The 57,671-nt window shown below is 45.3% G+C and carries 53 protein-coding genes (1 of these 53 running past the window's edge); 20 read left to right on the top strand and 33 right to left on the bottom strand.

Annotated features, from left to right (window positions below; translation table 11 throughout):
- Nucleotides 1–610, bottom strand: partial view of a M20/M25/M40 family metallo-hydrolase gene (locus LJ707_RS15500; protein WP_228952663.1) — the beginning only. It extends 953 nt beyond the left edge of the window; 610 of the gene's 1,563 nt are visible here — the first part of the coding sequence; it begins with the start codon at nucleotides 608–610; its stop codon lies off the left edge, out of view.
- A gap of 82 nt (nucleotides 611–692) precedes the next feature.
- Nucleotides 693–1,190: a thioredoxin family protein gene (locus tag LJ707_RS15495; protein WP_228952661.1), complete on the bottom strand. Its 498-nt coding sequence runs from the start codon at nucleotides 1,188–1,190 to the stop codon at nucleotides 693–695.
- Nucleotides 1,191–1,499: 309 nt separating this feature from the next.
- Between LJ707_RS15495 and LJ707_RS15490 the strand changes: the two genes are divergently transcribed.
- The gene (locus LJ707_RS15490) at nucleotides 1,500–4,832 is read left to right on the top strand and encodes a vitamin B12-dependent ribonucleotide reductase (protein ID WP_228952659.1); all 3,333 of its coding nucleotides are present in this window, start codon (nucleotides 1,500–1,502) and stop codon (nucleotides 4,830–4,832) included.
- 289 nt (nucleotides 4,833–5,121) lie between these two features.
- On the opposite strand, the gene LJ707_RS15485 is transcribed toward LJ707_RS15490, so the two are convergent.
- The 6 genes from LJ707_RS15485 to LJ707_RS15460 form a co-directional block, all read right to left on the bottom strand.
- Nucleotides 5,122–5,337: a hypothetical protein gene (locus tag LJ707_RS15485; RefSeq protein WP_228952657.1), complete on the bottom strand. Its 216-nt coding sequence runs from the start codon at nucleotides 5,335–5,337 to the stop codon at nucleotides 5,122–5,124.
- Between the two features lie 50 nt (nucleotides 5,338–5,387).
- Nucleotides 5,388–5,681, bottom strand: a complete 294-nt coding sequence (locus LJ707_RS15480) for a Bor family protein (RefSeq protein ID WP_228952655.1) — start codon at nucleotides 5,679–5,681, stop codon at nucleotides 5,388–5,390.
- 63 nt (nucleotides 5,682–5,744) lie between these two features.
- Nucleotides 5,745–6,239: a GNAT family N-acetyltransferase gene (locus tag LJ707_RS15475; RefSeq protein ID WP_228952654.1), complete on the bottom strand. Its 495-nt coding sequence runs from the start codon at nucleotides 6,237–6,239 to the stop codon at nucleotides 5,745–5,747.
- A gap of 6 nt (nucleotides 6,240–6,245) precedes the next feature.
- Nucleotides 6,246–6,953, bottom strand: coding sequence for an ABC transporter ATP-binding protein (locus tag LJ707_RS15470; RefSeq protein WP_228952652.1), 708 nt, complete (start codon nucleotides 6,951–6,953; stop codon nucleotides 6,246–6,248).
- Between the two features lie 5 nt (nucleotides 6,954–6,958).
- Nucleotides 6,959–8,437, bottom strand: a complete 1,479-nt coding sequence (locus tag LJ707_RS15465) for a DUF5687 family protein (RefSeq protein WP_228952650.1) — start codon at nucleotides 8,435–8,437, stop codon at nucleotides 6,959–6,961.
- A 137-nt stretch (nucleotides 8,438–8,574) separates the two neighbouring features.
- Nucleotides 8,575–9,855 carry a replication-associated recombination protein A gene (locus LJ707_RS15460; RefSeq protein WP_228953146.1) on the bottom strand — a complete coding sequence of 427 codons (1,281 nt, stop codon included), beginning with the start codon at nucleotides 9,853–9,855 and terminating at the stop codon, nucleotides 8,575–8,577.
- Between the two features lie 599 nt (nucleotides 9,856–10,454).
- Here LJ707_RS15460 and LJ707_RS15455 point away from each other — a divergent pair.
- Nucleotides 10,455–11,084 carry a DNA-3-methyladenine glycosylase gene (locus tag LJ707_RS15455; protein WP_228952648.1) on the top strand — a complete coding sequence of 210 codons (630 nt, stop codon included), beginning with the start codon at nucleotides 10,455–10,457 and terminating at the stop codon, nucleotides 11,082–11,084.
- A 350-nt stretch (nucleotides 11,085–11,434) separates the two neighbouring features.
- Here LJ707_RS15455 and LJ707_RS15450 read toward each other — a convergent pair whose 3' ends face one another.
- On the bottom strand, nucleotides 11,435–11,737 hold the full coding sequence (locus LJ707_RS15450) for a hypothetical protein (RefSeq protein ID WP_228952646.1): 303 nt from the start codon (nucleotides 11,735–11,737) through the stop codon (nucleotides 11,435–11,437).
- Nucleotides 11,738–11,937: 200 nt separating this feature from the next.
- Complete coding sequence (gene cphA / locus LJ707_RS15445; RefSeq protein ID WP_228952644.1) at nucleotides 11,938–14,565, bottom strand: cyanophycin synthetase; 2,628 nt, start codon at nucleotides 14,563–14,565, stop codon at nucleotides 11,938–11,940.
- Nucleotides 14,566–14,718: 153 nt separating this feature from the next.
- Between cphA and LJ707_RS15440 the strand changes: the two genes are divergently transcribed.
- The 5 genes from LJ707_RS15440 to LJ707_RS15420 all read left to right on the top strand — a co-directional run bounded on the left by LJ707_RS15440 (nucleotide 14,719) and on the right by LJ707_RS15420 (nucleotide 20,531).
- Nucleotides 14,719–15,639 carry a cyanophycinase gene (locus LJ707_RS15440; RefSeq protein WP_228952642.1) on the top strand — a complete coding sequence of 307 codons (921 nt, stop codon included), beginning with the start codon at nucleotides 14,719–14,721 and terminating at the stop codon, nucleotides 15,637–15,639.
- A gap of 378 nt (nucleotides 15,640–16,017) precedes the next feature.
- Entirely contained in the window at nucleotides 16,018–16,860 is an 843-nt protein-coding gene (locus LJ707_RS15435; RefSeq protein WP_228952640.1) for an isoaspartyl peptidase/L-asparaginase, read from the top strand.
- 82 nt (nucleotides 16,861–16,942) lie between these two features.
- Nucleotides 16,943–17,566, top strand: a complete 624-nt coding sequence (locus LJ707_RS15430) for a hypothetical protein (protein WP_228952634.1) — start codon at nucleotides 16,943–16,945, stop codon at nucleotides 17,564–17,566.
- 194 nt (nucleotides 17,567–17,760) lie between these two features.
- Nucleotides 17,761–19,890 carry a carboxy terminal-processing peptidase gene (locus LJ707_RS15425; protein ID WP_228952633.1) on the top strand — a complete coding sequence of 710 codons (2,130 nt, stop codon included), beginning with the start codon at nucleotides 17,761–17,763 and terminating at the stop codon, nucleotides 19,888–19,890.
- A gap of 74 nt (nucleotides 19,891–19,964) precedes the next feature.
- On the top strand, nucleotides 19,965–20,531 hold the full coding sequence (locus LJ707_RS15420) for a putative glycolipid-binding domain-containing protein (RefSeq protein WP_228952632.1): 567 nt from the start codon (nucleotides 19,965–19,967) through the stop codon (nucleotides 20,529–20,531).
- Here the strand turns inward: LJ707_RS15420 and LJ707_RS15415 are convergent.
- Nucleotides 20,525–21,769: an anhydro-N-acetylmuramic acid kinase gene (locus LJ707_RS15415; protein WP_228952631.1), complete on the bottom strand. Its 1,245-nt coding sequence runs from the start codon at nucleotides 21,767–21,769 to the stop codon at nucleotides 20,525–20,527. The two genes, LJ707_RS15420 and LJ707_RS15415, sit on opposite strands and share 7 nt — an antisense overlap.
- A gap of 11 nt (nucleotides 21,770–21,780) precedes the next feature.
- Here LJ707_RS15415 and LJ707_RS15410 point away from each other — a divergent pair, with 11 nt between their 5' ends.
- Nucleotides 21,781–22,866, top strand: coding sequence for an acyltransferase family protein (locus tag LJ707_RS15410; RefSeq protein WP_228952630.1), 1,086 nt, complete (start codon nucleotides 21,781–21,783; stop codon nucleotides 22,864–22,866).
- Nucleotides 22,867–22,904: 38 nt separating this feature from the next.
- Here LJ707_RS15410 and LJ707_RS15405 read toward each other — a convergent pair whose 3' ends face one another.
- Genes LJ707_RS15405 through LJ707_RS15395 form a run of 3 tightly spaced genes read right to left on the bottom strand, consistent with a single transcriptional unit; the run spans nucleotide 22,905 to nucleotide 26,570 of the window.
- Nucleotides 22,905–24,695: a DUF885 family protein gene (locus LJ707_RS15405; protein WP_228952628.1), complete on the bottom strand. Its 1,791-nt coding sequence runs from the start codon at nucleotides 24,693–24,695 to the stop codon at nucleotides 22,905–22,907.
- 59 nt (nucleotides 24,696–24,754) lie between these two features.
- A complete protein-coding gene (locus LJ707_RS15400) occupies nucleotides 24,755–26,005 on the bottom strand; it encodes a carboxypeptidase-like regulatory domain-containing protein (protein ID WP_228952625.1) in 1,251 nt (416 codons plus the stop codon).
- The gene (locus LJ707_RS15395; protein ID WP_228952623.1) at nucleotides 25,998–26,570 is read right to left on the bottom strand and encodes an RNA polymerase sigma factor; all 573 of its coding nucleotides are present in this window, start codon (nucleotides 26,568–26,570) and stop codon (nucleotides 25,998–26,000) included. Before LJ707_RS15395 ends, LJ707_RS15400 begins: the two co-directional genes overlap by 8 nt.
- Before the next feature lie 84 nt (nucleotides 26,571–26,654).
- Between LJ707_RS15395 and LJ707_RS15390 the strand changes: the two genes are divergently transcribed.
- A complete protein-coding gene (locus tag LJ707_RS15390; protein WP_228952621.1) occupies nucleotides 26,655–28,610 on the top strand; it encodes a von Willebrand factor type A domain-containing protein in 1,956 nt (651 codons plus the stop codon).
- 34 nt (nucleotides 28,611–28,644) lie between these two features.
- Here the strand turns inward: LJ707_RS15390 and LJ707_RS15385 are convergent, their stop codons facing one another.
- The 6 genes from LJ707_RS15385 to LJ707_RS15360 all read right to left on the bottom strand — a co-directional run bounded on the left by LJ707_RS15385 (nucleotide 28,645) and on the right by LJ707_RS15360 (nucleotide 33,371).
- The gene (locus LJ707_RS15385) at nucleotides 28,645–29,496 is read right to left on the bottom strand and encodes a 4-hydroxy-3-methylbut-2-enyl diphosphate reductase (protein ID WP_228952619.1); all 852 of its coding nucleotides are present in this window, start codon (nucleotides 29,494–29,496) and stop codon (nucleotides 28,645–28,647) included.
- 65 nt (nucleotides 29,497–29,561) lie between these two features.
- Complete coding sequence (locus tag LJ707_RS15380) at nucleotides 29,562–30,224, bottom strand: carotenoid biosynthesis protein (protein WP_228952616.1); 663 nt, start codon at nucleotides 30,222–30,224, stop codon at nucleotides 29,562–29,564.
- The gene (locus LJ707_RS15375) at nucleotides 30,203–31,291 is read right to left on the bottom strand and encodes a glycosyltransferase (RefSeq protein WP_228952614.1); all 1,089 of its coding nucleotides are present in this window, start codon (nucleotides 31,289–31,291) and stop codon (nucleotides 30,203–30,205) included. Before LJ707_RS15375 ends, LJ707_RS15380 begins: the two co-directional genes overlap by 22 nt.
- 2 nt (nucleotides 31,292–31,293) lie before the next feature.
- Nucleotides 31,294–31,917, bottom strand: a complete 624-nt coding sequence (locus LJ707_RS15370; RefSeq protein ID WP_228952613.1) for a lysophospholipid acyltransferase family protein — start codon at nucleotides 31,915–31,917, stop codon at nucleotides 31,294–31,296.
- A 15-nt stretch (nucleotides 31,918–31,932) separates the two neighbouring features.
- Nucleotides 31,933–32,556, bottom strand: coding sequence for a lysophospholipid acyltransferase family protein (locus LJ707_RS15365; protein ID WP_228952611.1), 624 nt, complete (start codon nucleotides 32,554–32,556; stop codon nucleotides 31,933–31,935).
- Complete coding sequence (locus LJ707_RS15360; protein ID WP_228952609.1) at nucleotides 32,553–33,371, bottom strand: alpha/beta fold hydrolase; 819 nt, start codon at nucleotides 33,369–33,371, stop codon at nucleotides 32,553–32,555. Before LJ707_RS15360 ends, LJ707_RS15365 begins: the two co-directional genes overlap by 4 nt.
- Nucleotides 33,372–33,526: 155 nt before the next feature.
- Here LJ707_RS15360 and hemH point away from each other — a divergent pair, with 155 nt between their 5' ends.
- On the top strand, nucleotides 33,527–34,546 hold the full coding sequence (gene hemH / locus LJ707_RS15355) for a ferrochelatase (protein ID WP_228952607.1): 1,020 nt from the start codon (nucleotides 33,527–33,529) through the stop codon (nucleotides 34,544–34,546).
- Here the strand turns inward: hemH and LJ707_RS15350 are convergent, their stop codons facing one another.
- Nucleotides 34,547–35,734, bottom strand: a complete 1,188-nt coding sequence (locus tag LJ707_RS15350) for a 3-deoxy-D-manno-octulosonic acid transferase (RefSeq protein WP_228952605.1) — start codon at nucleotides 35,732–35,734, stop codon at nucleotides 34,547–34,549.
- A 116-nt stretch (nucleotides 35,735–35,850) separates the two neighbouring features.
- Between LJ707_RS15350 and LJ707_RS15345 the strand changes: the two genes are divergently transcribed.
- Together LJ707_RS15345 and galE are read left to right on the top strand one after the other, a co-directional pair.
- Nucleotides 35,851–36,831: a UDP-glucuronic acid decarboxylase family protein gene (locus LJ707_RS15345; protein ID WP_228952602.1), complete on the top strand. Its 981-nt coding sequence runs from the start codon at nucleotides 35,851–35,853 to the stop codon at nucleotides 36,829–36,831.
- A gap of 12 nt (nucleotides 36,832–36,843) precedes the next feature.
- Complete coding sequence (gene galE, locus LJ707_RS15340) at nucleotides 36,844–37,869, top strand: UDP-glucose 4-epimerase GalE (RefSeq protein WP_228952600.1); 1,026 nt, start codon at nucleotides 36,844–36,846, stop codon at nucleotides 37,867–37,869.
- 87 nt (nucleotides 37,870–37,956) lie between these two features.
- Here galE and LJ707_RS15335 read toward each other — a convergent pair whose 3' ends face one another.
- Nucleotides 37,957–39,198 (bottom strand): ABC transporter permease, encoded by a 1,242-nt coding sequence (locus LJ707_RS15335; RefSeq protein WP_228952598.1) that lies wholly within the window; start codon nucleotides 39,196–39,198, stop codon nucleotides 37,957–37,959.
- Between the two features lie 124 nt (nucleotides 39,199–39,322).
- Nucleotides 39,323–39,670, bottom strand: coding sequence for an iron-sulfur cluster assembly accessory protein (locus LJ707_RS15330; protein WP_228952596.1), 348 nt, complete (start codon nucleotides 39,668–39,670; stop codon nucleotides 39,323–39,325).
- A gap of 95 nt (nucleotides 39,671–39,765) precedes the next feature.
- On the opposite strand from LJ707_RS15330, the gene LJ707_RS15325 reads away from it, so the two are divergent.
- The 4 genes from LJ707_RS15325 (at nucleotide 39,766) to LJ707_RS15310 (ending at nucleotide 45,099) form a co-directional block, all read left to right on the top strand.
- Nucleotides 39,766–40,299 (top strand): hypothetical protein, encoded by a 534-nt coding sequence (locus LJ707_RS15325; RefSeq protein ID WP_228952594.1) that lies wholly within the window; start codon nucleotides 39,766–39,768, stop codon nucleotides 40,297–40,299.
- Between the two features lie 453 nt (nucleotides 40,300–40,752).
- On the top strand, nucleotides 40,753–42,180 hold the full coding sequence (gene dnaA / locus LJ707_RS15320; RefSeq protein WP_228952592.1) for a chromosomal replication initiator protein DnaA: 1,428 nt from the start codon (nucleotides 40,753–40,755) through the stop codon (nucleotides 42,178–42,180).
- A gap of 116 nt (nucleotides 42,181–42,296) precedes the next feature.
- On the top strand, nucleotides 42,297–44,636 hold the full coding sequence (locus tag LJ707_RS15315; RefSeq protein ID WP_228952584.1) for a DUF6263 family protein: 2,340 nt from the start codon (nucleotides 42,297–42,299) through the stop codon (nucleotides 44,634–44,636).
- Nucleotides 44,623–45,099: a nuclear transport factor 2 family protein gene (locus LJ707_RS15310; protein WP_228952582.1), complete on the top strand. Its 477-nt coding sequence runs from the start codon at nucleotides 44,623–44,625 to the stop codon at nucleotides 45,097–45,099. The genes LJ707_RS15315 and LJ707_RS15310 overlap by 14 nt, the downstream gene beginning before the upstream one ends.
- A gap of 1 nt (nucleotide 45,100) precedes the next feature.
- On the opposite strand, the gene LJ707_RS15305 is transcribed toward LJ707_RS15310, so the two are convergent.
- The 4 genes from LJ707_RS15305 to LJ707_RS15290 form a co-directional block, all read right to left on the bottom strand.
- Nucleotides 45,101–45,652, bottom strand: coding sequence for an NUDIX hydrolase (locus LJ707_RS15305; protein ID WP_228952580.1), 552 nt, complete (start codon nucleotides 45,650–45,652; stop codon nucleotides 45,101–45,103).
- 599 nt (nucleotides 45,653–46,251) lie between these two features.
- Nucleotides 46,252–47,049, bottom strand: coding sequence for a YgcG family protein (locus tag LJ707_RS15300; protein WP_228952579.1), 798 nt, complete (start codon nucleotides 47,047–47,049; stop codon nucleotides 46,252–46,254).
- A gap of 9 nt (nucleotides 47,050–47,058) precedes the next feature.
- Entirely contained in the window at nucleotides 47,059–47,493 is a 435-nt protein-coding gene (locus LJ707_RS15295; RefSeq protein ID WP_228952578.1) for a TPM domain-containing protein, read from the bottom strand.
- A 115-nt stretch (nucleotides 47,494–47,608) separates the two neighbouring features.
- Entirely contained in the window at nucleotides 47,609–48,187 is a 579-nt protein-coding gene (locus LJ707_RS15290) for a LemA family protein (RefSeq protein WP_228952577.1), read from the bottom strand.
- A 171-nt stretch (nucleotides 48,188–48,358) separates the two neighbouring features.
- Between LJ707_RS15290 and LJ707_RS15285 the strand changes: the two genes are divergently transcribed.
- On the top strand, nucleotides 48,359–50,647 hold the full coding sequence (locus tag LJ707_RS15285; RefSeq protein ID WP_228952575.1) for a GH92 family glycosyl hydrolase: 2,289 nt from the start codon (nucleotides 48,359–48,361) through the stop codon (nucleotides 50,645–50,647).
- A 77-nt stretch (nucleotides 50,648–50,724) separates the two neighbouring features.
- Here the strand turns inward: LJ707_RS15285 and LJ707_RS15280 are convergent, their stop codons facing one another.
- On the bottom strand, nucleotides 50,725–51,294 hold the full coding sequence (locus tag LJ707_RS15280) for an RNA polymerase sigma factor (protein WP_228952573.1): 570 nt from the start codon (nucleotides 51,292–51,294) through the stop codon (nucleotides 50,725–50,727).
- Nucleotides 51,295–51,482: 188 nt separating this feature from the next.
- Here LJ707_RS15280 and LJ707_RS15275 point away from each other — a divergent pair, with 188 nt between their 5' ends.
- Both LJ707_RS15275 and LJ707_RS15270 read left to right on the top strand, forming a co-directional pair.
- Entirely contained in the window at nucleotides 51,483–53,030 is a 1,548-nt protein-coding gene (locus tag LJ707_RS15275; protein ID WP_228952571.1) for an NAD(P)/FAD-dependent oxidoreductase, read from the top strand.
- A 40-nt stretch (nucleotides 53,031–53,070) separates the two neighbouring features.
- Nucleotides 53,071–53,562 (top strand): DinB family protein, encoded by a 492-nt coding sequence (locus LJ707_RS15270; RefSeq protein WP_228952563.1) that lies wholly within the window; start codon nucleotides 53,071–53,073, stop codon nucleotides 53,560–53,562.
- Here LJ707_RS15270 and LJ707_RS15265 read toward each other — a convergent pair.
- The 4 genes from LJ707_RS15265 to LJ707_RS15250 are packed head-to-tail and all read right to left on the bottom strand — an operon-like array spanning nucleotide 53,559 to nucleotide 55,249.
- Nucleotides 53,559–53,966, bottom strand: a complete 408-nt coding sequence (locus LJ707_RS15265) for a lysozyme inhibitor LprI family protein (protein ID WP_228952556.1) — start codon at nucleotides 53,964–53,966, stop codon at nucleotides 53,559–53,561. The two genes, LJ707_RS15270 and LJ707_RS15265, sit on opposite strands and share 4 nt — an antisense overlap.
- 35 nt (nucleotides 53,967–54,001) lie before the next feature.
- Entirely contained in the window at nucleotides 54,002–54,220 is a 219-nt protein-coding gene (locus LJ707_RS15260) for a hypothetical protein (RefSeq protein WP_228952555.1), read from the bottom strand.
- A 20-nt stretch (nucleotides 54,221–54,240) separates the two neighbouring features.
- Nucleotides 54,241–54,651: a hypothetical protein gene (locus LJ707_RS15255; RefSeq protein ID WP_228952552.1), complete on the bottom strand. Its 411-nt coding sequence runs from the start codon at nucleotides 54,649–54,651 to the stop codon at nucleotides 54,241–54,243.
- A gap of 13 nt (nucleotides 54,652–54,664) precedes the next feature.
- Nucleotides 54,665–55,249: an RNA polymerase sigma factor gene (locus tag LJ707_RS15250; protein WP_228952550.1), complete on the bottom strand. Its 585-nt coding sequence runs from the start codon at nucleotides 55,247–55,249 to the stop codon at nucleotides 54,665–54,667.
- A gap of 137 nt (nucleotides 55,250–55,386) precedes the next feature.
- Here LJ707_RS15250 and LJ707_RS15245 point away from each other — a divergent pair, with 137 nt between their 5' ends.
- Nucleotides 55,387–55,752: a CoA-binding protein gene (locus LJ707_RS15245; RefSeq protein ID WP_228952548.1), complete on the top strand. Its 366-nt coding sequence runs from the start codon at nucleotides 55,387–55,389 to the stop codon at nucleotides 55,750–55,752.
- Nucleotides 55,753–55,858: 106 nt separating this feature from the next.
- Here the strand turns inward: LJ707_RS15245 and LJ707_RS15240 are convergent, their stop codons facing one another.
- A complete protein-coding gene (locus tag LJ707_RS15240; RefSeq protein WP_228952547.1) occupies nucleotides 55,859–57,235 on the bottom strand; it encodes an RNA methyltransferase in 1,377 nt (458 codons plus the stop codon).
- Between the last annotated feature and the right edge of the window lie 436 nt (nucleotides 57,236–57,671).

The raw sequence follows: 57,671 nt of genomic DNA, 5'->3' as shown, positions 1-57,671 counted from the left end.
CGGCAAATTGCGGCGATGTGGCAAAGTTTGCAGGGCGTTGTTGGCGCGCCTGTGGCTTAGCCTCGGCCATTTTGGTTAAGGTGCTGTCGGCATAACGTTCGGCATCGGCGGTAAAGCCGGGCTTAAGGGTAGTGGCTACATCAAATATCACTACTTTGCCTTGCAGCTTGCCTTTGTATTTATCAAGGTCGGTAGTCGTATCAGCCTTGATCAGGATAACCTCGCTTTTAATAGCGCCGTTGGTGCCGGGTGTCCATGCTTTGGGTATAGCGATGATGGCATGGTAGTAAGGCACGGTGATGGCGGCGTAGTTTTTTTGCACTTCCCAGCCTTTACCAAACTTACCCCAGGGTTCGCGTTTAGCATTAGCTAAACCCCATTTGGTAAATTGGCTTACCGCCCAGTTTTGCGCGCGCTTTAACCCTGGCGACGCGGCCAAACGAGGGCCCGATACATCCGTAAGGTAAAAAGCCGTTTCCATTACTTTGGAGCGCTGCAGGCCTTCTTCGCGTATTTTTTGCACCATGGCCGCGTCAACCTTCTCCTGAGCGAATGCGCCGGAGGCAAGGCCTGTTAAAAACAAGCCCGAAATGAGTAGTTTTCGTTTCATATATGTTAGTCAGTTTGATACCAAAACTATTCAATTTTAGGTTGAAGCGTTTTAACAATGTTGTTACAGGATAGGGCCTGTATTATTTAGCCTTTTTGCTGTAGCTTTTAGGGTCAAGCGCGGCCGGCGCCCATCCCTGTAAAAACTCCATTACCTTGGCCTTGCTGTGGCCTTTACCTTCTTCCAGATAACCTGAGTTTTGAGTATGCAGGCGGTTGCCTTTACCATCCAACACCACAAAAACCGGGAAACCAAAACGCTGCGGATAGCCTAATGATGCCAGTGTAGCCTCGTTCATGTTCTCCTTGCTGTAATTAAGGTGTACGGTTACATAATTCTCATTAAGGTATTTGCTCAGGTCCAGATCAGTAGTTACCAGGCTGTTAAACCGCAGGCACCAAACGCACCAGTTGCCGCCTATTTGCAGCAGCACGTTTTTATGTTCTTTAGCGGCTTGCTTAACGGCCTGGCTTATCTGCAGTTTGGCATCGGCATTGGGGTTATACAATTTGGCGGTATCCTGGGCGTTTACTATAAAGGCAGATACCATGAATAACAATATAAAGAGGGTCTTTTTCATGCTAAAAGTTTTAAAAAAATAAATGTAGTTTTTTAAAACAAAAGGCAATCATTTTTATATAGCAAAATTTGTTAATACCACCTTAAAAAATCGTGAATTTTTAGTTTTCCACACCGCAAAAAGCGGATATTTTATCTTCTCATGCTACGCCATGCCTAAAGGCGGGTTTTGATATGTTGGTATGTGGAAAACTCAAATTGTACTGTACCGCTGCCGAAGGTAAATTTGATTAAAAACTCTTATAGATTTTTTGACTGACACAATTAATCGTAAAAGAACTGACACGTTAAATAATAATATTAAGTAGCTATGGGCAAAAGCATTCCAAAAAAATCAGCAGCTTCAGCAGGCAAAGGACTGAAGTTTAGCAGGTATTTTACCACCGAGGGTACCCCGGTGTTTGACCTGTTTAAATACGAAAAACGCTCATCCGTTATCCGCAACCCATCGGGCGATGCGGTGTTCGAGATGAATGATGTTGAAGTACCGGCATCATGGTCGCAGGTGGCAACTGATATTTTGGCTCAAAAATATTTCCGTAAGGCCGGTGTGCCGCAACCTGATGGCAGCACCGGATCAGAGAAAAGCATAAAACAAGTGGCACACCGTATGGCCAATTGCTGGAAGGAATGGGGCAGCCGCTACGGTTACTTCGCCAGCCCGCAGGATGCACAGGTGTTTTACGACGAGATAGTTTACACCATTACCGGCCAGTTGGCAGCGCCAAACTCACCGCAATGGTTTAACACGGGTTTACATACCTCATACGGCATTACCGGCAAACCACAGGGCCATTACTATATTGACCCGGTTACCGAAACGCTTACCAAATCAACATCAGCTTATGAGCGCCCGCAGCCGCACGCGTGTTTCATCCTTTCTGTAGATGATGACCTGGTTAACGAGGGCGGCATCATGGATCTGTGGGTACGTGAGGCCCGTATTTTCAAATATGGATCAGGTGTAGGTACCAACTTTTCTAAGATCCGTGGCGAGAACGAAAAACTATCAGGCGGTGGTTATTCATCAGGCCTTATGTCGTTCCTTAAAATAGGCGACAGGGCGGCAGGTGCCATCAAATCCGGCGGTACTACGCGCCGCGCGGCCAAAATGGTTTGCCTTGATCTGGATCACCCGGAAATTGAAGGCTTTGTAAACTGGAAAGTTGAGGAGGAGAAAAAAGTAGCCGCGCTTATTGCCGCCGGTTACTCGTCAGATTATGAGGGCGAGGCTTATCGTACCGTATCAGGCCAAAACTCAAATAACTCGGTACGTATACCAAACAGCTTTTTCCATGCCCTTAATGAGGGTAAGAACTGGGATCTGGTTGGCCGCATGAACGGCAAAACCGTAAAATCAATATCATCACAAAAACTGTGGGATGATATCGCTTTCGCGGCATGGGCCTGTGCCGACCCGGGTGTACAGTATGATACCACCATTAACGAGTGGCATACCTGTCCTGAAGGTGGCCGTATCAACGCTTCAAACCCATGCTCAGAGTACATGTTTTTGGATAACACCGCATGTAACCTGGCATCCATCAACCTGGCGCACTTTTTTAACAAAGAAACCCGTGTGTTTGATGTTAAAGGCTACGAGCACGCCTGCCGTATCTGGACAGTAGTATTGGAAATATCAGTACTGATGGCGCAATTTCCGTCAAAAGAAGTTGCCGAACTATCATACGATTACCGTACACTTGGTTTAGGTTATGCTAACCTGGGTTCGGCATTAATGGTTAACGGCATCCCTTACGATAGTGATAAAGCCCGTGCTATTGGCGGCGCAATTACCGCTATCATGACGGGTACTGCCTACGCTACATCGGCCGAGCTGGCCCGCGAGCTGGGTACCTTCCGCCGTTACGAGGATAATAAGCAACACATGCTGCGTGTAATGCGCAACCACCGCTACGCGGCATACAACTCAACCGAAAATTACGAAGGCCTGGAGATACTGCCTCCGGGAATTGACCAAAAGGTTTGTCCGGATTATCTGCTGTCAGCCGCTTGCAACGCCTGGGATAAGGCTGTTGAAATGGGCGAGAAATACGGTTACCGCAACGCGCAAACTACCGTTATAGCCCCAACAGGCACCATCGGTTTAGTGATGGATTGCGATACTACCGGTATCGAGCCTGACTTCGCACTGGTTAAATTCAAAAAACTATCAGGCGGCGGTTACTTCAAAATTATTAACCAGGCCGTGCCCGAGGCATTGCAAAACCTGGGTTATAAAGAGCATGAAATTACTGCCATTGTAAACTATGCTAAAGGTGCCGCTACTTTAAAAGGCGCGCCGAACGTTAACCTTGAAAGCCTGAAAGCCAAAGGCCTTACCGATACCGAACTGGAGAAACTGGATAAAGCAGTGGTATCGGCATTCGAGATATCGTTCGCGTTCAACATCTGGACGCTGGGTGAAGAAGCTGTTAAACGCCTTGGTTTTACTGCCGAGCAATATAATGCGCCTGACTTTAACCTGCTGCGTGCTTTAGGTTTCAGCAAAAAACAAATTGCCGAGGCTAACGAGTACGTTTGCGGTACCATGACCATTGAGGGCGCTCCTTATTTGAAAAAAGAAAACTACCCTATATTTGATTGCGCTAATAAATGCGGCGCTAAAGGCGAGCGCTACATTCACGCGCATGGCCACATTAAAATGATGGCGGCTGCACAGCCTTTCTTATCCGGTGCGATATCAAAAACCATTAACCTGCCAAACGAGGCTAAGGTTGATGAGATAAAGGATTGCTACGAGCTATCATGGAAACTTGGACTGAAAGCCAATGCCCTTTACCGTGATGGTTGTAAATTATCTCAACCGCTTTCAACCAAATCTGACGTTAAGGAGGAAGCTGAAGAATCTCTTGAATCTGTAGAGGAAGTATTGGGCGAGGCCGCTAACGTTAAGCTGAGCGACCTTACTGCTGACCAGGTACTGGAAGCCGCGATGGCCATCATCGAAAAATCAAAAGATACCCGCTTTATGCGCCAGCTATCGCGCGTGGTGCAAAAAAAGAACCTGCCGTTTAAGCGCCGGGGCTATACCCAAAAAGCCAGTGTTGACGGGCAAACGGTTTTCGTGCGCACAGGTGAGTACGAGGATGGTACATTAGGGGAGATATTTGTGGATATGCACAAAGAGGGTGCAACCTTCCGCTCGCTGATGAACTGTTTTGCCATTGCCGTATCGGTTGGTTTACAGTACGGTGTGCCGCTTGAGGAGTATGTGGAGAAATTTACCTTTACCCGCTTTGAGCCGGCAGGTATGGTGATGGGCCACGCTAACATCAAGAGCGCCACCTCTATTATCGACTATATCTTCAGGATGCTGGGTTACGAGTACCTTAACCGTACCGACTTGGTGCACGTAATTACCGAAGATAAAGCGGTAGTTGGCCATGGTTTTGACGACAGTGATTACAATACCGACGAAACCAACGTTTACACACCCGAGCCAGCTAAACCCGTAACTGCTACAGAAAGCAAAGGCGGCGCTAAGCACCAGCTATCAGTTGACCTAAGCATGGGTGTACAAAGCGATGCCCCAAGCTGTAATGTGTGCGGCCATACTACGGTACGTTCGGGCACTTGCTACAAGTGTTTAAACTGCGGTAACTCAATGGGTTGCTCATAAGCGACAAAGCAATAGACAATGCTGAAAGCAAAAGCCTCCGGCCCAGGCTTTCAGCCCTCTATAATAGTTAATTACACCAAAGCCCTGCCGGCGTTAAGCTTGCAGGGCTTTTTTACCCCTCCTAAATCCTCCCCAAAGGAGAGGGATTTAATAAGGAATTTATAAAAAACTGTCATTTCTCTCTTGCCTCGCTCGATATGAAATTTTTTATTTCTAAAACGTCATTGCGAACGATAGTGAAGCAATGTCTTTAGGACAGACTCACTTCAATAGGTATATATTACGAGGATTATACTTCGATATCAGAAAAATTGGCCCTGATGATATTGCGGCCCGAGAAGTAGGTAAGTGTTGCGAAGAATAGTATCAGCAGTGCATTGCCCGCTATGTAACCATAGCCGTAATTAGTAAGCTTTTCATAATTATCGCCCAGCTCAAGGTTGGTGATCTTAATAATGGTGCCTATTAAAAATATAATGCTGATAAAAAAAATAGCGTATTTCATTTTACTGAGGAATGAATAAGGCAGAGCATTTGCCCTGCCTTATTAAAGTCTTACTTGGTTACTTCAGTTGTAGTTGGTGAATAAATACCAAGGGTAATGGCATTCAATAATCCATTAACAAAACTGTGTTTAATAGTAACGGTGTAATCGGTAGCGTCACCGGCCAATTCTTTAGGGTTACTTACACCTGCAGGTGCCAATCCCCAAAAAATGTAGTGGTTCCACTTTGATACTTTAACGTTTGACTGGGCACCTTTACCCACATTAAACGTGTTTACATAGCAAGAGGTAAATGTAAGGCTCATGAACGCGAAGCCTAATGACAATGTGATAAGTTTTTTCATTAGAAATTAATTGTGATAAAGCCCGAAGATAATAAATCAACCGTAAATACTGAATTTATATTATCAAAGGCTTTTCCGCATCACATAATCATTCATAAAATACGGGCCAATGGGTATATCCTCTTCATAGATCACCTCAAAACCCATTTTCTGGTACATGCCTTTGGCTTTGTTGTAACGGTTAACGTTGAGGTCGAGATTACTTGCTCCGGCATCCTTAACCTGTTTAATTACCTCGTTTATAAGTGCCTTACCGTAGCCTTTGCCCTGCATGGCGGGCAGGCAGTACAGCTTATGCAGTTTGTATACATCCGGGTTATCCTCCCGTTGCGAATAAGCAGCAAAACCTACGGGCTGATCATCTTCCAGTAAAAGCAAGAAAGTTTGTTCGGCGGTTTCAACCTGCCGTTCAACTACCTCAGTAGCGTAAATAGTGCCAAGCATGTATTCAATCTGTTCCTTTTCCAGTATCGGCGAATAAGTTGGCCACCAAATATCTTTAGCTAATTGTACAATGGTATCCACATCATTAAATGTGGCCTTACGTGTGGTATGCATATATTATTAAAAACTTTGCCCCACCGCAAAATAGTCTTCCAGTTCAGCCAGTGTTGATGAACTGGTTGCGATGTCTTTTATAATAACGCCTTTTTCCATCAAAATTATACGATCGCTAACATCGGTAATATGGTTAAGGTCATGGCTGGATACAATGGTAGTAACGCCACGCTGGCTGCTCAGCTCCTTCAAGATATTCTTCAGCCTGATCTGTGTTGATGGGTCGATATTGGCAAAAGGCTCATCAAGCATCAGCAGTTCGGGTTTTTGCAGCAGGCAGGCCGCAATACCCACCTTGGCCTGGTTACCTTTTGAAAGGTCGCGGATGTATTTGCCGCGTTTCAGTATCTCGCCGTTAAAAAACTCGGCAAGGGTGGTTAAAAAATCATCCACATTCGCCTTGCTTTCACCATTCAGTCCGCCGATGAAGTAGAGGTATTCTTCGGGGGTAAGGTAGTCTATCAAAAAGCCTTCGTCAAGGTAAGCGGCGGTGTAATTTTTCCAATGCTCGTTACCGGCAACGGCTTCGCCTTTTGACAGGATCTCGCCCTTATCGGCACGGATCAGATCAAGCACCATGCGGAATAGGGTAGTTTTGCCCGCGCCGTTATTGCCTACCAGGCCAATGCTTTCGCCTGCTTTAATTTCAAGCTGAGGTACATTTACAACGGCCTTGCCGGCATATACCTTTACAATATCTTTAACTTCGATCATGGGGTTTATTTAGCTCTGAAGCCTTCGGCCAGTTTAAATTTCTTTGTTATAAAATCCTGTTCCAGTTTTTTGATCCAAAAGGGGCGCAATGCAATACATATAACGCCTACAGCGGCCAGTACACCTAATGCCACGTTGCTGTTCACCAGGTATTTAAGCGGCGCGTAAAGCACAAACGGGGTTACCAGTAAGGGTATGGATATCAGCAGTTGCGTAGCGCCTACGCCCTCCCAGTTAAAGGATGCGCCTTTGCTCAGATCGATACGCCTGTGGTTACGGTTGGCAAAAAACAGGATAATAGTGGTGTTAACACCCAGGTTCCATAAGTACATTACAAAATGTATCAGCACCACGCGCCAGCCAAAATATATGTATGGTATGGTAAGGATGAATGCCACGGTTGATACGCCTGTGAACAGCATGTATTTGGCCTTTAAAAAATCGGTAAATTTAACCTTGCTCACCAGTATGCCATCAAAATGCGAGGCCTGCCAGCTAAACATAAACTGCCCGTAATTGATGATGAAGATACCTGTCATGAACATGCCTACAAATACCTTGAACCCCTCGTTGTTTTTAAATGCAGGGTTAGGGTAGAAGAACAGACCATAAAGCATAAAGAACAAGCCCATGATCAGTGCCGAGCGTGGGCGTTTGTTGCGCAATATCAGCTTGATCTCGTTAGCCACCAGGTCGCCCACGCTGCCAAAGCGGTTAAGCAGCGGGTAATCCGTACTGTTTTTGTATGATGATGCCTTGTTGGCATTCAAGTCCTCAAGGTAAAGGTTAGCTTTCAGGAACAGGAAGTTGATATAAAACATTACCGCAGCCAAAGCAACCGGAATAAGTGCCAGTGCGGGTGTGGTCATCATCCTGCCAAAAAAGCTGTATGAAATATCTTTTATAGAATAAAGGTGCCACAAAAAATCGCCCGCGTTAACAAGGATCAGCACTGCTGAAACCGCCAGGAATATCCAGCCGTTAAGGTTTGAGCGGCGCTTAATATACAGCGCCAGATAGTTATTAAAAACCATTAAGCCGGTTATCGCCACAAAAAAAGCCAGCGCGGCAAGCCCGCTATCGGGTGCAATAATCTTGAAAATAAAGAATGAGAACAGCACATACGGCCACAGGTTAAAAAACGACAACATAGAAACCGCCGAGAGGTACTTTACCAGCGTGTTGCGCTTAACTGGGAGATGCAGGTATGGCTGAACTTTTAGCGTAGGCAGCTCCTGTAGTTGCAGGCGCAGTAGCAGGTCAAACAAATAGTAAAGGAGCAGTATGCCACAAAAAGGCGCAACAATATCCTGATTTTTATATACTTCTTCCAGGATTTTGTCGAGCGCGAAGCCTATTACAAGGAGACTACCCAGCAGATACAGAATCAACAGGCCCATCACTACCCGTACGGCAATGTTTTTGCCTGTGTTTTTTGATCGCCAAAAGGATTTTAACTCGTGGCTGATAAAAGTAGAAGTCATGCGTTAATAGGTTTTAATTAAGATAACAGAACTACCCTGTTGTTACACCAGCTTTAACACAAATTACACAGCCCTAAAAATTGGCGGCGCAGGCATTAGGGGAATCCGTTGTTAAAATAGCAAAAATTACCTAACGGTTAATACTTATACCGGTCGCCCCAAAGTTTTTTAAGTTTTTCTTTTATCTCATGCTCCTTGGCGTTGGCTCCCGGTTGGTATATTTTGCGGCCTTTAATGGCATCCGGTAAAAAATCCAGGTCAGCAAAATTCCCCTCATAATTATGCGCGTACTTATAATCCTTGCCGTAGCCAATGTTCTTCATCAGCTTGGTTGGCGCGTTGCGCAGGTGCAGGGGTACGGGCAGGTCGCCGGTTTGTTTAACCAGGGCGATGGCCTCGGCAATAGCTGTTGTGGCCGAATTGCTTTTGGGCGATGTAGCCAGGTAAATAGCCGTTTGCGAGAGGATCAGTTGCGACTCGGGCATCCCGATCTTGTTCACCGCCTCAAAGCAGCTTTGCGCCAGCAGCAGGGCATTGGGGTTGGCATTGCCAATATCCTCTGATGCCAGGATGAGCATACGCCGGGCAATAAACAAAGGGTCTTCACCACCAACAATCATGCGGGCCAGCCAATACACCGCGCCGTTAGGGTCGCTGCCGCGCATGGATTTAATGAATGCCGAAATGATATCATAATGCTGCTCGCCGGTTTTATCATACAGCGCCATGTTTTGCTGTACGTGTTCAAGCACCACATCGTTATCCAGCTCAATATGGTCACTATCAAAGGCGTTTACCAGCAGTTCAAAAATATTGAGCAGTTTGCGGGCATCACCGCCGCTAAGGCGCAGCAGGGCTTCATGTTCTTTTATGGTGATGTGCTTGTCTTTTAAGATCACATCCTCACGCATGGCTTTTTCGAGCAGGTTCACCAGATCCGCCTCGGCCAAATGCTGTAAAATATATACCTGGCAGCGTGATAGCAAAGCGGAGATCACCTCAAAGGATGGATTCTCGGTAGTAGCGCCTATCAGCGTAACAATACCACGCTCCACGGCACCCAGCAGCGAGTCCTGCTGCGATTTGGAGAAACGGTGTATCTCATCAATAAACAGTACCGGCAGTATTTCGCCCTGCTCTTTTAATAATGATGCCTTTTCGATCACCTCACGAACATCTTTAACCCCCGAATTAATGGCGCTCAATGAGAAAAATGGCCGGTACAGCGATTGCGAAATGATATAGGCCAGCGTAGTTTTACCCACCCCCGGCGGCCCCCAGAATATCATGGAGGGCAGCGAGCCGCTTTCGATAGCCTTGCGCAGCACGGCACCCGGGCCAACCAGGTGTTTTTGACCCACATAATCATCCAGAATTGCCGGGCGCATACGCTCGGCCAGCGGCGGCAGATTGTTCATACTGTAAAAATCAGAAAACTGCCGGGTATATCCTAAAAAAGTTAGTAATATTACCATGATTGATATTCAATCCTTCGACAAGCTCAGGATGACAGTGTTGATGGATGAGTAATAAACTGTTTTGTAATGGTGAGCCTGTCGAACCATTAGCAAAGCGACAGGCTAAAGCGTACAGTCCTTCGACAGGCTCAGGATGACAGAGGCTATTCCCTTATTTTATCTGCACATCTTCATATCCGCACATCTGCACATTTATTTGTCATGGTGAGCTTGTCGAACCATTAGCAAAGCGACAGGCTAAAGCGTACAGTCCTTCGACAGGCTCAGGATGACAGAGGCTATTTCCTTATTTTATCTGCACATCTTCATATCCGCACATCTGCACATTTATTTGTCATGGTGAGCTTGTCGAACCATTAGCAAAGCGACAGGCTAAAGCGTACAGTCCTTCGACAAGCTCAGGATGACAGAGGCTATTCCCTTATTTTATCTGCACATCTTCATATCCGCACATCTGCACATTTATTTGTAATGGTGAGCCTGTCAAACCATTAACAAAACGATGGGCCAATCGAAATAATTAGGTAGATTGCATCCCGATGAACACCTTTGATCAATCCAACTTTCATACTATTTGCGACGAGCTTGCCAGTAAGGATGCCGATCTGAAGATGGTGATCGATACCTACGGCTACCCACCCATGTGGAGCAGGCCGAATACGTTTGAAACCCTGGTACACATTATATTGGAGCAGCAAGTATCGCTGGCTTCGGCGCTTTCAGCGTTGAATAAACTGCGTGATCGTGTACAGGAAATTACGCCGGCAAGGGTTTTATTGTTAACGGACGAAGAGTTAAAGGCCTGTTACTTTAGCCGCCAAAAAACCATCTATGTACGTTACCTGGCCGAGGCGATGCTTACCGGCGAGATCAACCTGAAACATATTGCCGCCATGCCTGATGATGCCGTACGCAACTGCCTTACCACCTTGAAAGGCATCGGTAACTGGACGGTGGATGTTTACCTGATGTTCGTGTTACAGCGTGCCGATATTTTTCCGGCAGGTGATCTGGCCGCGGTTAACGCCCTCAAACGGGTAAAACAACTCCCACCCGAAGCCGTCAAAGAGGCTGTAATGCTTATTGCCGAACAATGGAAGCCTCACCGCACCGTAGCTACTATGATGTTGTGGCATTGGTATTTGTCGTGCCCTAAGAAAGTAAAGTGATTTTATATCAGCCAACCAAAACTTAAAAAACTTGTAGGCCTGGCAGAAAACCGGTTTCAGAAGCGTAGCCAATGGCAGGGTATACGGTAAAGCTGGCCTGCTCGGCCAATGTGGTATCATTAAGCAAACGATGAACCTGCCGCCCAACCACGATCGTTTTTTATCTTGCGCGGTAGCCGCATCATAATCGACACATGCACATGCCAGCACGAAGAGTAAAACCGCTCCCTGTTTCAAATTTTATAGGTATTTGTTGATTTTACTAAAAATAACGTAAAATTAACTGATAGTATTACAGGAAATAAATATTTGACATTTGGGGGACGATTGCGATAATTTAGATGGAACGTTTACTTGAATATTAAAAACTCATCTACAAAATCTCCGGCTTCATCTTGTATATAAACATATTTACCGATCTCATTTTTCGATAAATCGTACAGTTTCAGGTTAACTTCAAGGTTATAAGTTTCAGTTTCCTGTTCATAAAACCTGATGCTTATGTTATCCCGCTTCAATTCAATCAGTTCAAGTGGAATTGAAACTTCATCCCGTAAATAAGAATTCTCATCATTATATATACAGGCCTTATAGCTTTTAATGGCCTTGTTGTAAATGCTGCCTATCTCTCCTTCTTCTACAGTAATTATCATTATGCAAATATGTTCCTTTAATATCTGATATAGTATCTTTAAGTTGTTACAAATAAATTACTTAGGCATTAAAGGGTTTGCATTTGTATGTTGATCAAGAATCTGCACGCATTGATTGCCAAGCGACAGATTTCTCCTCACACCTCGTTCTAAATTACAATTTTTTAGTCCTCCCGCTCGGGGAGGATTAAAAGGGGGAATCAATTTATCCCCTGATCCCTTTCCTTTTCCTGGAATGTTTGCACAATCTCTATAGCACCGTCAACAGCATCGCTCAGGGTGGTTATAAAGGCGCCGGGTTTTGCAAGGCCTATTACATACTCAACCGATTTAACATTGCTATGCGTAATCACTTCGTATGATATATCGGGTTTTACTTCCAGCATTCCCTCAGTCATTAAACCGATGATGTTTTCTTTGGTTCGGCCGCGGAGGTGATTTTCCTGGCGCAGTACCACATGGTCAAACATGGTAGCGGCAATGCGGCCAAGCTCGCGCAGGTCATCATCGCGGCGGTCGCCCGTGCCGGAGATGAGGCCTATCTTGTAAGGTGAATCAACATGGCTTAAAAACTCACGTACACCATTGTAGCCATCCGGGTTATGCGCAAAATCAACCATAAAACGGAAATCCTTAAAATCAAAAACATTCATACGCCCCGGTGTTTGCGCTGCCGACGGGATGAACGTGCTTAGTGATATACGAATATCCTCCGTTTTAAAGCCCCATAAAAAGGTAGCCAGCGTGGCGGCCATCACATTATCTATCATAAAAGGCACGGTGCCGCCAAAGGTTAGCGGTATGGCAATGGTACGTTCAACACGTATCTTCCAGTCGCCTTTTATAATGGTGATAAAGCCGTTCTCGTGCACGCAGGCAATGCCGCCGCGTTTGCAATGTTCTTTAATAACAGGGTTATCCTCATTGCGGCTAAAGTAGGCAATGTTGCAGCGGGCTTTTTTACCAATACGCACGCAGTAAGGATTATCGGCATTAAGCACACCCCATCCGTCTTTTTTTACCGAATCGATAATAACGCTTTTTACACGGGTAAGGTCGTCGAGGTTATGAATATCGGCCAAGCCCAAATGATCCTCCTGTATGTTGGTGATCACGCCGATATCGCAACGGCTAAAACCCAGGCCCGAGCGTAATATGCCGCCGCGCGCGGTTTCAAGTACGGCAAAATCAACGGTAGGGTCTTTCAGTATAAATTCGGTGCTTACAGGGCCGGTGGTATCGCCCTTCATCAGCATGGTATTTTGCACGTAAATGCCATCGCTGGTGGTATAACCCACGCGGCGGCGATTGTTTTTTACAACATGCGCTATGAGGCGTGTTGTAGTGGTTTTACCATTGGTGCCGGTAACTGCAATAATAGGTATACGTGCCGATTTACCCGGCGGATAAAGCATATCCAGCACATGGCCGGCCACGTTGCGCGGCAAGCCCTCGCTTGGGGCAACGTGCATCCTGAAACCCGGCGCGGCGTTTACCTCCAGCACCACGCCACCGGTATGGGGCAGGGGCTCGGTCAGGTTTTCGGCCATAATATCGATACCGCAAATATCCAGGCCGATAATTTTACTTATACGCTCGGCATAAAATATGTTTTGCGGGTGTACGTGGTCGGTAACATCAATAGATGTACCGCCGGTGCTCAAATTAGCGGTTGATTTCAGGAAAACCTGTTCACCCTCGGCCGGTATGCTGTCTAACGTATAATTCTTTTTTTCGAGCAGATCGAGCGTATCGCGGTCAACGGTAATTTCAGTCAGCACATTTTCGTGCCCGTAGCCGCGGCGCGGGTCGCTGTTCTCTTTATCAATAAGCTGTTGTATGGTTAATGTACCGTCGCCTTTAACATGGGCGGGTACGCGCAGCGCGGCAGCCACCATTTTGTTATCAATAACCAGCACACGAAAATCATAACCGGTAATGTAGCGCTCCACAATAACCCTGCGCGAAATGCGGGCGGCGTGTTCATAAGCGGCTACGGCATCCTCACGGGTTTTTATATTAATGCTGATGCCCCGGCCGTGGTTGCCATCCAGCGGTTTAAACACCAGCGGAAAGCCCACACGTTTTATCACTTCATCAATCTGGTCGGTTGAGGAGATGGTCATGCCTTTGGCAACGGGGATGGCCTGCTCCTGCAACAGGCGCTTGGTTTCCTCTTTATTACTGGCAATGTCAACGGCAATGCTGCTGGTTTGCTCGGTCATGGTGGCACGTATGCGTACTTGGTTTTTACCATAACCCAACTGCACCAGCGATTGGTTGTTGAGCCTGATCCATGGTATATCCCTGCTGATGGCTTCTTCAACTATTGACCCGGTGCTTGGCCCAAGGCGGGTTTGCTCGCGTATCTCGCGCAGTTTCTGAATGTCGGCTTCCAGGTTGTACTCATGCCCGGCAATAAGTGCTTCGGCAATGCGTACGGCAGCTTCGGCAGCGTAAATGCCTACTTTTTCTTCAATGTAATTAAATACTACGTTATATACGCCCGGTGTTTTGGTTTGGCGGGTACGGCCAAACCCTGTATCCATGCCGGCAAGTGTTTGTAATTCAAGGGCGATGTGCTCAATAACGTGCCCCATCCAGGTGCCCGCTATTACCCGCTCAAAAAAACCGCCCGGTACACCCGGCGAGCAGCGGTGATCGTACATGGAGGGTAGCAGCGCCTTAATGCGCTCATAAAAGCCATCTATTTTATTGGTGGGGCGGTGTTCCAGGTCTTCAAGGTCGAGCCGCATTTGAATTAATTTTTTACGGCTGATGCTCCAGATGTTAGGGCCGCGTAAAACCTGTATATTCTCAATTTTCATATAGTAAATGCCGGGTGATATATTTGTGTTTAAAGCTACTGAAACCTAACAACGCAATAAAATTTTTAATGTTTATTAGCACACAATTTTTAATTAAACTACTTGATTTAGCGCTATTTTATCTTAATTTGTATAAAACGGAGGTAAATTAGTATGGATGTCCCGAAAGGAAAATTAGTAATAATAGGCGGAGCGGTTGATATGGGCAGTAACGTAAGCGCCCAGGAACATATATTACAGCCTGATTATATCAAGTTTTTTGAAAAGGGCATTCTCAGGCGTATCATTACCGAATCGGCCAAGCACGAGGCCTCGGTAGTGGAGGTAATTACTACAGCCTCGCAAATACCCGAGCTGGTAGGCGAGGAGTACATTAAGGCTTTCGGACAATTAAATGTTGAGCATGTTAACGTGCTGCATATTAAAAGCCGGGAGGATGCCGCTAATCCGGACTATCTCGACCGTATACGCAAAGCCGATGTGGTGATGTTTAGCGGCGGCGACCAGCTAAGGCTAACCGCTATTTTTGGCGGAACCCAATTTTTGCAGATACTGAAACAACGTTATCATAAGGAGCATTTTGTTATTGCCGGTACATCGGCAGGCGCGGCGGCGGCATCAACGCACATGATCTACCGCGGCCAAAGCAATGAGGCGCTAATAAAAGGCGAAGTGCAGATAACCGCCGGATTGGGTTTTATTGACGGCGTTATTGTTGATACCCACTTTGTACAACGCGGCCGCATAGGCAGGTTATTTTATGCCGTGGCCAGCAACCCGGGCATACTGGGTATTGGTTTAGGCGAGGATGCCGGCCTGCTGGTAAGCGAAGGTAACGTAATGGAAGCCATCGGCTCAGGCCTTATTATTTTGGTGGATGGCAAAAATATTGTTGAAACCAATATTTACGATGTGGAGATAGGTGACCCGGTATCTATCGAGAACCTAAAGGTGCACGTGATGTCGATATTTGATAAATATGAGTTGCACCAGCACCGTATGCTGATTAAAAAAGCAGTGAAGATAGAAGAAGGTGTGTTTTTGAACATTCCGGATAATGACGATCTGCAGTAGGGCGGTGATTGGTGAATAGCCCTGTCATCCTGAGCCTGTCGAAGGATTGAACGCTTTGTTCATCGCTTTGCTAAGGTTCGACAAGCTCACCATGACAAGTGAATGTGCAAATGTGCGGATATGAAGATGTGCAGATAAAATAAGGAAACAACCCTGTCATCCTGAGCCTGTCGAAGGATTGAACGCAATGATTATCGCTTTGCCAATGGTTCGACAGGCTCAGCATGAAAGAGAGAACAAAAATAAGGCTTGTCGCCCTGAGCATGTCAAAGGGTGCGAGTACCTAATCATAAACCAAACATATTTGCGTTAAATGCCTGAATGATTGAAAGGTGGCCAAATATTCACTTAGTAAACCATTCAATTAAACATCTAACAATGAAACTGATCATTCACGGCGGCTTCTTTAGCGAATCGCAAACCAACCAGGAGGTTAAGCAGGCCAAGCAAAATGCTTTAAGGGAGATTGTGCAGGCAGGGTACAGGTACCTTGAAACACATACCTCGTTAGAAACCGTAGTATATACCGTTAGTTTGCTGGAGGATTGCGACCTTTTTAATGCAGGCACCGGCTCACAGATACAAAGCGACGGTAAAATACGCCTCAGCGCCTCGCTGATGGATGGTAAAACCCAGCGATTTTCGGGCGTAATCAACATTGAGGATGTTAAAAATCCTATCTGCATTGCCGAAAAACTGATGGCTTATGATGACCGTGTGCTGAGCGGTAAGGGCGCGCTTGATTTTGCCCGTGAGAACGGTGTTAAATACCATAACCCCGAGATACCTCAGCGCCGTAAAGAATATGAGAAAAAGCTGAGCGATTCCATTCGCCTGGGTACGGTAGGTTGCGTAGCGCTTGATGTTTATGGCAATATTGCCGCGGCCACCTCAACCGGGGGCAAGGGCTTTGAAATACCCGGCCGGGTTAGTGATTCAGCAACCGCGGCGGGCAATTATGCCAATGCCTACGCGGGTGTATCATGCACCGGTGTGGGCGAGGATATTGTGAGCGGGGCCATAGCCGCCAAAATAGTTACCCGTGTAACGGATGGTTTTACACTGCACGCCGCGTCAGACAAAACCTTGAACGAGCTGGAGCCGTATAATGGTTTCGCGGGTATAATAGCCATTGCAGCCAATGGCGATATTTACCACGATGATACCCACCCTTATATGGTTTGGGCCCTGCATGATGGTGATGTTGAAGTGTTTGAGTAAAAGGCGCAAGCTATTGTTTATCTGCTAATTAGTTTTATATTTGATTTGTTTAAACCATTGTAAATCCGCTACAAAGCATTGCATGAAATATTTTTTATTTGTTTTTTTATGTTTTACCGGCCTCTCGGCCTCGGCACAGTGGTGGCGTATCGGCCCGTTAAAACATAAGCGTTACCCGCAGTTGGCGCATGTAAAAAACTACTCATTTAATAAAAATTACATATTAGGCTCGGCGCAGGTGGCGGCCAGACCTGTTAAGGCTTTTAAGCTGCGTAGTTATTACGATTTAACGCAGGCCGAAATGCGTTTCATGAAAACGGCTCAGCACAACATGCGCTTTCGCGAGTACAATATTGCCAGCTATAACTTTAGCGACCTGGCAAGGGTGTATATGGAGCTCAACCGCCTGTCAGAAGCCAAATGGTTTTTATTGCAGAGCAACCTGATTGCCCGCCGCCAAAATGATGACAGGCATACCTTTTTAAACCTGCTGTCATTAGCTGCCGTAAAAATTGATATGGGCGAAGTAAGTCTTGCCCGCGAGGATTTGATTGAGGCACGCGGCATTGCCAACGCCCGCGGCTGGCGCAGCGAGAGTGTTGAGGTTGATAAAAAGATACTATCCATAAAAGATGTAAGCAACTCGGCACCCAAGGCTGAACTTAAATACGCCGAACTGCCTGAGCCTGAAAACAAATCGAAATAGTTTAAGCGCTTTGTAACAAAAGGGTAATTTCAGGCATCAATTACAATAGAAATCAAACAATATCGTATTATTGTTATTCAATAGTTTATGAAATAGGACAGCCTGAATGGCTGTCTTTTTTTACATTAGTAATTTATAAAAAGGCACAAGTATTGATGTTGGTTAAAAACCCCGACCTAAAAACGGTAAAAGATATGTTTAAGAAATTATATGCTGTGTTGGTGATCAGCGCTGCGCTCGCTTGCCAGGCCTCTCCATCAAAACCAATAAAAGTAGCTGGCTCTAATGATCTGCAGCCTGATGAACAGCAATCAATCGTGCTGCAAAATGTAACCGAAATGGTTACCAAATACAATTACAAGAAGATCGACCTGAATGATTCGATCTCAGGGGTGATATTTGACCGTTACATAAAAGCGCTTGATGGCAACCACAATTACCTGCTGGCAACGGATGTTAAGGAATTTGAAAAATTCAGGCTGATGCTTGATGATGACATGAAGGCGGGTAACCTTAATAACGTATTCTATATTTTTAATGTATACCAAAAACGGTACAACGAGCGCATCAACTATTCTATCAAACAGATCAATACCAACTTTGATTATACCAAGAATGAGAGCTTTACTTACGAGCGCGACAGCCTGCCCTGGATAGCATCAGAGGATGAGCTTGACAAGCTTTGGAGCGGCCGTGTAAAGTATGATCTGCTTAACCTTAAACTGGCTAATAAGGATATGGCCAAAAATAAGGAAACACTGCGCAAGCGTTATCAAAACCTGCTGTCGCAATCAAACAAACTATCAAACTCGGATGTGTTCCAGATATTTATGGATTCATTTACCGAGGCTGTAGATCCGCATACCAATTACTTCACCCCATCAAACGCGGCTAACTTCAATATCGAAATGTCGCGCTCGGTACAGGGTATCGGTGCTTCGCTGCAATCAGAGAATGAGTACGTTACCATTAAAACCATTGTACCCGGTGGGCCGGCTGATAAAAGCAAGCAGATAAGTGTTGACGACCGTATTGTTGGCGTAGCGCAAGGTAAAACAGGCGAGTTTCAAAATATAATAGGCTGGCGTATTGAAAATGCCATAGCTATTATACGCGGCACTAAAGGTACCGTTGTACGCCTGGAAATATTACCTGCGGGTGCCGCAACAGGCAGCAAGCCAAAAATTGTGGAGATGGTACGCGAAAAGATCATCCTGAAAGATCAATCGGCCAAAAAGGAAATAAAAACATATAACCAAAATGGTAAAACCTTTAAGATAGGCATTATTTCTATCCCGGCATTTTACCTGGATTTTGATGATTACCGTTCAGGCAATCCCAACTACAAAAGCACCACCCGCGATGTTAAGCTGATTTTAGATACTCTGAAACAGCAAAAAGTGGACGGTGTGGTTATTGACCTTCGCCAAAACGGTGGCGGCTCGTTAACCGAAGCTATTGAGCTTACAGGCCTATTTATTAAAGATGGTCCGGTAGTACAGGTTAAAGATGCCCGTAACCAGATCGAGGTTGATAAGGATGAAGATCCGGATATTACTTACAGCGGCCCGTTACTGGTAGCGGTTGACCGTTTCAGCGCGTCGGCATCAGAGATATTTGCGGGTGCCATACAGGATTATGGCCGTGGCCTGATAGCCGGTACACAAACTTATGGTAAGGGTACTGTACAAAGCGCCATTAATCTGGATAAGGTGATCACAACCACATTGAGCGAAAAAATATCATCAATTGCCGGTAAAACCAAAACGCAGGGTACGGGCAGCCAAAATAAATACGGTCAGCTTAACCTTACGGTTGCTAAGTTTTACCGTATCAGCGGCGCATCAACCCAGCACAAAGGGGTAATGCCTGATATCAGCTTCCCTTCGGTTATACCGATGGATAAATATGGTGAGGATACCGAGCCATCGGCCCTGCCTTATGATGTGATTGCAAAAAGTACATACGCTAAGGTTGGCGATTTTGCTACCGTGATACCACAGCTTAAAAAACAACACGAGCAGCGTATGGCACAAAGCGCGAGTTATAAATACCTGCTTGAAGATATTGCCGACTTTAAAAAAGCCGATGCCGAAACCACAGTAACGCTGAACGAAGAAAAGCTTAAAAAAGAGCGTGAAACCGACGAGCAAAAAAGCTTTACCCGTAACAACCAGCGCCGTGTAGCCCTTGGTTTACCGGCTTTGAAGAAAGGCCAAACCAAGCCGCGCAACGAGGATCTGGATTTTATTAAGGCTGAAGCCGGACAAATACTGATCGACTATATAAACATGGACAACAAGCTTACTACCGTGTTTAAATAAACGCTTGTTATAAATTATTGATTAGCAGCCCGAACCATAAACAAGTTCGGGCTGTTTGCGTTTATAAATGTGTAATGGAAGAGAAAGTAGTTATATGGAAACGCATTGCAGACTATAGCTCGGTTGAGCATTGCCTGGTTACCGCTACCACGGCTGATATAGCCGTGTCATCAACAATTGGCGGTATGGTGAACGATCTGCCGTTTGAAGTTAACTATTCGCTATTGCTTGATAGTGGTTGGAATGCCAAAGAGGTTTATATTGAATGTGTTACTGATAATATGCCGCTTAGCTGGCATTTTGTAAAAATGCCAGTAGGCTGGCTGGGCGGTAATTCGCCCGAACCGGTGCATTGTGATTGTGTTGATGTAGATATTACCATGACACCTTTTACCAACAGTTTGCCCATAAACCGCTTAAAGCTGCAACCCGGCCAAACAACTCAAATTGAAGTGTTGTATTTTGATGTGCTGGAACGAAATTTTACAGCCGAAAAACAGGTTTATACTTGTATTGATGAGCGTACTTACAAGTTTGAAAATGCAGATGGTAGCTTTAGTGCCGAACTGGTTATTGATGCCGACGGTATAGTAACCAATTATCCGGGCCTGTTTGAACGGCTTTACAGCTATACTCAATAAGGCAGGCTGAATTTACCCATCAACACAGCCGGATTATTACCTATTGCCACAAGCTCACCGGCCAAAGCCTCATTACCTAACATGGCGAATAATATGGCTTCCTTCGCATCAGGGTTAATGCCTAATGCCATTGTGTTTAATATAGCGGCTTGTTTGAGGTGCTTTTGCAGATAAGCAGTTATTGCCGGGTTACTTGCCCCGCCGCCACTTGTGTAGATGTTTACGTAAGTACTTACGTAAGTGTTTACAAATCTAACAATGCTTTCGCCAGTAAATGCCGTTAAGGTCGCGATAAGGTCGGCCGGGCGAATGTACGGTGTTCCTTGCCCGGCCATTATATTTTCTGCCAGGGCGAGATTAAACACCTCCGGGCCGGTAGTTTTAGGGAGCTGCTGATTAAAGAAAGGATGTTCCAATAAGATATCCAGCAAAGCCTTGTCCACAGTGCCCGCCTGCGCTATCTCCCCATCCCTGTCAAAAGGCATATCAAAATACTTTTTGCAGGCGGCATCAATAATGGTATTGCCGGGCCCTATATCGGTACTGAAAACCTCATTTAAGTTTTGGGATGCCGGCAGCCATGTAGCATTGGCTATACCGCCTATATTCAGCAGCAGGCGGTTTTCACCCGGTTTGCTGCCTAATAAAACATCGCCATATAAAGCCAAAGGTGCACCTTCACCGCCGCCGGCAATGTGTTTCTGCCTGAAATCGCTGATGGTAATGATGCCTGTTTTTATCGCGATATGGTCGCCGTCGCCAATTTGCAGGGTAGCATTAGGGTAACCGGGCTGCCGGTGTTGCCTTGCCGGGGCATGATACACGGTTTGGCCATGGCTGGCAATGTAATCCACCTCCACAGGTTTAATTTGCCACTCCTCAAGTGCCTGTAATATAAGGGCGGCATGGTAATTACCAATGTAAGCGTTAAGTAAGGCGAGCTTTTCCAGGTCGGCATTGCGTTTGGCAAATACCTGCCTTACCTCGCCCTTAAAATAATCATTGTAAGGGATGGTTATAAAGTTCAGCAACTCAAACTGTGTTTGCATACCATGCCCGGTAAAGCGGCACAGGGCAATGTCCAGCCCATCAAGCGAGGTACCCGACATGAGGCCGATGCCCAGCCGTTCATCCTTTTGGGCGATGCGGAGTAATTGCTGCATATTGCGGTTAAGTGCCATGTTATCAAAGTTATTATAATCGGTGTTTTTAAGCGCTATTTTTTTATGTTTGAGCATAAACTATTCAGATGAGCCAGCCCATTCCAAAACGCCTTTTATCGCTCGATGTGTTTCGTGGTGCTACCGTTGCCGCCATGATACTGGTAAACAATCCCGGTAGCTGGGAGTACATTTACCCCCCGCTTGAACATTCCAAATGGAATGGGTGCACGCCAACCGATCTGATCTTTCCATTCTTTTTGTTCATTGTAGGGGTGTCTATTGTTTTCGCGATGGAAAGTAAAAAGGCTGATCCGGCCAATCATGGCAAAATGATACTGACGGCATTGCGCCGCATGGCTGTACTCATCATCATCAGTTTAGGTACGCACCTGCTGTTTCATCCGGGTTTGGCTACCATGCGTATACCTGGCGTGTTGCAGCGCATAGCAGTAGTGTTTTTTATCTGTACGGTGCTGTATATTAAAACTTCGCAGCGTACGCGCGATTGGGTTTTCGCGCTGTCATTAATCGGTTATTACATCATTATGTGTTTTATACCGGTACCTGGCCACGGCCCGGCCAACCTGGAGCCCGAAACCAATTTTGGTGCCTGGATAGATCGTTTGGTATTTACTGAAAATCACTTGTGGAGCCAATCGCGCACCTGGGACCCGGAGGGATTGTTAGGGACCCTGCCCGCCATTGCTACCGGCTTGTTCGGCATCAGGGTAGGCTCGTGGCTTAAACAAAAAAATACCGACGATAGCGTTAAGGTAACCTGGATGCTTACCTATGGCGTAGCGGCCGTAGTGCTGGCGCTGATATGGGATCTGTTTTTTCCGATCAATAAATCATTATGGACAAGCTCATTCGTGCTGTATACCGGCGGGCTGGCCACCATTGCCCTCGGCATAAGTTACTGGCTGATAGATGTGAATGGCCGTACCCGTTTTACCGGCTTTTTTATTCCGTTCGGGGTGAATGCTATTACGGCCTATGTGCTATCCATGTATATACCGCACTACATGGGCAAGCTTAACCTGAATAAAATATTGTTCGACCCTTATCTGTCGCCATTAAATGCCTCGCTGGCTATGGCCCTGTTTTGGGTGCTGCTGATATGGGTAATAATGTGGGTGCTTTATAAGCGTAAGATCATCATCAAAGTATAAAAACAAAAAAGCCACCCGGTAAAGGTGGCTTTCTGCTTTTATTGTTTGGCAGCCCAGGCATCCATTTTAGTTTCGAGTACGCTGAGGGGCATGCCGCCATCCTTGAGTACCTGGTTATGAAATTCCGAAATATTGAATTTGCTGCCCAATTGCTTTTCATACCGGGTACGCAGTTCGCGTATTTTAAGCGCGCCGGTTTTGTAGCCTAATGCCTGTGCGGGTATGCCCATGTAGCGCTCAATTTCGGCAGTAGCACCCTGCTCGCTGATGGCCTCGTTATCCATCATATATTTGATGGCCTGCTCGCGGGTCATGCCCTTGGTGTGTATGGCCACATCAACCACCAGCCTGATGGCGCGGTGCATCTCATCACCCAAAGCACCCATGTGCTGGTAAGGGTCGGTATACAGGCCTAATTCCTTACCTAATGATTCGCAATACAGCGCCCATCCTTCGGCATAAGCGTTTTCAAACACCAAAAAGCGGCGGAACTTTGGCAGGTCGTTATTTTCAAAAGTGAGCGATATCTGGTAATGGTGGCCCGGTATGGCCTCGTGTAAAAACAGCGATTCCATGCCCGATGTTACGTTGAATGTTTTGGCATCCAGTATCGGTACATAGAAAATGCCGGGGCGTTTACCATCTGCCGATCCGGGGTTGTATTCGGCACTGGCTGATGCCGCACGGAAAGCCTCGGTCTGCTTGATCACGAACGGTGTTTTAGGCTCGTGGCTAAACATCTTTTTCAGGTTAGGCTTCATGCGCTGGTGGATGTTCTCAAATGCGTCGAGCACTTCCTTCGGCGTTTTGTACGGCATAAATTTTTTATCGTTTCTCATATAATCAAAAAACGCCTGCATGTTGCCCTTAAAACCAACCAGTGTTTTAATACTGTCCATCTGTCCTTTTATACGTGCCACTTCACTAAGGCCTGTTTGATAGATCTGCTCCGGCGTTCTGTTGGTTGATGTTTGCTGCTTTACCAGGTAGGCGTATTTGGCCGCGCCATCCGTTACTGCCGAAAGGCCCGAGGTGCTGCGGGTATGCGGCAGGTAGTTGTTTTTAAGATACACAGCCAGCTTTTTATAAGCAGGTACGGCCACTTCCATAATGGTTTTCTTGTAATCGGCAGTAAGTTTGTCGGCGTCGCCTTTGGCTATATCTTTAGGAAGGTTTTTTATCGGGTCATAAAACAAGCTTTTTTCGGGCGATGTTACCACGAAGCTCTCCATTTGCGGTATCATTTTTACCACCAGTGATTTGGGTAATACCACACCGGTTTTAATACCCTTGTCAAAATTAGCGATGGCGGTATCAGCCCAAACCGAAAACGCGCCGAGCCTTTTTAGCCAGTCGTTATAATCCTTAACGGTTTTAAATGGCTGTGCCGCGCCACCCGAGCCAAACTGACCGATAGTTAGCGGCAGTGCGAACATTTGGTTAAAAGGCAGATATTCCAGATGATGCTTAAAACCATCCAGCGCGGTTTGCGCCTCATACACAAAAATATCGTAGGATAATTTATCATTATCGCTTAATTCATCGCGGTTAAAGGTTTTTACACTGTCGAGGTAGGCTTTGTAAAAGCTTTCTGATTTTTTGAGATAATCTGTAGACAAAGTATTAGGCAGCTCGCCGTTATATCGCGGATCGCCGATATAGGTTGCCGTAAGCGGGTCGAGCTTCAGGTACGCCTCGTAATAGTTATCAAAAATTTGGTTAAGCTTCGTGTTCTTGTCTGCGGATAACGAGCCGGAGTTTTTACTGCCCGGTTGATTGCACGCGGCGATAGTGCCTGCAAGGCACAATGCCATTAAAGTTTTTTTCATTGTTTCAGGAGGTTAGCTAAGCACTAAAGCTAACAAAAAAGTAATTACAAAAGCAAAGCTTATTCGGCCCTGAATTTAATGCTCAGTTTAATCTTTTTGGGTTGTCCGCTACTATCTCCCACCCATTTAGGCCCATCCTTAATCAGGGCGATGGCCTGCTGGTCGGTTTCGTCGCTCAGGTTTTTGGTGATCTCAAAATCGGTTAACGAGCCATCAGTATTAACGGTGAACGATAGTTTTACAGTGCCTTTTTTACCGTCCGAAGATATGGCGTTCTCTTTCAGATATTCGTTAAACTCATCCCAACCGTTTAATGGATGCGCTTCTTTGATCTTGCGTTTGCTGCCATAATCTGACACCACGACTACTTCGTTCAGCGAGCCTTGTGAGGGTTCCATGGCAATCATCAGGGAATCCTGATTCCTGACCTTTACTTTTTGGTTCTCAAAGCCGATGTAGCCAAAGTTCAGGGTTGATTTCTCGGGGACTGTTAATGAAAATTCTCCATCAACATCTGTTACCGTAGTGTTATTAATTCCTTGTACTGTAACACCTGGTAATGGAGCAACGCCATCTGTGACTTTGCCGGTAATGGTTTTGTATCGAGGACTATTTTTGGTAATAGATAAGCCTGCAACCCTGCCAGCTAAGGCGTTTGCTATAGTATGTTGTTTTACCTCTTTTATAGTGTCAGCAACAGGCTTGGCTTTTTGCGCAAAAAAGTCAACTGCTATTTTCTCCTGCAAAGCACCCAACTGTTTGTCCGCTATTGTTTCGTTTGCAACAGGTTCTGCATCAAGTATTAATTCAGTTGGCTGCTTTCTTCTGCGTACCAATTGTTGTTTTGGTTTTACACTTGCTATATAAGGCGAATTTGCCGGTTTATTACTATCAAAAACTTTTTCAGCACTATCTGACAGATCAGCCGCGGGCGGTGCATACAAATTTTTATGATCAGCAACAGGTGGTTGTGGTTTGATCTCGGCTAAAGCAATTTCCTTTTTTTTCGGCTGCTCCTTAAAAAATAGTAAACCGCCTATACCAAGTATAACAACTATTGATGCCGCTGCTGTTAACCGCCATATCAGCATACTCCGTACCATGCCCTTGGCGGTACGTTGTTGTAGCCGTCCGGCAATATCGTTAAGGTTAGCTTGCTGGTTAGTATCCGTTTTGCCGTAGCCTTCCAAAGCATCCATCAGCAATGGGTCGTTCTGTGCCTCGCGCTCCAGTTGGTGCATGGCGCGGGCATCAAGCTCCCCGTTCAGGTACTTTTCAATTTGCTTCGCTATGTCTGCAGGCTTACTCACGGTTCTTTTCTATGCAAATTTTAAGGTTACGTTTTCCGTTCTGTATATGGCTTTTTACTTCATTCAGGGTAAGGCCGGTATCGTCGGCAATTTCCTTATAGCATTTTTGCTGCAGGTAAAACAGATCAACACTCTGGCGTTGTCCGCCCGGCAGCTTTTCCATACACTTTTGTAAAACGGCCATGTACTCCTCATTGTATTTGTTATCAGGATGCACATCGGCGGTAAATTCCATAACGTTATCATCAATAGCAGTTGTAGGCATCTTTTTATTGCTGCGTAACTGCATTAGGCAGTAATTACGCGCCAGCACATACAACCAGCCGCGAAACTGTTTAACCTCATGTGCTTTGGCTTTGTTCACCAGTTCCTCAAAAATGCCCATCACGGCATCCTTGGCATCATCCTCATCATTAAGATACTTCAGGCACACGCCATAAACCAGTTGAACGTATTTTTCATACAAACGCCCCAGCACCTGCAAGTCGCCATCTCTTCGATAGCGCTCAAGCAAAATCTCGTCATCTGCTTCATCAGGATGTATCGTTCGGCTAAAGAGGTTCATTATGGTGCCGCAAAATAAATTTTTTAAATGGCTTATGGAAATATGTATTCCGCTGCATCCTGCCGGTATAAAAACCAACAGATCATGAAACATATCTTATTTATCGCATTAATGTTTGCCGGGCTTGCAGGTTATAGCCAGGCAAACAAAACCCGCACTGTAAGCGGAACAGTAAGCAGTCGCGACGGCATAATAGCGGAGGCCAAGGTTGTTGCCGAAGGCACAACAATATCATCAACATCAAATAAACAGGGCAGGTATAATATAAAAGTGCCTGCTAATACCGTGCGCCTGTTATTTAGTGCCGACGGATTTGAAAGTAAAAAAGTAGCAATAGGCAAGAGTGGTGTAATAAATGTAGTATTGAACAGATTAAAGATAAATATACCTGTGCCTGTTGCAGTAGAAAAACCAAGGGAAGAAAAGGATAAAGTTCAGTTGAATGAGGTAGTTGCCGTGCAATCCCCGCGGATAGCGACTCAGCTTCAGGGTAAGGTAGCTGGCTTGTATGTAAGAGGTAGTCGTAGAGCAAAGATAAATGAAATTAAAGCTCCGGTAGGTTATTATGCTAATTCAGCATTTGATGCCAACACCGAAAGCTACAAAGGCATCACAGAAAATGGTTTTCATGTAGCTTCGAACGCCCCGCTTTCCACTTTCTCGGTTGATGTTGACGCGGCATCGTACAGCAATGTGCGCCGCTTTATTAATGGCGGGCAAATTCCTCCGGTGGATGCGGTGCGCATTGAGGAGATGATCAACTACTTTAACTACAACCTGTCCGGCCCAACCAATAACGACCCGGTGGCCATACACACCGAACTTACCTCAGCGCCATGGAATACTAAGCACCGCCTGCTGCGTATCGGCTTAAAGGCACGCACTATTCCGACCGAAAACCTGCCGGCGTCAAACCTGGTGTTCCTCATCGATGTATCGGGTTCCATGAGCGCGGAAAATAAGTTGCCGCTGGTAAAATCATCCATGAAGATGCTGGTGAACCAGTTGCGCGTTAAGGATAAGGTATCCATTGTAGTGTACGCCGGTGCGGCGGGTATTGTGTTGCAGCCAACATCGGGCGATAAAAAGACTACGATCAATAACGCCATTGATAACCTGGAGGCAGGCGGCTCAACAGCAGGTGGCGAGGGCATAAAACTGGCCTACAGAGTAGCGCACGAAAATTTAATGAAGGAGGGTAATAACCGCGTGATCCTGGCTACCGATGGCGACTTTAACGTAGGCGCGTCAAGCGATGATGATATGGAAAAACTGATCACCAAACAGCGTGAGGGTGGGGTGTTCCTGTCGGTTTTAGGTTATGGTATGGGTAACTATAAAGACAGTAAAATGGAACCCCTGGCCGATAAGGGCAATGGCAACTATGCTTACATTGATAATATTACCGAGGCCCGCAAAACCCTGGTAAGTGAGTTTGGCGGTACGCTGTTTACCGTTGCCAAGGATGTAAAGCTGCAACTGGAATTTAACCCGGCCAAAGTGCAGGCTTACCGCCTGATAGGTTATGAGAACCGCCTGTTGAACAAAGAAGATTTTAACAATGATAAAAAGGATGCAGGCGATATGGGCAGCGGGCACACCGTTACCGCTTTGTATGAGATTGTACCGGTAGGGGTGAAGGATGATTACGCCGGCTCGGTTGATCCTTTGAAATACCAAAAACCGGCATCTGCCCCGAAAGGGATGGTGAATACCGGCAGCGGCGAAATGCTGACCATCAAGTTCAGGTACAAGCAACCTAACTCCGGCAAAAGCGCCTTGAGCCAGGCCGTGGTGAATGATGTGCCTGTTGAGTTTGCTAAAACCAGTACTGATATGAAGTTTGCCAGTGCTGTGGCCGAGTTTGGTATGTTGCTGCGTGATTCGCCTTACAAGCAGCAGGCCAGCTATGCGCATGCCATAAAAACCGCACGTGCCGGTAAAGGTAATGATGATGAGGGATACCGTGCCGAGTTTATAAAACTGGCTGAAAGCGCACGCCTGTTAGCTAAAGAAGAGCAGTTGGCCGACTCGAAATAAACCTTACCTAAACCTGATAGATCCCTGGGCGGAATTAAAAAGCCTCAAGGGCGTTCTTTACATCCTGCATCAGCCACATAGGGGTTGATGTAGCCCCGGCGATGCCTACGGTGTCGCCGGGCGCGAAGAGCGCCTTATCCAGCTCTTCAACAGATGAAATAAAGTAAGTATTGGGGTTGTGCCTCTTGCAAACCTCGAACAGTACCTTGCCGTTTGACGATTTTTTGCCCGATACAAACACCACCTTATCAAACTTTACCGCAAACTCAGGCAGATCCTTATCACGGTTTGATACCTGGCGGCAAATGGTATCATTGGCTTTTACTTCGTAACCACGGTTAAGCAGTTCCTCCTTAATGGCATAAAACTTATCGGTGCTTTTGGTGGTTTGGCTGTATAAGGTAAAGCGTTCGGGCAGTTCGGCGTTGTCCAGCTCGGCAATATCCTGAAATACCAAAGCCTCGTTGTTGGTTTGGCCTTGCAGGCCGATCACTTCGGCATGGCCATGCTTGCCGAAAATGAGTATCTGCTCCTTATTATCGTGTGATGTTTTAATGCGGTTTTGCAATTTAAGCACTACAGGGCACGAGGCATCAATCAGGGTGATGTTATTCTGAAGTGCTGTTTTATAAGTTTCAGGAGCCTCGCCATGCGCGCGGATCAGCACCTTCTCGTTATGCAGGTCATGCAGTTGCGAGTGGTCAATAATGCGGAGGCCTTTGGCCTTCAGCCGGGCAACTTCCTCGTCGTTATGCACAATATCGCCCAGGCAATACAGGTAACCATCCTGCTCCAGTATTTCCTCGGCCATATCAATGGCAAAAACTACCCCGAAGCAAAAGCCCGAATCCTGGTCAATGGTCACCTTTAAATTATACTCACCCATGATGATACAAATTTACGCTAAATTATATTATAAATAACGATGCCCGGATACTTGCGGTTTTCATTTTATAGCGGATAAATATTCAACGCTGCGAAAAATATTAATTGTGTTATCAGTAATGCCGGGCCAACCCAACTTTGCTTTTTAAAGTTGAAACTTTCAAAAATATACAGCATAAAAAGGCTCACAAAAAACCAGCATACGTAATTGTAAGCCGGCACGGCCTCAAAGCGCCAGTGCCAGTAATCAAACCTAATGGCTACGGGTTCTATAAGCGCATCAAGCACCACAAGCATCACGGCACCATATATTACGCGAAGCAGGCGGTTATTTAGCCCCGAGCGCTGCATCAATACCCCGGTTGAGTATACCAGTAAAAACCAGTTAACACCAATCATAAGCGGGATATTGAGCACCTTTGCACCCAGGGTACTGCCATAGGCATAATAGCCAAACAATGCGCCGGTATGTACGCCTATCCACTCGGCTATGTAGCCCGCGAAATAGATAATGAGGTAAAAGCTCCAGAAATGGTTATCAACCTGCCGGTGACTAAAAATAACTATGCCCAGCATCAGCAGCAGGTGAAAAGGTACTATATCCTGAAACAGATCGCGCGTGGCAGGCAGCGTAAAACCAATATATCCTACAACATGAAACAGAATGATTATGCCGATAAGTACCGGCGGTTTTTTTAGGATGCCTGTCATACCCTGCGGCCTTTCCATACCGTGTTTTTAGTAAGGTGCTGCTGTATGGCAAAAAAAGCGATGATCACCATACTCGCCATTTGCAGCGGGTGCAGCAGTACGTTAAGCAAAGCGTTTTGCCCGGCAGCTAATGAGATCATGATACGGGTAAGCATAATAAGCCCGGCCATAAAAACAATGAGCGGTAAATTTAAGGTGGAGATCACCAGTAAAGGCCCGCCAATAAGCAGCGTAATATATACCAGAAAGCCCGGTACGCTGTAATTAAATATAGCCAGAAAATTTTTGCTGAACCCATTTATGGCCTCGTTAAAACCGGTGTACATGCGGCAATATATAAGTCCGTTGGCCAGCAGGCTTTCTCCCCGGTAACGGGCGGCCTTTACCAGTTTCATGATCTCAATATCCTCCACCACCTCATTGCGCACCTGTTTGTGCCACTGGTTGGCATGGTAAGCTTCGGCATTAAAAAACATAAACTGCCCGCTGGCTGCCGCTACCGCGTAATGCCGGGTAAGGTATACCAGGCGTAAAGGCAATAAATTGAGCAGCAAAAAATGCATCAGCGGTACCACGAGTTTTTCGCCCAGGGTAAACATACGCTGATTGGTGAACAGGCTTAGCAGGGCCACCTGCCGCAGGTGCATACGGTGTACCGCGCTGTTAATCAGGCCGCGTTCAACCTCTTCGTCGGCATCAACAAACATCAGGTATTTACCTTTAGCCTGTTGCGCTAACTGGTAGCAGGCATAGTTTTTACCCAGCCATCCATCGGGCAGTGTTTTGCCTTTTATTACTTTAAAGTTGGTATGTGCGGCGGCGTAACGGGCGCAAATATTATAGGTTTCATCGGTAGAGCCATCATCCAGCACAATTACCTCATAATCGCGGTAATCCTGTTCAGTTATGGAGCGCAGCAGGTTGTCAATATTTTGCTGTTCGTTACGGGCAGGTATCAGTATGGATACCATATCATCATAAGGCTTGGCTATGCGTTGTAGTTTTGGGTTCGACATAAAGTTGAACAGCGTAACCACAAAGCGCAGTACAATAAAAAACAAGGTTACCGATATGGCAATGATCACTGTTATATAACTATTTGTGTTTGCTGATGCCGTGCCGCCTCATAATGCTGCTGGTAGGCATCGGTAAATTGATGTATATTATTAAAGCTGTTAACAGGGCTTTTGTTTACATAAACGTTTACACCGGGTTTTTTGTACTCGAAGTACTCAATAAATGTAGCGCAAAACACCAGTTGAGCTGTTTGTCTGGCTTTATCCATTACGCGGAGTATACCCTTATCAAACACCACCTGCTGCACAAAGTTGGAGTATAATTTACCCTGCGGAAATATCACCACCAGGTTCTGCGGGTCTTTCAATAGCTCTGCCGCATAGTTAAGCGATTCGATCAACCCCTTGGAGTTCTTACTGATTGAGAAGGCGCCCATGTATTTTAAAAAGAAAACCTTGCTCACGGTTTCCTCCAGTATCATGATGTGAAAACGCTTTTTAAAAAGCTTGTGATTAAGGTAATAAAGTATAAAACCATCCCACCAGCTAAAATGATTAGGGATAAGGAGTACAGACTTATCCTCTTCAACCTTCATGCTGTTCAAGTTGAACGAGCGGAAATTTTTATCGATCAGCCGCAAAATATACCGGTGGAAGAACCAGTGTATCACTTTATTATTTTTCGGGGTGATCATTTTTAATCCTGATGTTTAATGGTCAGCATGTACCTGGTTGGCCAGGGCTTGTTTGTGGTGGGCGTTAATATTGCTTACCAACTGCCCGAAGGGTACTTCGCCCGCTACGCCGCAATCAAACAGATGGATGAATGCCGAAGGCTTGAGGCTCTCAAAGTAATCGATAAGCACACAGGAGTACACTACCTGGCAGGGGCCTTTAATGTTTTTTATCAATCGTTCGATGCCATTTCCAATCTCAATTTCGGTGGCATGGTTTGATATCAGCTCACCTTGCGGAAAAACCACCACCAAATTCTCCGGATCGTTCAGCAAACCGGCCGCGTATTGCAATGATCTGATCATCTCGCGCGAACCTTTTTCGATAGAAAAACCACCGAACAGGTTGAACAACATTCGCTTACGCAAATGGTCTTCCTGCATCATGATGTAGAGTTTCCGTTTAAGGTGCCAGTAAGCCAAATAGTTGCCAAAAAAGCCATCCCACCAGCTAAAATGGTTGCAAAGCAGCAGTACCGAGTGGCCGGGTTTTGGCTCAAAGGGCATTACCACCACGCGGTTAAAGGCCTTGTGTATGCGGTAGCGCATATACCGGGCAAACCAGTTACTAAAGAGGCTTACTCTGCGGGCGGGTATCATACTTTAAATTTAACTAAATATTTATCCAGATCGGCAGTAACCAGCCAGTGCCCCAGGTCCACCTCGTGTACCTCAGGGTTAGTCAAGGTATTGATGAAGGGTTGCGCCTCCTTTTTTGGGAACAGGTTATCGTGCCGGCCAAATATCAGCCGGCATTTAATGTTATGCTGATTGATGAGTTGCGCCACCTTTTGCGTATCGGGTTTTAATAAGCGTATCAAGTTGAGTGTATAATAAACATCAAGCCGTTTTTGTTCGGTATCCATTTCGCTCCAGGCAATTTTGTACAGGCTGTCATCAATAAAGCCCACGCGTTTAAGTGTTTTTAACAGCGATGGCGCTATCCATTTGCTTTTAGTAACCGTGCGGAAAAGATACCGCCCCAGTGTTTTATGCGTTAGTATATGGAAGCCCTTATATACAAACAGTCCGTCGGGCGCCATCAGTATCACCTCGTCAATAAGGTCGGCATACTCCTCAACTAAAATCAGCGCCAGGTTAGCGCCAATGGAGTAACCCAGTACCGAAAAGCGTTGCCTGCCATGCAGTTTAAACCACTCTTCCACATAGCTGCGCACCAGGGCCTTGGGCATGCCCCGGATGATCTGTTGCTCGCTCCAGTCCTTTAGCGCGCTGCCGCCATGAAAAAAGTGATCGAACCCGTAAACATGATATTCAGGCAGCACCGATTGCTCCAGCACATGGAATTGCCTGCCCGTCATGCCGTAACCATGAAAGGCCAGCAGCGGCTTGCTGCCCGTGCCGTATTCGTGATAGTGTACCTGCCCCAACTGCGGGATGTGTAAAAAGCCCATTACGGCAATATTAACAAATACCCGCTAAAAAGTTTACTGCTGCATGTAATTGCACGGTGGCAACAAACATGATGCTAATCATTATTTTGTAATATATAGCCCTTGGTTTAGCAGTGTACAAGGTATTTATAGTATTTTTGGAGCCTCAAATTATTATGGCAAAAAAGGGAATATTATTAGTGAATTTAGGTACGCCTGATAGTCCGTCAACCGCAGATGTACGCCGCTATCTGGATGAGTTTTTGATGGACCCTCGGGTGATTGATGTAAACGCTGCCTTGCGCACCTTTTTGGTAAAGGCGGTAATTGTACCGTTCAGGGCACCTAAATCAGCTAAATTATATAAGGAGATATGGGATGATGTTAACGGATCGCCATTAAAATACTATAGCATTTTACAGCGCGATGCCTTGCAGCAACGCCTGGGCGATGAGTATATGGTTGAGCTGGCCATGCGTTATCAAAACCCTTCTATTGAGCTGGCGCTTGATAATTTAAAAAACGCTTTGGTTGATAGCATCCGGGTAATTCCGCTATTTCCGCAGTATGCCTCGGCAAGTACAGGTTCGGTATATGAAAAAGTAATGCGTTTGATGAAGGATTGGCCTACGCCGCCGCCTGTATCATTCGTCAACTCGTTTTATGATGATGACCTGGTGATCAAAACCTTTGCCGATAATGCCCGCAAGTACGATCCGGCATCGTATGATCATATCCTGTTCAGCTTTCACGGCCTGCCGCAGCGCCAGTTGATAAAGGCCGATCATACCCACAGCCATTGCTTAAAGGTGAATGATTGCTGCCAGACGATCAACGATAAAAATAAATTCTGCTATTCGGCACAATCATACCATACGGCTAAACTGATAGCTGCTGAGTTGAATATTGCTCAGGAAGATTATACCGTTTGCTTTCAATCCCGCCTGGGTAATGACCCATGGGTGCAGCCCTATACCAGCGAAATTATACACAAGCTGGCTAAAGAGGGTAAAAAGCGCCTGCTGGTATTTTGCCCTGCCTTTGTTGCCGATTGTTTGGAAACCGTTTACGAGGTTACCGAAGAGTACGGTGCCGAGTTTAAAGCCCTTGGCGGCCAGGAGGTGCAATTGGTGGAAAGCCTTAACGATTCGCCCGTGTTTATTGACGCGCTTGAGCGTATGGTGCGCAACAACTAATCAGGCGTTTGCCGAATCTTTAATAAAGTTCACTATCTTTTCGGTAGCGCCCTTTTGTGTGTCAACATATTGTTTTGCTTGTTGGCAACCGGCGGTATAGTATGCTTCATCGGTACTTAGCTTTTCAACAATGGCTTTAAGTTCAGCTTCGTTACTGATGCTAAAGCCTGCTTCAAGCTCAATAAGCGCCTTTGCCTCATTAAACTTATGGTAATTTGGCCCGAATATTACCGGTATGCCAAATGCCGCCGCTTCCAGCGTATTATGTATACCCACGCCAAAGCCGCCGCCTATGTAAGCCATGTGCCCGTATTGGTATAATGATGACAGCATGCCCATATTATCAATAATAAGACATTGGTAGCTGTTGCCGTCCTCGGCTAATGCCAAATCTGAATATTTAATGCAACTATCCGGAGGTAATAACTCAACCAGCCGGTTTATCTTTTCCATACTCAGCTCGTGCGGCGCGAAGATAAATTTCCAATCCGGGTAAAGGTATATCAGTTCAGTCAGTAGTTTTTCATCATCCGGCCAGGTACTGCCGCATATCATGGTTTTGTGGCTGCCAATAAACTGTTTTACTTCGGGCAGTTGCTTAGGGTTGGCGGCATTAGCCCACACACGGTCAAACCGGGTATCGCCGCTAACGGTTGTGTTATTTATGTTGATGCCTGCCAGTAGCTGTTTGGAGTGTTCATCCTGCAAAAAAAAGTGACGTACGCACCGAAGCATTTTGCGGTGCATGCCACCATACCAATTAAAAAATACCTGCCCATCCCTGAATATGCCTGATATAATATATAACGGTACACGGCGCTTGTATAACTGCGCAAAGAAATGGTACCAGTACTCGTACTTGGTAAATATTACAATAGATGGGTTAATGGCTTTAATAAAACGGATCGCGTTGCCGCGTGTATCCAGCGGCAGGTAATATACCGCATCGGCAAGTGGTGTGTTTTTGCGGACTTCATAACCCGAGGGTGAAAAAAAAGTGATCACGATAGGTCTGTCAGGATAAGTCAGTTTCATTTGCTCAAGTACCGGGCGGCCCTGCTCAAACTCACCTAATGATGCAAAATGAAACCATATACTATTGTCACAACGTACAAATACCTGCTGCTTACGTCCGTTTATCCAAAGCTTTGCCTTTTGGTTAAAAAACGAAGCCAGCCAGATTATCAAATAGTATAAACGTATTCCAATATTATAAAGCACAAACATTTTGAGCGATGAATGATTATATTCGTCGGGGTTAAAAATACAAATACTAACGTATCAATTTCAAATAACATACAGGCATGGCAAGAAAGCGCATACTTATCACCGGTGCTGCCGGGTTTTTAGGCTCGCACCTTTGCGACAGGTTTATTAAAGAGGATTACCATGTAATAGCCATGGATAACCTTATCACTGGCGATCTGCGTAATATCGAACATCTGTTTAAACTCGAAAATTTTGAGTTCTATCATCACGATGTTTCAAGCTTTGTTTTCGTTCCGGGCGATTTGCACTACATTCTGCACTTTGCCTCTCCTGCCAGCCCGATAGATTATTTAAAGATCCCTATCCAAACCCTTAAAGTAGGCTCATTAGGTACGCATAATCTGTTGGGTTTGGCTAAAGCTAAAAACGCGCGTATGCTGATCGCTTCAACATCCGAAGTATACGGCGACCCTAACGTGAACCCGCAGCCCGAGGAGTATTGGGGTAACGTAAACCCGGTTGGGCCGCGCGGTGTATATGATGAGGCTAAGCGCTTTCAGGAAGCCATGACCATGGCTTACCATACTTTTCACGGTGTTGAAACCCGCATTGTACGTATATTCAATACTTACGGCCCGCGTATGCGCCTAAATGATGGCCGCGTATTACCGGCATTTATAGGCCAGGCCCTGCGTGGCGAATCGCTCACCATGTTTGGCGATGGCTCACAAACCCGCTCGTTTTGTTATGTTGATGACCTGATTGAAGGTATTTACCGCCTGCTGTTTAGCGACTACGCGCAACCGGTTAACGTTGGTAACCCTGATGAGATAACCATACGCGAGTTTGGCGAAGAAATAATAAAACTTACCGGAACCGACCAAAAATTAATAAGTTTGCCGCTCCCGGTTGACGACCCTAAACAGCGTCGCCCAGATATTACCAAGGCTAAAGAGATATTAGGATGGGAGCCTAAAGTATCGCGAAGCGAGGGTTTGAAGATCACGTATGATTATTTCAAATCGTTGCCGGAGCATGAGATACAGCATAAGGATTTTTCAAACTATAATAAATAAACCTCTTAATTAATGGCAAAAATATTAGTTACCGGCGGCCTGGGTTACATCGGCTCGCATACGGTTGTTGAACTTGTAAACTCAGGTTATGAGCCCGTGATCGTTGACGATCTGTCAAACTCTCAACCTAAGATACTCGATCAGCTTACAAAGATCATCGGCTACAAACCGGTATTTCATCAGGTAGATCTTTGCAATGAAAAGGAAGTGGCTAACCTGGTAGCAACTGAAAATGATATCGCGGGCATCATCCACTTCGCGGCATTTAAGGCCGTAGGCGAATCAGTTGCCCATCCGTTAAAATATTACCGTAATAACTTTTACTCGCTTATTAACCTGCTTAACGGTTACTATGGCAAGCCATTAAACTTTGTATTCTCATCAAGCTGTACGGTTTACGGTCAGCCTGAAAACTTACCTGTTACAGAGGATGCGCCTGTGCAGCCAGCGCAATCGCCATACGGTAACACCAAACAGGTGGCCGAAGAGATATTGAAGGATATGGTAGCATCAGATACGCCATACAAAGTAATATCGTTGCGTTACTTTAACCCCGTTGGCGCGCACGAAACCGCGCTGATAGGCGAACTGCCGATAGGCGTACCGCAAAACCTTGTGCCGTTCATCACCCAAACCGCCATTGGCAAACGCGAAAAGATCACCGTATTTGGCGATACCTACAATACGCCCGACGGTAGCTGCATCCGCGATTATATACATGTGGTTGACCTGGCCAAGGCGCACGTATCAGCATTGAAGTTTGCTGAGCAGGAAAGCTTTAAAGGTTACGAGGTATTTAACCTGGGTACAGGTAAAGGCAGCTCAGTGCTTGAGGTTATTGCCGCGTTTGAGAAAGCTACAGGTGTAAAGCTAAATTACCAGATAGGTGCTCCCCGCCCAGGCGATGTGGAGCAGGTTTGGGGCGATGTAAGCAAATCAACCCAAAAGCTGGGCTGGAAAACCGAACTTGGTTTGGACGAAATGATGTCATCAGCGTGGGCATGGGAGAAATATATCGCCGCTAACCCAATCGGATAAATACCAACACGAGCTTAATAAAATTAACAAGCCCCGGCAATTTTTGCCGGGGCTGTTTTTTTAGTGTTTAATTGTGATAGGGTAATATTATTCGTAGCGCAGGGCTTCAACCGGATCGAGCTTGGCCGCTTTTTTAGCAGGGTAGTAGCCTGACATTAAACCGATAAGGGTACAGATAACCAGGGAGATGATAAGCCACATCCACGGCACGGCGAATGAGCCGCTGATATTAATGGCTATAAGGTTGCCTATGGCCATACCTAATATGATGCCACCTGCGCCGCCAATAAGGCATATCACAATGGCCTCAAGCAAAAACTGTTTACGTATTACCGCAGGCGTAGCGCCTATTGATTTTCGCAAGCCTATCTCGCGGGTACGTTCGGTAACCGATACCAGCATAATGTTCATCAGCCCTATTGCCGCGCCCACCAGTGTGATAATGCTTACTACCAGGCCGGCCACAGTAAGAGCGGCCATTTGCCCGTCAAGCTGTTCCTGTATGGCATCGCTGCGGTTAATGTCAAAATTTTGCGGCTGGCCAACGTTCAGTCCGCGTATGTTGCGAAAGAGCGCCGTAGCCTCATCAACCGTAGCATTAAGCGCCTCGTTATTGGTTACGGCTACAGTTATCTCAAAAGACGGATTTGGGGTAGTAACAATTTGCTTGGCTTTAAATACCGGGATCAGGCAAAACTTATCGCCACCAAATTGCGCACCCGAGCCTTTTGATGCCAGTATGCCAATAATGCGGAACTGGTTGTTGCCGATGAACACCGGTTTATTGAGCGCGTCGGTATTTTTAAACAGTGTTTTCTTTATCTCATCACCAATAATTACCACATTGTCTCCCCGTTCCAACTCAGCGGCAGAGAAGTTACGGCCTGATGCCAGCTTGTAACCACTGTTTTGCAGGTAATTTTCGTTAGTGCCGGTTACTGATATATTAGGGTTGGTTTTCTCGTTGCCATATTTTGCAATAGCCGAGCCGCTTACCGATAGGTTAATGGCGATGGATGAAGGCAGTTTAAAGGTTTTGCGAAAACGATAGGCCTGATCGTACCGGATAGAGGGGTATACCTTACGTTTGCCACCGGGGCCAAAATTAAGATCCTGCCCCATGTTTTGTATGGTAAAGGAATTTGCACCCAAGCCGGCAAAGGCATCATTGGTATATTGTTTAATGCCCTCAATGGCGGTAAGTATACCAACCAGCGCCATTATACCTATTGATATAATGAGTGCCGTGAGTGATGTACGCAACTTATTACCGCTGATAGATTGCAGGGCAATAGACAGATTTTCGCGAAGGGTAGTTTTTACCGCCATATTTAAAACTTGCCGTTAAGACTATGCACCTGCTTTGTTTGTTACATAGTTATATATAATAAATATATAGTGCATAAAAAAAGCAGCCACCGGGCTGCTTTAAATATTTATCAATGCAATATTGTTAAACCGAGAATGATGTGCCGCATCCGCAGGTGCTGGCCGCGTTAGGATTATTAAAAGTAAAGCCACGTGCGTTAAGGCCGTCCTGAAAATCAATTTGCATCCCGGCAAGGTACAGGCCGTGCGCTTTGTGCATGTATACTTTTACGCCGTCAATAAAAAATTCCTGGTCGCCGTCTTTCTTTTGGTCAAAGCCCAAAACGTAGTTCATGCCCGAGCAGCCGCCGCCTTCAACGCCAACACGCAAGCCAAAATCATCACCAATCTCCTGCTGATCCTTCAGCTTTAACAACTCCTTTATTGCTCCCGGTGTAAAGCTTACCGGTGCGGTTTCAACAGCTATACTCATCTTTATTTTATATTGTTAATATACAAATATAAGGTAAAATACACATTTTTGTTCGCGCCGTTAATTTATGACGGGCGCCTAACATTTGCCTGTATATGAATTTATATCCGCTGCTTATTGATGTTTTAAAAACCACCCTTGCCGGAGCAGGCGTTGTTTGGGTTGCTTTTTACCTGTTAAAACCATACCTGGATAGGTTTGAGCAAATACTTACAGCATCAAAGGCAAAGCCCGCCATTGATCCGTCGCTGATGCTTAAATTACAGGCTTATGAGCGTATAGTATTGGTTATTGACCGTATAAACCCGGCCAATATGTTTGTAAGGCTGGGCGCGGCAAGCTTTCAGGCTAATGAGCTGCACCATCTGGTAATAACCGAGATACGGAATGAATACCAGCATAATGTTACCCAGCAGGTTTATGTAAGCGAGGCCGTATGGGAAATATTGACCAAGCTAAAAAACGATACCATTAATATCATGAATGAAGCTGTCCGGCTTCAGCCGGAGGGCGCCCGTGGTGTTGATCTGGCTAAGACTATATTACAACAGTTAAGCCTTATGCAGCCCGATCCGTATGCTGCTGCTGCCACTATTATCCGTACCGAGGCTCATAAACTAATGGGTTGATTTGATATCTTCGCACCCCGAAATTTTAACAAAAAAGATGTGCCGGGACAAAAGTTTTCAACCAATTATTTGGTTGATGTGGTGTTTTGGCTTGCTGTTCAACCGGTTATGAAAAATGTTAGAAAATTGAATTTTTCCACAAACATTCAACCCTGAAGAGCCGTTAAAAAAGGGCATCGAAACAGGCCGGGTTCCCGGTTTAAAAGTTACACAATTAGTTAAAATTTTAATTTTAAACTAAATAGTCCACATTGTTAATATCGCAATGATTTGCTGTGGATAATTATGAAATTTTCAACATTTTGAAGCTAAATTTCAAAAAAGAATAAAATTTAAAAAGATAAAATTTAATTTTTTAATCGGCTTTTTTTTTGAATATTCGATGTTCCGTACTGAGCACATAGGTTAATTAGTTCGGGGATTGTAAATCAACAAATTACTGAAATTCTATATATGGAAAAAACTTGTATAAGCGTTTGGAATAGCTGTCTTCAGATCATTAAGGACAACATACCAGCCCAAAGTTTCAAAACTTGGTTCGAGCCAATTAAAGCTTTGCGCATGGAAGGCAGTGTTCTGACAATACAGGTGCCCAGCTTATTTTTTTACGAGTGGCTTGAAGAACATTACGTAGGCTTGCTGCGTAAGACGATAAAGAAACAATTAGGCGACGAAGGACGTTTAGAATACAATATCGTGGTTGAGCAATCGTCATCAAATAAGCCGTATACTACCAACATGCCATCAAACGGCAATGGTGCCGAGGCCAAAAACCAATCGATGCCTATCCCTATCGCTATAAATAAGGATATTAAAAACCCTTTTGTTATACCGGGATTGAAAAAACTGAATGTAGACCCGCAGCTTAACCGCAACTATACCTTTGAAAGCTTTGTAGAAGGTGACTGTAACCGTCTTGCCCGCTCGGCAGGTTACGCGGTTGCCGCAAAACCGGGTGGCACCTCATTTAACCCGCTGATGCTTTATGGCGGCGTTGGCTTGGGTAAAACACACCTGGCACAGGCCATTGGCAACGAGATAAAAAAGACCCTGCCCGATAAGTTGGTGCTTTATGTATCGTGCGAGAAGTTTACGCAACAGTTTGTTGACGCGTTGAAGCATAATAATATTAATGATTTTGTGAACTTTTACCAGGCCATTGATGTACTCATTATGGATGATGTGCACAACTTTGCCGGTAAAGAAAAAACACAGGATTTCTTCTTCCATATATTTAACCACCTGCATCAATCAGGCAAGCAACTGATCATCACTTCAGATAAAGCGCCTAAGGATCTGGCCGGTTTAGAGGAGCGTTTGCTGTCGCGTTTCAAATGGGGCCTTTCTGCTGATCTGCAGGTGCCTGACCTGGAAACCCGTATGGCCATCCTTAAAAATAAAATATACCAGGATGGTATCGATATATCAAACGATGTGCTGGAGTACGTGGCGCATAACATTGATAATAACGTACGTGAACTGGAGGGTGCTATGGTATCATTACTGGCGCAATCAACCCTAAACCGTAAGGAGATTGACCTGAACCTGGCCAAGCAGATGCTGAAGAATTTTGTAAAGAATTCATCTAAAGAAATTTCGATGGAGTATATACAAAGCCTGGTTTGCGAGTACTTTGAAGTGCCTATCGAAATGGTAAAATCACAAACCCGCAAACGCGAAATTGTACAGGCCCGCCAAATATCCATGTACCTGGCTAAGGCGCATACCAAAAGCTCACTAAAATCAATCGGTAACTTTTTTGGCGGCCGCGATCACTCAACAGTTATTTATGCCTGCCAAACCGTGGAGGATTTGATAGATACCGACAAAAAGTTTAAAGGTTACGTTGCCGATATCCAAAAGAAACTTAAAATGAGCTAATCCTCATTTAAGCGATAAATAAAAAATGGCCGTATGTTGTAACATGCGGCCATTTTTATTTTCTAACAGAAAAATCGTTTTAAATTAAAGCGATATATTTACAAAAACCTTTATCTATGTCAATTAAACCAATTAAAGCCTGTTTGCTGGCCCTATCCCTGTTTGTATTTTCACGGCCTGCAGAAGCACAGGTTGCAAAACCATTCACTTATACTTACACCAATAATTTTACCGGTACATTTAATGGGAGTGAAACGCTATCCTATCATTTTACGCCAGTTAAAAAAAATTCCGACGGAAGCATGGTTTATGATTGCAGGCTGATAGGTATGAAAAAGCGGGAAGATGGTAAGCACTTTAATATAAACACAGATAATATCAGGGAAACTGAGCTTAATAATTCTGGTGTGGTTGAAAAATTGGCGCTATTGAATATGCCGTTTAGGGTTACGGTAGATAAAAAGGGCATTGTACAGGAGCTTGACGGTATTGAAGAAATTGCTCAATCAGCCAAAAGCAAATGGTATTTAAGGGATGATATTCACAAACAATTTTTAAATAACTATAAAGAAATGAAAAACAGTATTCAGGCGCTGTTTTTAAAATTGCCTGATCAAAAAATAACTTATGGAACTGAATGGACAGCCGGTGATAATCAATACAAAGTAGTTGCTATAAAGGGGGTTTTGTTAGATATTGCTGTATCTCCTGTAAATAGTAAGGCTTATAAAAAGTTCAATCAGCATATCGAGTATAATGATGTTACGGACCTGATTCAAAAATCAACCCAAAGTTTCCTGTATATCGATTCAAACGCCCGGCCGGTTTACAAAAACGATGGTATTTGCACTCAGCAAATAACTTACAATGCCAAAATAGCTGATTTGGATACCCCATGGATAAACATGGCTGTAAAAATGAGCTACTGGAGTGAGGCTTTAAAAAAAGGTACAAAAAATGATTCGGCCAAGACCTTTGCCTTATTCAAAATTTATGATCCCTCATTTAAAAATGATGCATATTACTGTAATGCAAAATTGAGTGCGATACAAAGGCTTGATTTAAAAAACAACTATGAGCTTTACGATAGCGTGCTTATGCGCAGTCCCAATCATATCATCGACCCGATGGGGGTGCATTTTTTTAATAAATTAGGTAATTCTTTAACGCAGGCTGCAGATTCAACTTATAGCATCATTAAATATTTTCACGTCAATCCATCATTTGGCAGTTGGATTCAGGAATCTTTGGCGCAAAGTTACCTTAACGATTTTTCGGAAGAGGATTTTAGAAAAGCCATGCACGAACGGAAAGTAAGTGATGCCGAAACAAATAAAGCGATCGCTGATCATAAAAATAAAGTGGTAAATGCCTTGCAACTAATCGATATGATGAACACATCCAAGCTTGCCGATGTTCGTCAAAAAAGCAAGGGTTTGTATATCTGGGTTAAGGCGAAAGCAGAACCAAACAACAAAAAGCGATTGTTATATGCGGCTCATTTGCTTGAGAATATGGACGATGCTACCACTAAGGCAAGCAATGGCGGCAGGTATGCCATGCTTATTTATAATATGTTGTATGCGGTAAATGAAAAAGGGGCAGCGAATACTTTATTGAATAAAACCATCGCCAAGCTTGAAAAGTACACGGCAGATACGCTTAACAGCGGCAGATACGCCCATCAAAACCTCTTGGCTCATGCTTACTACCTAAAATACACCGCGGCCAAACCTGCCGACTCGGTTAAGGCACTACAATACCTGGCAAAGGCTGCGCAGTATTCGCCCAAAAGCAATAAGGAAAAGGCCTACACCAGTTTTTACGACCGGGTATTCCTAAAATCGCAGGAGAGCTACCGCGAGGAATTTATTGATCGCCTGTTTAAAACCGGCGATAAGCAGCAAGCGCTGGCCATTTTTGCAGAACACGTAAATGTTAATCCGGAGCGGCTTGATGAAATGGAGAGGATATATGCCACCAAATATCCTGATAAAGCCTTTAAAACATTTTTTGCCAATAACGTTGTAACCACCTGGCAGCGGGCGCCTGACTTTGTTTTGAAAGATATTGAGGGCAAAGAGCATAACCTAAGTGCATACCGTGATAAATGGCTGGTGCTTGATTTTTGGGGAACCTGGTGTGGCCCATGCCGCGAGGAAATGCCGAAGGTAAATGCCTTTAATGATGGCATAAACAGGGGCGAATACGCAGGCGTCAACTTTTTGAGTATAGCATGTAATGACACGCAGGACAAAGTAAAAGCTTATTTAGCTGAAAATAAATTTACCATTCCGGTATTGATGTCAGATCAAAAAGTGGAAAAAACATACAAGATCAGGGGCTATCCGTCAAAAATCCTCATATCGCCTGACGGCAAAATGATCAACATTAATTTTGGTGCCGACTGGCTTGCTATTTTAAAGAAGTTTAACCAGCTTTATGCATCAAACTAATTATATGCGTATAGCCTTAACACTGTGCCTGCTGATGGTTTTGGCCGGGCATGCTTTTAGCCAGCAAACAGAAACCGAAGCTGTTAAGAAAACCATTAATATTTTATTTACTGCCATGAAAAAAGGTGACAGCTCTTTACTACACACCGTTTTTCATAAGGATATGGTACTGCATATCGTATCCAGTAAAAAGGATGGCAGCAAAGTGCTTGCGGCTGATAGTTCCGCAGGTTTTTTAAAAGCCGTAGGTACACCGCATACTGAGGTATGGGATGAGCGTATCACCTTTGGAGACATCAAAATTGATGATAACCTGGCCAGCGTTTGGACGCCGTATAAGTTTTATTTGAGCGATAAATTCAGCCACTGCGGCGTTAACTTTTTTCAATTAATGAAAACCGCCGATGGCTGGAAGGTGATCTACATTGTTGATACCCGCCGTAGGGATAACTGTCCGGAGTAGTTTATTTTAACTCGCCCAGTTTTATCAAGGCATAAAAAAGCGCCGTGCAGTGTAGTGATTGTGCTATCTTACCTTCGGTAAGTAGTTTTTTTACCTCATCAATAGTATGTTCGGTAACTACCAGTTGTTCGTGCTCATCAAGGCTTTGGCCTTGCACCTTTTTGCCGCCGCGGGCCAGGTAGCAATACGTTTTGTTGTTTGATGTGGCCGGGTTAGGGTAGGTGGTGGTTACCAGTTCAATGTCATCAAACTGGTAGCCGGTTTCTTCAAGCAGTTCGCGGCGCATACCCTCTATAGGTTCTTCGCCTTCGTCAATTACACCTCCGGGTATCTCTAATGAGATGATGTTGGCCGCATGGCGATATTGAGTTACCAGCAATACTTTATTTTCCTGGGTAATGGCTACGGCATTTGCCCAGTCGGGATATTCAAGTACGTAATATTGTTCAACTACGCGGCCATCAGGCATTTCGCATTTATCGCTGCGCAGGGTAGCCCATGGGCCTTTATGCAGATAAGTTGATTCGCAAACTTTCCAGTTAAGATTGTTCATGTACAAACGATTTTGTTACACATTTATGTAATAATACAGCAAAAGCTATTTGCCAAACTGGGAAAATAATAAATATGGCGAGAAAAAACATTTCGAAATGAGTCGTCCTAAACAAATAATGGCATATCGCCGAAGGAATACTTGCGCTCAATCCTGATAGCATCATATATAAGAGTGTTCTTTTGAAATGATAATTGCGGTTTATGATAAAATAATAAGATGAAAAAAGTAACATTGATCCTATTGTGCTTGCCAACATTAACCTTAAGATAAACCAAAGCGAGTCATCTTTTAAGTACAATATAAAGAAGCAGCCTATATAAATGATTGTAGATGCCCAAATGATTAATCCAGGAGAGTGAACGCTTTTGTCGTTTAAGCTCAATATGATGCCATAGCAAAAACCAGGCAACAGAATAGCAAAAAACAAAAGTACACTTGCTGCCTTAAGATATAGTAATAATGCACTAATTATAAAAAGAAAAAATCCGGAGAAAACGGAATGTTTAATCAGATCGACTTTTAGTAAATACATTAAGTATGGCAAGGGTTGTTAAAAATTGCTAAAGTTCAGAGCGCTATGGCTCCTTAATTTGAGTTTACCAGCTACCGCTACTGCCGCCGCCGCCAAAGCTGCCGCCGCCAAAGCCACCAAAACCACCGCCGCCGGAGCCGCCCCCGCCGCCGGAGAAGCCACCCCAGTCGCCACCGTTGCTGCGGCCGCCGCCGCCAAGCATGTTGCCGGCTAAAAACCACCAGAACGGGCTTGCACTGCCGCGGCGGTCAATGATGCTGCCGCCACCGCCGCCGCCACCTCTTTTTACAAAAATAAGCACCACGATAATGATCACAATCACTGCGATGCCGGGTAAAGGGTTGCTGCTGCCGTTCTTCTTTTTCGGTTTGGCCTCAGCTTTATACTCGCCCTTGGTGTATTTGATGATCTGGTCGACACCAGCATTCAATCCGCCATAAAAATCACCCTCACGAAAGCGTGGGTTAATATCGTTTTCACGTATCTGCCGGGTAACGGCATCGGGCAATGCGCCTTCAACGCCGTAGCCCGTTTGTATGGTAAGCTTTCGGTCATCCTTGGCAACCAGTATTAAAACACCGTTGTTTTTATCTTTTTGGCCAATGCCCCAGGCTCTGCCAAGTTTAATAGCATACTCGCCAATATCATAATCGCCCACCGAGCGCATCATCACTACGGCTACCTGTGTCGAGCTGGAATCATTAAAAGCGACCAGCTTATCCTCAAGGCGTTGTTTATCTTCAGCGCTTAGCGTGTTGGTATAATCCGTAACCAGTGTTTTTGATTTCGGCGGAATCTCCTGCCCAAAACTTAACAGCGCGGTAAGGCTTAAACAAAATAGTATTATATATTTTTTAAACATCGTATTGGTTTAATCGCCATCCATGTGGGCTATGTCATTAGGCAGCTCGTTTGTGTCATCATCCGTAACCGGAAAATATTTTTTTAGCTGTTGCCCGGCCATGCCTATGCCGGTAATAATGCCTTCGGCCAGGTTGCCGTATTTAAATTCGGCCAGCATGCTTTCTTTGGTGCCGTCCCAAAAATCAGCAGGAACAACGCGGTTTATACCGGCATCGCCAATTATGGCAAACTTGCGGTCAACCGTGGCCAGGTAAATAAGTACGCCGTTACGCAGCTTGGTTTTATCCATATTTAACTGGTAAAAGTATTTGGCAGCACGGTCGAGCACATCCTCGCTGCATTTCTTTTCAATGCAGATGCGTATCTCTCCCGAGGTAGACCGCTCAGCCTCCTCAATGGCTTTTTGTATGCGCTGCTGTTCCTCGTCGTTAAATAAATTCATGCAGGTAATTATTGATTTAATGAATTATTGAGGGATTGATTTTGTCACCTTATTGTGCAATTCAATCCCACATCAGTGAAATCACTCAAAAAATCAGTGAAATCAATATCTCAAATTAAAATTCAACCTTAGGCGCTTTGTCGGCACCGGCCTCGGCGGTAAAGTATCCTTTTTGGCTAAAGCCGAACATTTTGGCGGTAAGGTTAGCCGGGAATGAGCGGATCTTGCTATTGTATTCCTGCACAGCCTGGTTAAAATCTAAGCGGGCAACGTTAATACGGTTTTCAGTACCTTCAAGCTGAACCTGCAGGTCTTTAAAGTTTTCATTGGCTTTCAAGTCCGGGTAGTTTTCAGTTACCGAAAGTAATCTGCCCAGGGCTGAACTTAGTTCTCCTTGCGCTGCCTGGTAAGCTTTTATTGATTCGGGGGTAAGTTTGGTAGGGTCAACCTGTACTGAAGTTGCTTTGGCGCGTGCCTCAGTAACCGCGGTAAGTGTGCCTTTTTCAAAGTTGGCGGCACCTTTTACAGTATTCACCAGGTTGGGGATCAGATCGGCGCGGCGCTGATACTGGCTTTGCACTGCACCCCACTTGCCTTTAACATTCTCATCAAGCTTAACCATGCTGTTATAGCTGCATGAACTTAATGACATAGCCGCCACGATAACTAATATTACAGAGAATAGCTTTTTCATTGTGTAGTTTTTGTTGTGAATTTACAAATTAGATAGCAAACCGCGTACCGATGTTACAAAAAGCCCTTTTAATGACACATTGGCAAAAAGTAACCTTTTATGGCTGCATAATTTATTGAGTTTGCATTATTTCCATTACATTAGCAGAATATTAGGACAATTACGAGTTAAATGAAAAAACGATTTACCATCTTGCTGATGCTGGCCTCTTTTGGTGCATTCGCGCAAAAAAAAGATGCTTCATTGGTGCAGTATGTTAAGCCAATAATTGGCACCCAGCGTATGGGCCACACCTATCCGGGTGCTACAGTGCCTTTCGGTATGGTTCAGCTAAGCCCTGAAACCGATACCGCGAGCTACGAACTGAACGGGAAGTATAACCCCGACGTTTATAAATACTGCGCCGGTTACCAGTATGATGATAAAACCATTGTAGGCTTTAGCCACACACATTTTAGCGGTACCGGTCACTCAGATCTGGGCGACTTTTTAATAATGCCTACAGTAGGTCAATTAAAATTGAACCCGGGTACGGCCGACAAACCCGGCAGCGGTTACCGCTCGGCCTTTTCGCACCAAAATGAAACTGCCGAGGCCAACTACTATAAAGTAAAGCTTGATGCCAGCAACATCACAGCCGAAATGACCACCAGCACACGTGTGGGTTTCCATCAGTATACCTTCCCTAAGTCTGATCAGTCGCACATCATCCTCGACCTGATGGCAGGTATATACAATTATCCCGACAAACCGGTTTGGACGTATGTAAAAGTAATTAACGATAGCCTGATAGTAGGTTACCGCCAAACCAATGGCTGGGCGCGTACCCGTACGCTGTATTTTGCCATGGCTTTTTCAAAACCATTTAAACAACACGGCTTTAAAAAGTACGATCAGCGCCAGGTGTACGGCGGTTTTTGGGGTAAGTTCAATCAAAGCAAAAACTTCCCTGAGATAGCAGGCAAACAACTTCGTGCTTATTTTGACTTTGATACCCAGGAGGGCGAAAAGATCAAGATTAAATTCGCGCTATCACCTGTTAGCATGGATGGTGCTTTGAATAATATGAAGGCCGAAGTACCGGGCTGGGATTTTGATAAAGTGAAAAAGGATGGCCAAAAGCAATGGGAAGATGAATTGCACCGCATTACCATTGAAGGCGACCTGACCACCAAACAAAACTTTTATACCTCGATGTACCATACCATGATCAACCCGACCATTTATATGGACGCGGATGGCCAGTACAAAGGTTTGGATCAGAATGTGCATAAGGCCGAAGGCTTTACCAATTATACTACTTTTTCGCTGTGGGATACTTATCGCGCGTTGCACCCGCTGTTCAACATTATTCACCCGGAACGTAATGCGGATATGGTGAAATCAATGCTGGCGCATTTTGATCAAAGCCCGGAGCACATGCTGCCGGTGTGGTCAAACTCGGCTAACGAGAACTGGTGCATGAGCGGCTACCATTCCGTATCAGTAATTGCTGATGCCGTGGTAAAAGGCAATGCGCCGTTTGATGCTAACAAGGCATTGGATGCCTGCGTAACTACCGCCCGTAAACGCGACTATGAAGGCATAGGCGAATATATTGACAGGGGATATATTCCTAACGAGCGTTCGGGCATCTCCGTGTCATCAACAGTTGAGTATGCTTATGATGACTGGGCGATAGCGCAGATGGCGAAAAAGTTAGGACGCAATGATATATATGAGGAGTTCATCAAACGCTCGCAAAACTATAAAAATGTATATGATGCAAGCATCGGCTTTATGCGCCCTAAGAATATTGACGGTACCTTTCGCAAGGAGTTTGACCCATTGAGCACACATAACGCCGGTTTTATTGAGGGCAACTCATGGAACTACAGCTTGTTCGCTCCGCAAGACCCTGAAGGTTTGATTAAACTGATGGGTGGCGAAACCCGCTTTGTGCGTTACCTCGACTCGTTATTTACCATGCACCTGCCTGATAAATACTTTGCCGAAACGGAGGATATTACCCGCGATGGCATCATCGGTAACTACGTGCACGGTAATGAGCCATCGCACCACGTAGCGTACCTGTATAACTGGACAAGCAAACCATGGAAAACCCAGGAACGTGTACGTATGATATTGCCGCTGATGTACAAACCAACGCCTGATGGCTTGGGTGGTAATGATGATACCGGCCAGATGAGCGCCTGGTACATATTTACTACATTAGGTTTTTACCCGGTAGCGCCCGGTAGCGATCAGTATGCTATTGGCAGCCCGGCAGTGAATGGTGCTGAAGTGAAAGTAGGCAAAGGCAAAACCTTTAAGATCACGGTGAAAAACCAGGGACCTAAAAATGTTTATGTACAAAAAATAGAGTTGAACGGTAAGCCTTACAGCAGCTTGTCGCTTTCAAATGCCGACATCATGAACGGTGGTAATATCACCTTTTACATGAGCAGCAAACACAAGTAGCAGATAGCAGCGCGCGGAGGTTTGTGATTATCCTCCGTATTGTTATGACAATTTGAACAGCATTGCCTGGCAGAGAATTATCCTGCAAGGCAATGCTGTTCTGCCTTTGTCATCAGGCTGATTCTGTTTTTCAATATAGTGCGGGCGCGATGCAGGGTAGTGCGTGATAATAGTTCGCTCATGCCAAGGGTATTGCCTATCTCCTGGTGCGAGTAACCTTCAATGGCATACATATTAAATACCGAGCGATAGTTGGCAGGCAGTTCCTGTATCATGTTCATCAGCTCGGCGGTTTCTAAACGGGTGCTGCTGTATGATCCGCCTATCTGGTAATTACCTTCGGTCGAAAAATCATCAACCAAAACCATAGGCTTTAATTTACGGTAGCGTGATATGGCCGCGTGTACCATAATACGGCGGATCCAACCCTCCAAACTGCCCTCGCCCCTAAAGTTGCGCATGTTTTTAAACAATTTGATAAAGCCTTCCTGTAAAATGTCCTGTGCTTCATCTTTATCATGCGCGTAGCGCAGGCATACGGCAAGCATTTTTGGGGCAATTAATTTATATAATAGTTCCTGTTCGCGACGGTTGTTGTTCAGGCATCCTTCCCATATCTGGTTTAAGCGATTTTCGGCGGTTTTCATTGTGATGTTTATTTGATACCGGTATGCCAAATTGGATGCCTTTGTTTTAAGTAATTGATTATTAGTATTTTGTGTTTAAATGATGCTCGTTCACTGTACGATAACGGACGTTCAATGTACCCCACCGTACGCTTTTTGATGCCGAATAATTAACTTTGTACCATCCGGGATAAAAACCCGGCAGCACAATGGTAAAAGAAACTGAAATTGTATGCCCTCCCGGGCAGCATGAGGATGAAACGGTAATTAAAGAACTGGCATCCGCATCTTTAAAAATTCCTGTAAAGCGAATAAATGGTGTAAAGACGATCAAACGCTCTATTGACGCGCGCGGCCGCCGTGTGGTGTACCGTATGCAGGTACAGGTGTTTATTGACGAAGCATTCAAAACCGATCATTACACGATTGACTATCCTAACGTGAGCACGGCTAAGCCCGTTATTATAGTTGGTGCGGGCCCCGCCGGGATATTTGCCGCGTTGCAATGTATTGAATCGGGCTTGAAGCCGATCATCATTGAGCGGGGTAAGGATGTTAAACAACGCCGCCGCGACCTGGCCAATATCAACAAACAGGGTTTGGTAAATACCGAATCAAACTATTGCTTTGGCGAGGGTGGGGCAGGTACCTACTCGGATGGTAAGCTGTATACCCGCAGTACCAAGCGCGGTAATGTTAACCAGGTACTTAAAGCCTTTGTGGCACACGGTGCCGACGAAGATATTTTGGTGGATGCCCGCCCGCATATAGGTACCAATAAACTGCCGCAAATAATCACCACCATGCGCGAAACTATTTTGAACGCCGGTGGCGAGGTGCTCTTTAATAAAAAGGTAACATCGTTATTGGTATCATTTGATAAAATTCAGGGCGTAGGGCTTGAAAGCGGGGAGAAGATAGAAGCCGGTGCAGTGATATTAGCCACGGGCCACTCGGCGCGTGATGTTTTTGAGATGCTGCATCGGCAGAATATATTGATAGAGGCCAAGCCATTCGCGCTGGGTGTGCGTATTGAGCATCCGCAGGAGATTATTGACCGGGCGCAATACCATTGTGATGTTCGCGGGCCGTACCTGCCGCCATCATACTATAGTTTGGTAGAGCAGGTAGATAGCCGTGGTGTTTTTTCGTTCTGTATGTGCCCGGGCGGTATTATTGCGCCATGCTCAACCGATGTGGATGAGATTGTGGTTAACGGCTGGAGCCCCTCAAAACGTAACAACCCTTACGCTAACTCGGGTACGGTAGTACAAATAAATTTGGAAGATGTGCAGGGCAGCGACGCCGATCCGTTCAAGATGCTGCGCTTTCAGCAACAGGTGGAGCAGGCGGCCTTTCGCGCCGGTGGAGGTAAGCTGGTAGCCCCGGCACAACGTATGGTCGATTTTTTTGAAGGGCGTTCATCAACTGATCTGCCCGAAAACTCTTACCTGCCCGGCACAAAAAGCGTGCAGCTAAAAGAGGTATTACCCGGCTGGATAAGCGAGCGCTTGCGCAAGGCCATGCCCGTATTCGGTAAAAAAATGAAGGGCTATTATACCAACGAAGCCATATTGGTAGGTGTTGAGTCGCGCACCTCATCGCCGGTGAAAATACCGAGGGACAGGGAAACTTTTCAGCATCCGCAAATTGCAGGGTTATATCCATGCGGTGAGGGTGCTGGTTATGCGGGTGGAATAATCTCGGCAGCTATTGACGGTATTAACTGCGCGCTGGCGGCAGCGAAAAATCTGTAATAAAAAATAACCTATTTGCCTGTTAGCGGTTTAACAGGATATGAAAACCGCTGAAAAACTTTCGCAGGAGCTTGAAAAAATATTAACCGGCGATGCCTGGTACGGCCCGCCGGTTTTTGAAACTATTGACAAGATCAGCTTTGAGATCGCTTATGAACGGCCGGTCAACGGCGCGCATACCATTGCCGAAATTGTGATACACATGCTCGGCTGGACGCTTGAAGTGACCCAACGGATGAAGGGCAAAAAAGCGGGTTTCCCTGCGGCAGGCGACTGGCCCGATCCCGGCGCGCCCGATGAGGAAAGATGGAAAACCATGATCAACGACCTGAAACTGGCCAACGTGAACCTGATCGGCCTCATCCAAAAATTCCCGAACCCAAAATGGGAAGAACTTACTAATGATGACCGCATCGAGCCGGGTTTAGGCACCGGCGTAAACTATGAGCAATTAATAAACGGGCTGATACAGCACCATGTTTACCATGCCGGGCAAATAGGTATTTTGAACAGAATATTAGGTGGTGTTTAAAAAGCGCCTGTAGTTCCGTTACAAACATCACCTTCCGGAGCTTTGGTTAGCCATGCTCTAAGTAATTTTGTTCTGTCGCGGGTCAGCTTTTCAAGATACGAGGATTTGCACATAGGGCCAACGCTGCCAAAATCCTTACCATCCGGATATTTAACAGCCAGTTCGGCGTCGCGCAACTGTATCCATAAACGTTGTGCTTTTTTAAGGTTATTTAAAAACGTGGTTTGGCCGACATATTTTTTCAATATTTGCTTATAAACTACGTTTAATTCTTTGTCGGCATTTTTCCATGTAGAATAGGCATCGGCATTCATATTGGCCTGAGTTTGACCGTATGAGTTAAAGCTTATAGCGAAAAGCATTACTGCAAATGCCAGCAGAATTTTTGTTTGTATAGGTTTCATAACCTAAATATAGGTTATTATAAACTAATAGGAATTTAATACTCCCCCAGCTCCCGGCAGTTTACCCCGGCCGAATGCAGCAGGTTTTCAATGTAACGCGGCGAAATGTCTGATGACACTACACGTAATATGTTATCACAGTCGTCGAGGTCAAAGTTCCACTCGGTAATGGCAGGCAAAGTGGTTAGCAGGTTCTGTACCCTGCTAACCTGTCCTTCGCTGGTAACGTTTGTTGCAAATACAAGCACTTCCATAAAATTATCGGCATTAATTTTTAAACTGTAGGTGCGTCATCCTGTCGCTGCGAATTTCTTTCGGTGTTAAACCTGTCGTCAAATTTGCTGTCGCGCCTGCCGAACGGGCGCTTGCCCCAGCCGCACATGCGGTTCTCCAGTTCGGTACGGAATTTTTCACGCTCTTCGGGGCTCATGTTTTTGCAGCGCTCCATCATACGGCGGCGAGCCCATGGCGCATTGCCGGGGCCGCCCTTACCGCCAAAGCCAAACAATATCTTGCATAAAATAAATATGCCCATGGCCTGCCAAAATGTAATGGTGGTAACGTGTAATATATCGGGCAGTAAATGGTTCCATAACTGCATCACTACCAAGCTTATGGCCGAAATACAGGCGGCAAAAGCAAGAGGAATAAATATAAACCGGCCCTTATAAAAAAACTGTTTCATTGTTGTATGTCTTTTAATATTCTGTAATCTCTTTATATAACTGGTACAGGCGTTTGCGCAGGTGCAGCACGGCATATCGCTTGCGCGACACGAGGGTTTGCTCTTTCTCGCCCGTCATTTCGGCTATTTGCGAAAAGGGTATGGCATCCAGTTCGTGCCAGGTAAATACCTGCCGCTGTTCCTCGGGCAGCTCATTAAGCGCTATAAAAAGCTCATCCCAAAAAAGGCCGCGAATATATTCACTCTCCGGCGTTCGGCTTTCGGTCAGCAAAAAATCCTTAAAGTAGCCCATGTCATCGGCATCATCATCGCCCTCGGGTGCAAGGTCATCCAGCAAACTCTCTGATTTTTTTTTATGCTTGTCGATTATCTTGTTACGGGCAACCTTAAACAGCCAGGCGCCGGTTTGCTCAATAGGCTCGGCATTTACCACCGCGCTTAGCTGGTACCAAACATCCTGCAGTATGTCTTCAGCATCGGCCTCGCTCTTAACCCGCTTGCGGATAAAGCCAAACAGTTTGCTGCCATACGACGCCATAGTTTGTATGATGCTGTTCTGTTTCTCGTGGGGCATTATGCTTGTAGCCAGTGTATCCATTATATAGTGTTGAAGACGAGCGCGCCCTCAAAACATTTTAAACTTTTTTAATTTTTTATTTAGATGTAAAGCACCGGCTATTGTAACATTGCATTAAACAGAAACAATATAGCCACAAAGGCGGTTATTTTTATGTTATGGCAAATAAGAAAACGTTGATATTAGGCGCAACACCCGATAGCGGGCGCTACGCTTACCTGGCCGCCAACAGGTTGGTAAGCCATGGGCACAGCATTGTAAACGTAGGGTTGAAAAAGGGAGAGGTAGCCGGTGTAGCCATTGAAAAGCCTGAACAGATACACCACGATATTGATACCATTACCTTATATGTAGGTACTAATAACCTGCCGCCGCTGTACGATTATATTTTAGAAACCCATCCGCAGCGTATCATATTTAACCCCGGTACCGAGAACGGCGAGCTACGCCGTAAAGCCGAGGAGCAGGGTATTGAAACTATTTACGCCTGCACGCTGGTCATGTTATCAACGGGGCAATATTAAGCCCCTTCCGTCCCCTAAAGGGGAAACTCATAGCATCTTTTAATTACGTATAATATATACTTCACCCATCCTACTCCCCTTTACGTATTGGGGGCAAACTCCCCCTTTAGGGGGTCGGGGGGCTGCTCGCCAATATCCTCAACTCTTTCGGATAATAATTATTAACCCTATTCGGCAATAATTTAGCCCAGCCTAAAGCCAATCCCTCATAACTCATCAGGCTCCAGCCTTTATCCTGTGTATCTAAAACTAAATTATCCTTACGTAAGTAAGCAATAGCCTCATCGTAGTTAAGCTCGGTTTGCAGCACGACATCCTTATTAATAATAGTGCTGAGGGCAAGTTCATGATCGGGCACCAGGTCGTGCCCCGCTATCTTGCCTATCCTTACCCCCGATTTTTTGATGTAGAGGTTTTTATGCAGTATGTTCAGGCTTTCGTGGTGATGCCTGTCAATAGCAAGCCAATCATCAGCTACTTTAAAATAATAAAAATCATCAGCATTATTAATATACTGTTTAACCAGTTCCATTTCACCGGCGGGCAGTTTTTGCTGCGCGTTATTTTTATAGGTTGATAACTGCCCGCTATCGGTAGTTTTTTTGAGGCATGCAGCAAACAATCCCTCGCCCTGTATCTTACCCGGATAAAAGCGATAACCATAAGCGCCATGTTTTGATGATTGGCTAACGGTGATGTTCCAGTCTGTATCAACCGGAATATTCACGCTTTCCATTTCAAATTCGCTACATAGCCAATCCAGCACATCCTCATTTTCCTGATGCGAATACGAGCAGGTAGAATATATAAGGTAGCCATCCTCCTTTAATGCCGGGTAAACGTCGGCCAGTATGCGTTGCTGCCGCTGGTGGCAAAGATCAACATTGGCCTCGCTCCATTCGCCCATCGCGGCGTTATCCTTACGAAACATGCCCGACCCCGAACAAGGGGCATCAACCAGTATAATATCAAAAAAGCCTTTCAGTCGGCTAAAGTCCCGCGGGTCATTATTAGTAACGATGCTGTTTGCCGTGCCCCAGCGGGCAAGGTTGTCGGTTAATACAGGCACACGGGTTTTAATGATCTCGTTGGCCACCAAAAGGTCGGTATTATTAAGGAGCGAATTAAGCAGCGTACTTTTTCCGCCCGGCGCGGCGCACAGATCAAGCACTTTTACAGGCTCACCGTCGGGCTTTATATAATTAAATATATGGCCGATGAACATTGACGATGCCTCCTGTACATAATATGCCCCCGCGTGAAACAGCGGATCAAAGGTGAATGATGGTCTTTTATTCAGGTAAAAACCCTCGTTGCACCAGGGCACCTGCGGGCCTTTTTTTATGTTGGATGGTTTAAAAGGGTTTACCCTTACAGATACAGGAGCATCATTTTGATGAGCATTAACAAAACTTTGCTCATCAAAACCTGGCTCTGATCTTAACGAATCCACAAAATTTGGCGGAAAAGACACATTGTTCATATACAAGCAAAGATACAAAACAATCATTTAACCGCTCGAAGGCTATATTTTGATGATTGAATATTGTTTGTTTTGGTTCGTTATCAATACGTTATGAAATTGTTTTAAAAATGTGAAAAATTGTTTGGTTGATAGCGGTATTTCTGCCTACATTTGTGACCGCTTTGAAAGCAAGGCGGATAGTTATTTGAAACAAAAGGTCACAACAAGTTCTCTCAAAAAAAGTTCAAATATTTTTTTGAGGATCGATAAAAACACGTACCTTTGCAGCCCGCAACGGCGGGGGCTTTCCGAAAGGTAAGAGAGTTTTGAGAGTTTGCACCGGGGTAAAAAAAATAAATTTTTTATTTTGGAAAAGAGAAAAGGTTTTCTACCTTTGCAGACCCAAAACGAGGGAATAACCGGAAGCGAATTCCGGGGATAAAAAGATTGAAAA

Source organism: Mucilaginibacter sp. UR6-1, assembly GCF_020880975.1.
In the GTDB taxonomy this organism is placed as follows: domain Bacteria; phylum Bacteroidota; class Bacteroidia; order Sphingobacteriales; family Sphingobacteriaceae; genus Mucilaginibacter.
This window is presented reverse-complemented; position numbering and strand designations above follow the sequence as displayed.

Coding starts and splice junctions, on each gene's coding strand:
- LJ707_RS15495 (WP_228952661.1), bottom strand. CDS start 1,190: ATGAAAAAGACCCTCTTTATATTGTTATTCATGGTATCTGCCTTTATA.
- LJ707_RS15490 (WP_228952659.1), top strand. CDS start 1,500: ATGGGCAAAAGCATTCCAAAAAAATCAGCAGCTTCAGCAGGCAAAGGA.
- LJ707_RS15485 (WP_228952657.1), bottom strand. CDS start 5,337: ATGAAATACGCTATTTTTTTTATCAGCATTATATTTTTAATAGGCACC.
- LJ707_RS15480 (WP_228952655.1), bottom strand. CDS start 5,681: ATGAAAAAACTTATCACATTGTCATTAGGCTTCGCGTTCATGAGCCTT.
- LJ707_RS15475 (WP_228952654.1), bottom strand. CDS start 6,239: ATGCATACCACACGTAAGGCCACATTTAATGATGTGGATACCATTGTA.
- LJ707_RS15470 (WP_228952652.1), bottom strand. CDS start 6,953: ATGATCGAAGTTAAAGATATTGTAAAGGTATATGCCGGCAAGGCCGTT.
- LJ707_RS15465 (WP_228952650.1), bottom strand. CDS start 8,437: ATGACTTCTACTTTTATCAGCCACGAGTTAAAATCCTTTTGGCGATCA.
- LJ707_RS15460 (WP_228953146.1), bottom strand. CDS start 9,855: ATGAACAATCTGCCGCCGCTGGCCGAGCGTATGCGCCCGGCAATTCTG.
- LJ707_RS15455 (WP_228952648.1), top strand. CDS start 10,455: ATGAACACCTTTGATCAATCCAACTTTCATACTATTTGCGACGAGCTT.
- LJ707_RS15450 (WP_228952646.1), bottom strand. CDS start 11,737: ATGATAATTACTGTAGAAGAAGGAGAGATAGGCAGCATTTACAACAAG.
- cphA (WP_228952644.1), bottom strand. CDS start 14,565: ATGAAAATTGAGAATATACAGGTTTTACGCGGCCCTAACATCTGGAGC.
- LJ707_RS15440 (WP_228952642.1), top strand. CDS start 14,719: ATGGATGTCCCGAAAGGAAAATTAGTAATAATAGGCGGAGCGGTTGAT.
- LJ707_RS15435 (WP_228952640.1), top strand. CDS start 16,018: ATGAAACTGATCATTCACGGCGGCTTCTTTAGCGAATCGCAAACCAAC.
- LJ707_RS15430 (WP_228952634.1), top strand. CDS start 16,943: ATGAAATATTTTTTATTTGTTTTTTTATGTTTTACCGGCCTCTCGGCC.
- LJ707_RS15425 (WP_228952633.1), top strand. CDS start 17,761: ATGTTTAAGAAATTATATGCTGTGTTGGTGATCAGCGCTGCGCTCGCT.
- LJ707_RS15420 (WP_228952632.1), top strand. CDS start 19,965: ATGGAAGAGAAAGTAGTTATATGGAAACGCATTGCAGACTATAGCTCG.
- LJ707_RS15415 (WP_228952631.1), bottom strand. CDS start 21,769: ATGCTCAAACATAAAAAAATAGCGCTTAAAAACACCGATTATAATAAC.
- LJ707_RS15410 (WP_228952630.1), top strand. CDS start 21,781: ATGAGCCAGCCCATTCCAAAACGCCTTTTATCGCTCGATGTGTTTCGT.
- LJ707_RS15405 (WP_228952628.1), bottom strand. CDS start 24,695: ATGAAAAAAACTTTAATGGCATTGTGCCTTGCAGGCACTATCGCCGCG.
- LJ707_RS15395 (WP_228952623.1), bottom strand. CDS start 26,570: ATGAACCTCTTTAGCCGAACGATACATCCTGATGAAGCAGATGACGAG.
- LJ707_RS15390 (WP_228952621.1), top strand. CDS start 26,655: ATGAAACATATCTTATTTATCGCATTAATGTTTGCCGGGCTTGCAGGT.
- LJ707_RS15385 (WP_228952619.1), bottom strand. CDS start 29,496: ATGGGTGAGTATAATTTAAAGGTGACCATTGACCAGGATTCGGGCTTT.
- LJ707_RS15380 (WP_228952616.1), bottom strand. CDS start 30,224: ATGGAAAGGCCGCAGGGTATGACAGGCATCCTAAAAAAACCGCCGGTA.
- LJ707_RS15370 (WP_228952613.1), bottom strand. CDS start 31,917: ATGATCACCCCGAAAAATAATAAAGTGATACACTGGTTCTTCCACCGG.
- LJ707_RS15365 (WP_228952611.1), bottom strand. CDS start 32,556: ATGATACCCGCCCGCAGAGTAAGCCTCTTTAGTAACTGGTTTGCCCGG.
- LJ707_RS15360 (WP_228952609.1), bottom strand. CDS start 33,371: ATGGGCTTTTTACACATCCCGCAGTTGGGGCAGGTACACTATCACGAA.
- hemH (WP_228952607.1), top strand. CDS start 33,527: ATGGCAAAAAAGGGAATATTATTAGTGAATTTAGGTACGCCTGATAGT.
- LJ707_RS15345 (WP_228952602.1), top strand. CDS start 35,851: ATGGCAAGAAAGCGCATACTTATCACCGGTGCTGCCGGGTTTTTAGGC.
- galE (WP_228952600.1), top strand. CDS start 36,844: ATGGCAAAAATATTAGTTACCGGCGGCCTGGGTTACATCGGCTCGCAT.
- LJ707_RS15335 (WP_228952598.1), bottom strand. CDS start 39,198: ATGGCGGTAAAAACTACCCTTCGCGAAAATCTGTCTATTGCCCTGCAA.
- LJ707_RS15330 (WP_228952596.1), bottom strand. CDS start 39,670: ATGAGTATAGCTGTTGAAACCGCACCGGTAAGCTTTACACCGGGAGCA.
- LJ707_RS15325 (WP_228952594.1), top strand. CDS start 39,766: ATGAATTTATATCCGCTGCTTATTGATGTTTTAAAAACCACCCTTGCC.
- dnaA (WP_228952592.1), top strand. CDS start 40,753: ATGGAAAAAACTTGTATAAGCGTTTGGAATAGCTGTCTTCAGATCATT.
- LJ707_RS15315 (WP_228952584.1), top strand. CDS start 42,297: ATGTCAATTAAACCAATTAAAGCCTGTTTGCTGGCCCTATCCCTGTTT.
- LJ707_RS15310 (WP_228952582.1), top strand. CDS start 44,623: ATGCATCAAACTAATTATATGCGTATAGCCTTAACACTGTGCCTGCTG.
- LJ707_RS15305 (WP_228952580.1), bottom strand. CDS start 45,652: ATGAACAATCTTAACTGGAAAGTTTGCGAATCAACTTATCTGCATAAA.
- LJ707_RS15300 (WP_228952579.1), bottom strand. CDS start 47,049: ATGTTTAAAAAATATATAATACTATTTTGTTTAAGCCTTACCGCGCTG.
- LJ707_RS15295 (WP_228952578.1), bottom strand. CDS start 47,493: ATGAATTTATTTAACGACGAGGAACAGCAGCGCATACAAAAAGCCATT.
- LJ707_RS15290 (WP_228952577.1), bottom strand. CDS start 48,187: ATGAAAAAGCTATTCTCTGTAATATTAGTTATCGTGGCGGCTATGTCA.
- LJ707_RS15285 (WP_228952575.1), top strand. CDS start 48,359: ATGAAAAAACGATTTACCATCTTGCTGATGCTGGCCTCTTTTGGTGCA.
- LJ707_RS15280 (WP_228952573.1), bottom strand. CDS start 51,294: ATGAAAACCGCCGAAAATCGCTTAAACCAGATATGGGAAGGATGCCTG.
- LJ707_RS15275 (WP_228952571.1), top strand. CDS start 51,483: ATGGTAAAAGAAACTGAAATTGTATGCCCTCCCGGGCAGCATGAGGAT.
- LJ707_RS15270 (WP_228952563.1), top strand. CDS start 53,071: ATGAAAACCGCTGAAAAACTTTCGCAGGAGCTTGAAAAAATATTAACC.
- LJ707_RS15265 (WP_228952556.1), bottom strand. CDS start 53,966: ATGAAACCTATACAAACAAAAATTCTGCTGGCATTTGCAGTAATGCTT.
- LJ707_RS15260 (WP_228952555.1), bottom strand. CDS start 54,220: ATGGAAGTGCTTGTATTTGCAACAAACGTTACCAGCGAAGGACAGGTT.
- LJ707_RS15255 (WP_228952552.1), bottom strand. CDS start 54,651: ATGAAACAGTTTTTTTATAAGGGCCGGTTTATATTTATTCCTCTTGCT.
- LJ707_RS15250 (WP_228952550.1), bottom strand. CDS start 55,249: ATGGATACACTGGCTACAAGCATAATGCCCCACGAGAAACAGAACAGC.
- LJ707_RS15245 (WP_228952548.1), top strand. CDS start 55,387: ATGGCAAATAAGAAAACGTTGATATTAGGCGCAACACCCGATAGCGGG.
- LJ707_RS15240 (WP_228952547.1), bottom strand. CDS start 57,235: ATGAACAATGTGTCTTTTCCGCCAAATTTTGTGGATTCGTTAAGATCA.